Genomic DNA, 55,430 nt, shown 5'->3' with positions numbered 1-55,430 from the left:
ACGCCCGGGTGGGACTCCTGGTCGATGCACGCCGCCGGGCCGTAGGCGATGCCCATGCCGCGCTGCACCATGCCCAGCACCGTCACCCACTCGTTGATCTCCAGCCGCACCCGGCGCCGCGGGCAGCTCTCGCGCACCCAGGTGTCGAACAGGGCCCGGGCGCACCACCGGGGGGCCAGGTCGATGACCGACTCCGCCAGGACGTCGGCGGGGTCCAGGTCCCGCGCCCCGGCCAGCCGGTGACCGGCGGGGCACACGAGGGTCAGCGGATCGCTGAGCAGCGGCGTGAACGAGAGCCCGGCACCGAGCCGCGGGGTCCGTGGTCCGAGGGCGAAGTCCACCTGGCCGTCGGCGACGAGGTCGACCATCCCCTGCGTGCCCGCGGGCAGGACGTGCACGTCCACCCCCGGGTGCGCCGACTGGAAGTCGCGGATGGTGTCGGCCACGTCGACGACCCGGGGGACGGCCATCGCGGTGATGCGGACCGAGCCGCGGAGCAGGCCGGTGACCTCGGCGACGGCGTCGCGGGCGCGCTCGGTCTCGGCCAGTGCGGCGCGGGCGGGGTCGAGCAGGGCCCGTCCGGCGTCGGTGAGCTCGGTCCCGCGGCGGCCGCGGATGAACAGCTCGGTGCCCAGTTCGCGTTCCAGCGACAGCAAGGACGCCGACAGGCTGGACTGGACCATGTAGAGACGGGTCGCGGCGGCGGTGAACGACCCCTCCTCGACGACGGTCAGGAAGTACTCCAGCTGCCTCAGCTCCACGGCCGCCCACTCGGTCGGTGGGGCGTGAGGGGCGTCGGGCTCATCGGTTCCTCGTCGGGGTCGGGCGCCTCGGACGGAGGCGTCCAGCGGCGGTCGTGTGCCGCGGACGGTAAGGAGCCGAAACGGAACTCATCGGTGCCGTGTCGGGGTTCGGCCGGAGACGTGGTCGCCGTCGTCCCGGCGGTCCCCGATCTACAGTCGGGCCATGGCAGCGGGGGACACCGAGCCGTCGCGGGCGCGCGGGCCGGCCCGCGGGACCGGCCGCCCCCTGGACCGGACGAGGGACGAGGCGATCACCGCGGCGGTGGTCGACGTGCTCGCCCGGCTGGGTTCCAGCGGCTTCACCATGGACGAGGTCGCCCTGGCCGCCGGCGTCGGCAAGGCCGCCATCTACCGGCGGTGGGCGGGCAAGACCGACCTGCTGGCGTGCTACACCGAGGGATCGATCGCGGGCACCCTCGACGTCTCGGACACCGGTTCGCTGCGGAGCGACCTCGTCGCGCTGCTCACCTCCGCGGTCGTCCACTTCAACGGGCCGGCCGGACGAGCCAACCGCGCCCTGCTCAGCGCGGTGCACGACGACCCGGTGCTGGCAGCCGCCTACCGGGCCGGGCCGTTGGCCCAGTGGACGGCGGCGTTCGACGAGGTCCTCGGCCGTGCTGCCGGCCGTGGGGAGATCGGGCCCACCGTCGGCTCGTCGCTCGCGGTGGAGGCCGGCGCGGCTGTCCTGGTCCAGCGCTGGCTGCTGCTGGGTGAGCTCATCGACGAGGAGCTGGTGGCCGCCGTCGTGGACGAGGTGGTGCTGCCCCTCCTGCGGGACCGTGGCCGGGAGCGCCTACCGGACGTGCCGCCTCGCGGGGCGCCGTCGTCCGAACGCTGACCAGACCTGGTCCGCCGGCAGCCGGCAGCCGCGGGGACAGTCGAACTCGACCGGGTCGCCGTCGAGCCACCCCAGGGCGGCGGGGCGCCCGCAGCTCGGGCAGGTCTCCCACGTGACGTGCTCGCTCACCGACGACCCTCCCGACTGCGGTGACGGAGGTCGGCGGCCGGGAGCTCCCGGCGGCTGTCCTCCGTGACCCAGGTTCCGTCCGGGACGGCGTCCGGTAAAGCACGCCTCGTCGCTGGCGGGCATCGGCCGCGCCGATGGCACACCGGCCGGCGGGGTCGGCAGCGGAAGCGCTCCAGCCACCCCGTACCGGGCACGAGCCGGGCGAACTCGTCGGGTCCGGAGGGCTGCGCCTCCGGCGCCGGCGGGATGAGGTCGCCGTGCAGCTCCCCGGGCAGCTGGACGCGCAGGTCGTCGGCCCTCCCGGCGGTGAGCCGCCGGGCCAAGACGCGCAGCGTCGCGTGGACGAGGTCCTCGGTCTCGGCACGGGGGCGCCCGCCGCGGGCCTGCACGGACGAGACGACGTCGTCGTACTGCACTGCTCCTCCTCCCGGTGACCGGACGCGTCGGGCGCCGGCCGGTGCCCCCGACCTGGGGCATGCCGCCGCGGGAGGCCATCGGCAGACCTGCCGATGTGCGCGCGCCGGCCGGGTACCGCCGCGGGCGCCGGGTAGGCCTCCCGCGGCACCGACCGCGGTGCCGAGCTGCCGTCCCGGGGAGGGCCACCATGCGAGTCGAAGAGCTGTCGGGGGACGACGCCGCGGTGTACCGGGCCGTGGCCGAGGCGGAGGTCGGTGCCGGCGCGCCGCACCTGCAGGACGTCGCCCGTGCCGCCGGTCTGGACCTCGAGCAGACGCGGGCCGCCGTCCACCGGCTGCTGCACAGCGAGCCGAAGATCCTGCACGAGGTGCCCGACACCAGCCGGACCGACCTGGGCCCGGTGTACGAGCTGGCGCCCCGCACCTGACCCCGCCCCCGTGGCGTCCCGCCGGGTATCGGTGTGTCTGCCGATACCCGGCGTCCCGCTCCGCCCGGTGCAATCGAGGTCCCGAGCCGGGACCGGAGCGGGGACCCAGCCGGGACGAGGAGGCAGCGTGGAGGCAGAGGTGCACGAGGTGCCAGAGCGGGCCAGCGCCGGGGGAGGTGCGGCATGACCTCCTCCCTGGGCAGCGCGGCGTCGCTGGCCGCCCGCGCGGGCGGGATCGTCGTCCGCCAGGTGCGGTCGGCCATCGACCCGTCCGCCCGGCCGGCGGGTGGTGGCCGGACGGCGTCCGGGTGGCTCGCGGTGACCGTCAACCGGGAGCCGGCCGACGTGGACACCGCGCAGCTGCCCGCGCCCCTGGCCGAGTTCGGCGACCGGATCGAGGTGCAGGTCCGCCCGGCCCCCGGCGGCAAGGGGGCCGAGCTGGCCGCCCGGCTGCGCGACCGGCCGTCGAAGGGCACGGTGCTCAGCCGGCTGAACGGCAGTGACCCGCAGGCGGACCTGCGGTCGGCCCTGCGCCGGGCCAAGCAGCTCATCGAGGTCGGGGAGGTGCTGGCGGTGGACCCCGCCCCGCACGGCAAGCGGACGGCGACCCCCGGCGGCGCGCTCCTTGAGGCGTGGACCAAGAAGGCTCCGAAGGCAGGTGTGCGGTGAAGGCGATCACCTGGCGCGGCGTCAACGAGGTCGGCGTGGAGGACGTCGCGGAGCCCAAGATCCTCAACGACCACGACATCATCCTCCAGGTCGGCCTGTCGGTGACCTGCGGCTCGGACCTGCACCTGCTGGGCGGCTACATCCCCGCGATGCGCGCCGGGGACGTGCTCGGGCACGAGTTCATGGGCACGGTCGCCGAGGTCGGCCGCGGCGTGACCAAGCACCGGGTGGGTGACCGCGTGGTGGTGGTCTCGTTCATCGGCTGCGGGCAGTGCTGGTACTGCCAGCAGGGGCTGTGGTCGCTGTGCGACAACGGCAACCCCAACCCGGGGATGACGGAGGCGCTGTGGGGCCAGTCCATCGGGGGCTGCTTCGGGTACTCCCACGCCCTCGGCGGCTACGCCGGCAGCCACGCGCCCTACATCCGGGTGCCCCACGCCGACAACGGGGCGTTCACCATCCCGGACGGCGTCTCCGACGAGCGGGCGCTGTTCGCCTCCGACGCCGCACCCACCGGCTGGACGGGGGCGGACCAGGCCGGCGTCCAGGCGGGCGACGTCGTCGCGGTGTGGGGCGCCGGGGGAGTGGGCCAGATGGCCGCACGCAAGGCGATGCTCATGGGCGCCGAGCGGGTCGTCGTCATCGACCGGTTCGACAACCGGCTCGCCCAGGTGCGCACGCACATCGGGGCGGAGACCCTCGACTACGAGGAGGTCGACGTCCCCGCGGAGCTGCGCGAGATGACCGGGGGCCGGGGACCGGACGTCTGCATCGAGGCCGTGGGCATGGAGGCGCACCACCCGGGCCCGCAGTACCTCTACGACCAGGTCAAGCAGCAGATGCGGCTGCAGACCGACCGGCCCACGGCGGTGCGCGAGGCGATCTACGCGTGCCGCAAGGGCGGCACCGTGTTCACCCTCGGCGTCTTCGCGGGTGTCGTGGACAAGTTCCCGCTCGGCGCGGTGATGAACAAGGCGCTGACCCTGCGCGGCGCCCAGCAGCACGGGCACCGCTACGTCCCGGAGATCCTCGACCTCATGAGCCGGGACGAGGTGCGCACCGAGCACCTGGCCACCCACGTGATGTCGCTCGACGACGGGCCGAAGGGGTACCGGATGTTCAAGGAGAAGGAGGACGGCTGCGTCCGCGCCGTGTTCCGCCCGGGTGCGTGACACGGGCTCGCCCCCCGCGCCGGGCCGGGTGCAGCAGGTGACTGCACCCGGCCCGGTGTAGGGCACCATCTCCGGCGTGCCGACCCTCCGCCTCTCCCAGGACGCCGCCGCCGACGAGCTGCTCAGCCGCGACCCGCTCGCGCTGCTGCTCGGCATGCTGTTCGACCAGCAGTTCCCGATGGAGCGGGCGTTCGCCGGCCCGCGCCTGCTCGCCGACCGGCTCGGGGTCGACACGCTGGACGCCGCCGCGATCGCCGCCGCCGATCCGGAGGAGCTGGCCCGGGTGTTCCAGGGCCCGCCCGCCGTCCACCGCTACCCGGGCTCGATGGCCGGCCGCGCGCAGGCGCTGTGCGCGCTGCTGGTCGAGCGGTACGACGGCCGCGCCGAGGCGGTCTGGGCCGACGCCCCCGACGGCCGCACGCTGCTGCGCCGGCTCGGCGAGCTCCCCGGGTTCGGCGCGCAGAAGGCGAAGATCTTCCTGGCCCTGCTCGGCAAGCAGTGCGGCGTGACCCCGCCGGGCTGGCGGGCGGCTGCGGGGGAGTACGGCGAGGAGGGCTCGCGCCGGTCGGTCGCCGACATCACCGACCCGGCGTCGCTGGCCGAGGTCCGCAGCACCAAGCAGGCGGCGAAGGCGGCCGCCAAGGCGGCGACGGCGGCGAAGGCGGACAAGGCGGCGGAAGCGGCGGGCACCGCTCCCTGAGATCGGCCTGCCCGGTGCCTGCGCCCGGGCTGGGGCGGTGGCACGATGGGTCGTACGCAACCGGGGCACTCCGGGGGCCGGTCGCAGGTGGGCCGACCCGCGCCGCCCATGGCCCCGGCCCTGCACGGAGGAAGGGGTCCCGTGGCCTCCAGCCAGCAGCCGAGCAACCGGCCGTCCACCAGCGAACCCGTGCTCATCACCGAGGCGCGGATCAGCCTGGCGGAGGAGCAGGCGGCCCGGAAGAAGCGCTACGTCCTGACCATGGCCTGCCGCATGGTCGCCGTGGTCCTCGCCGTCGTCATGGCACCGGTCGGGATCTGGTTCTCGGCGGTGTTCATCGTGCTCGGCACGTTCCTGCCGTGGATCGCGGTGATGATGGCCAACGACGCCCCGCCGAAGAAGAAGCTCGACGCGAACCGCTACCGGCCGCCGGCGCCGGACCGGATCCTGGAGAGCGGCAGCAGCAGCAAGGCCCGCGTCATCGACATGTGAGCCCGGCTCAGCGCGCACCCGGCCGGGCGACCACCCCGGTCGCCTGCCGGATCCCCGCCTCGAGCGCCTCGACCGGGTCGGGGTGCCCGTCGGCGGCCACCCACGCGGCGATCAGCCCGGCGGCGAACGCGTCACCGGCGCCGGTCGTGTCGACCACCTCGGCCGGGTGCGCCGGCCGGTGGACGAGCGCGTCGCCGGCGGCCCACAGCGCCCCGTCGGGCCCCAGGGTGACCACGGCCACCGGGTGCCGGGCGGCCAGCGCGCGGGCGGCGTCCGCAGGGTCGGCGCAGCCGGTCAGCAGCCGTGCCTCGTCGGCGTTGGGCAGCACCAGGGTCGCGGCCGCGGTGTCGGCGAGCCAGCGGTCCACGCCGTAGCCCCGCAGCGGCCCGGTCGACGCCGGGTCGACCGACACCGTGCAGCCGGCGGCGGCCGCCGCGCCGAGCGCGGCCAGCCCGGCGGTCCGCGGCGCGGGGTCCAGCAGGGTGTAGCCGGACAGGTGCAGGTGCCCGCCGGGCGCGGGCAGCGGGACGTCGTCCGCCGTCAGGTGCAGGTTGGCGCCCCGGTCGGCGAGGAAGCTGCGTTCCCCGTCGGGCTCGACCAGGCTGACGATCGTGCCGCTGGGCACGCCGGGGACGCTGCGCAGCGCGAGCGTGACGCCGGCGTCGGCCAGCTCCCGGGCGAGCGCCATGCCCGGCAGGTCGTCGCCGGTGCACCCGGCCAGCACGACCGGGGTGCCCAGCGCCGCCAGGTGCGCGGCCACGTTGGCGCCGGCGCCGCCGCCGCGCTGGTTGATCGCGGCCGGCCGGTCCGACCCCGGGGCAGGTTCCCCGGACAGCAGCACGACGACGTCGGTGCAGACGTCGCCGACGACGACGACCCGCGGCGCGGTCACCGGCGGGTCAGCCCGCGAGGGCGGCGAGCTCCGCCGCGATCCGGCCGGCCAGCTCGGCGTTGCGCAGCACCAGCCGCACGTTGACCGCCAGCGTCGCGCCGCCGCTCGCCTCGTGCAGGTGGCCCAGGACGAAGGGCGTGACGGCCTTGCCCCGCACGCCGGCGGCGTCCGCGGCGGCCAGCGCGTCAACGATCACGCGGTCGTGCAGCTGCCGGTCCAATTGCTCGTCCTCGGGCAGCGGGTTCGCCACGACCACCGCGCCGAGGGCGAGCTCCCGCCGGCCGGCGAACACCTGGGCGGCCTCGGTGGGCGAGCCGACCGTCCAGTCGACCGGGGAGCCGGAGTCGGCGACGTAGAAGCCGGGGAAGCGGGTCGTGCGGTAGCCGACGACGGTCACCGACAGCGACTCCAGCCGTTCCAGGGTCGCCGGGACGTCGAGGATCGACTTGACCCCGGCGCAGACCACCAGCAGCGACGTCCGGGACAGCGCGGTCAGGTCGGCGGACTCGTCGAAGGTCTCGGCGGCGTGCCGGTGCACCCCGCCCAGGCCCCCGGTGGCGAACACGCCGATGCCCGACCGGGCGGCCAGCAGCGCGGTGCTCGACACCGTCGTCGCGCCGCTCAGCCCGAGCGCCGCCGCCACCGGCAGGTCGCGGACGCCCAGCTTGGCCAGGTCCGGGTCGGCGCACACCCGGTCGACCTGCTCCGGGGTGAGGCCCACGTGCGGCACGCCGTCCAGCACGGCGATCGTGGCCGGCACCGCGCCACCGCGCCGCACCGCCGCCTCCACCTCGTCGGCCGCCGCCCGGTTCTCCGGCCGGGGCAGCCCGTGCGCGAGCAGGGTGCTCTCCAGCGCGACGACCGGTCGGCCGGCGGCGAGCGCGTCGGCGACGTCGGGGGAGAGGACCGGCTGGGTGCGGGAGAAGGGCGGGGTCACGCTGTCATCATGGGGGGCGGATCATTACGGACCGGCCTCCGGCCCGAACCCCGACGACCCTGGGAGCAGCCCGTGAGCGGCACCGACATCCTCGAGCGGCCGGACGTCCGCGACGCCGACACCGGCAACGCCAACGAGGTCTTCCACTACGTCAAGAAGAACAAGATCGCCGAGAGCGCCGTCATGGGCACCATGGTCGAGGCGCTGTGCGGCGAGGTCTTCCCGGTGACGAAGAGCCCCAAGCCCGGCAGCCCGGTGTGCCCGGCCTGCAAGGAGATCTACCAGCAGCTCCGCAAGGAGTGAGCCGCTAGTCCTCGCGCCGGGGGTCAAGCTTTTCGGCCTCCTGCGCGAGCTTGGCCGCCCGGCGCCGCTGGCGCCGGCGCACGTGCCGGCGCGCGGCGGCCGGCCAGTGGGCCTGGATGGTCGCGTTGAGCTCGGCGCCCAGCAGCAGCGACATGCCGAGGAAGAAGCAGAACAGCAGCGCCGCGATCGGCGCCGCGAGCGCTCCGTAGGGGAGCGCGGTGGTCAGGATGTCGGCCACGTACGTGCGCACCACCGTGGCCGCGACCACGAAGAAGCCGACGGCGAAGAGCGCGCCGGGCAGGTGCCGGTGCCACGGGAGCCGGCGGGGCAGCGTCACGTGGTAGAAGCTCGTGAGCACCAGCAGCAGGCCGATGATGACCACCGGCCAGTAGACGGCGTTGATCAGCACGCTGGCGGTGTGCTGCCAGTCGTCGGGCACCAGCGACTCGATCACCCCGGGACCGAGCACCAGCAGCGGCAGGGTGATCACGGCCGCCACCAGGCCGACGACGAACACCCACAGCGCCATCAGCCGGGTGGTGATCGGCCCGCGGACGTCGCGCTGGTCGTAGGCGATGACCGTGGTGTTGATGAACGTCGCGGTCGCCGACGACCCCGCCCACAGCGACAGCAGGAAGCCCAGGCTCAGCACGTCCAGCCGCCCGGAGCTGAGGATGTCGGTCAGCGTCGGGCGCACCAGCGAGTCCACGACGTCCGGGGTCAGCGCCTCCGCCGCCGCGTCCACCAACCGGTCCTCGATCTGCGCCACCGAGCGGGCGCCGATCCAGTCGCCGAGGTAGCCCAGCGACCCGAGCAGCCCGATCAGCAGCGGCGGCACCGACAGCACCTGCCAGAAGGCCGCCTCCGCGGACAGCCCGAGGATCCGGTCCTGCCACGCCTTGGCCAGCGATCGGCCCAGCACCTGCAGCGGCACCCGCACGGGGGCGGGCAGCCGGGCGAGCCGCCCGCGGTGGGTGGCCGGCGGTACGACCGTGGCCCCGCTCGGCGTCACGTCCGGCACCGGCGTGCCGTCGGCGGCAGCAGGGGCCGGCGAGCGACCGGGCCGGGCGGTGGGCACCGCAACAGTGTGCACGGCGCACCCGCGGCGCGGTCCGGCCACCGGCCGGGGGTCACCCGGTCGGCTGGGTGCCGTCGGCCGGTGCGGACGGCGCCGCCGGGGCCGCCGGCGGGACGCAGTGGATGACCGCCTCGGCCGCGTACCGGGTGTTGAAGTCCTCGCGGCGGAGCTCGGCGCCGGAGGACAGGTCCTTGAACACCCGGGTGACGGTGATGTCGAACCCGGTCGACCCGGACTGCGGCGTGCAGTTGCCGTCGTCGACCTTCTCCTGGACGGCGGGCTCGCGGAGGTTGCGCCGCTCGCTGCTCACCGACTCGACGTCGTAGTGCTTGGTGCCCCAGAACGTCACGGTCAGCGCGCCCGGCACCCACTCGGTCTGCACGTAGATGCCGGTGTCGGTGTCGTTGCGCCACTGCAGGTCGATGACGCCCTCGTACACCGTGGCCTCCCGGCCGGCCGGGTAGCGGCTGATGTAGAAGCTGTGCGGCTTGTGGTAGACGTCGTCGAGGCCGGCGAAGAAGACCGCGTTGAACATCGTCGTCGCGAACTGGCTGATGCCACCGCCGACGGCCTGGGACAGCTCGCCGCCGCTGATCACCGCGGCCGGCACGTACCCCTGGGCGGTGCCGCGCGGCCCGGTGAAGGTGTTGAGGCTGAACGTCTCACCGGGCTTCACCAGCGCGCCGTCCACCTTCTCCGCGACGACCCGGATGTTGGTGCCGCTCGCGGCGTTGGTGAAGTTCGTGGTGAAGCTGCTGACCTCCTCCTTGATCCCCAGCGCCTGCGCCTGCTCGGTGGTGAAGGCCGCCGGCACCGGGCCGAGCTGCGCGGTCACCTCACGGGGCGCCGGCCGGCTGAGCACCGGCAGCAGGTCGGCGGCGAGCTTCGCCGGGTCGACCCCGGTGCCGTCGACGGAGGGGACGACGCTGATCGACCCGCCCGACACCTGGAACGTCGCGTCCTTCGCGGGGGTGCCGAAGCCCTCGAAGCCCTCGCCGAGGGCCTCCCGCAGGCGGGGCGGGTCCAGGGCGACGGCGAGCGTGCCGTCGTCGGCCGGGCTGAAGGTGAGCGCGCCGGCGATCGACGCGGCCGACAGCTCCGCGGCGGCGCCACCGTCGCTGCGGGCCACCGTCACCGGGGCGGCCAGCGCGGGGGTGACGGTCTGCTCGAGCGCCCGCTGCGCCGCGGCGGCGTCCACCCGGACCCGGGCGACCTCCACCGGCAGCTCGATGGGCGCCGACGGCGCCGCTCCCGAGGCGATCGCCTCGGTGATGGCCGCACGCGCACCGGCCCGGTCGAGGGTGCGGCCGTCCGCCGGGTCGACCACCCGGGGGGTGGTGCCGTCCAGCGCGATGGTGGCGTCGACCGGGGCGCGGTCGACGGTCGCCGCGACCTGCTCGACCTGGGCGTCCAGGGCCGTGCGGTCGATGGCGAGGACGGCGCGGCGGTCGGTGTCGCCGAAGAAGGAGCGCAGCCGCGTCCAGGGGTTCAGCGGCTGGTCGTCGACCGCGTCGACGGTGCGGGCGGCGTCCAGCGCGATCCCGGCCGACGGCGGGTGCAGCACCGCCTGCACGTCGGCGGCGGTCAGCGGGTGGTCGGCGCCGATCCGGTCGGCCAGCCGGTCGTTGAGCCGGGTCTGCGCCGCGGCGGGGGAGAGCCCGCCGACGTCCACGCCGGACACGACGGTGCCGCGGGGCACCTCGCCGGAGGAGACCGCCAGGTCGGCGCCGTAGGCGGCGGCGAGCACCAGCACGGCTGCGGCCGGGCCGTAGACGACCGGGCGCCGCCACCACGCCCGTCCGCCGCCGCCCGTGGAGCCGGGACCGTCGGGGCCCGCGGGCGGGACCGCCGGCCGGCCCGCCGCCGGCGGGACGGCCGCGGTGGTCCCGACCGGCGGGATCGCCGCCGTCGTCTCCACCGGCGGGATCGCGGCGGTGGTCTCGACGGCCGGCTGCGGCTCGGCCGGGCCGTCCCCGTCGTCGGGGGCCGCGGGCCGGCGGGCGCCCAGCGTCCCGTCCGGCTCCAGCCGGACGGTGTCGTGGTCGCGGTCGGTGTCCTGCGGCATCGGTGGTTCTCCGGCTCGAGCGGGACCGGGAGGCGGTCCAGGAGACGACGAAGCCGCCGACCCCCTGACCGCGCTGTGCGGGGCCAGGACGTCGGCGGCTTCGTCGGGTGAGGGCTTCATCGCTGACGGCGACGATAGCGCCTCGATCAGGCGATGCTGCTCTTCTCGCCGTCTGTCTCGATGATGTCGACCGCGATGTCGCGGAGCTTGTCCTCGTACTCGCGCGCGTGGTGCCCGCAGAAGACGAGGTCGCTGCCGCTGGCGAGCACGACGCGCACCTTGGCCAGAGCCCCACAGCGGTCGCAGTGGAACGGAACGACGAGGTCGTCGGTGGGCGGGGTCGTCGTCAGCGTCTGGGTCATCTGGCTCATCACTCGCTCTCTACCGCACGGACCCGCGGCTGCGGATCGGCCTCCTGCACAGCGCCAGGATGGCCCCTCGTGTTCCCGATCCGAGCCCTGGTGACCGGCGACTCACCGATTGAGATGAGTCCGTGACCGACAGGGCGGGGGGTGGAGCGGGTCCAGCAGGGGACGTCACTGGCCCGGAACTGGGTCCGGGTGGTGCACGTGCTCGGTGTTCTCGGTCGCCGGCGGTTGCCGGCTGTGGTGTCCGCTGCTGCTCTTACGGCGCCCACGCTACGCCGTCTACCCGCCACGCGCCGTCGTACACCGACGACGTCGCGCGGACAGGTGAACCGGGTGGGGACGGCGCCCGCGCCGACCGCCGTCCCCACCCGGCCGTCACCGCCGGGCCGCGGCGGTGACCAGCGTGCGCAGGTCGACCGCCTCGGCCATGGCGCGGTAGCCCGCGTCGCTGGGGTGGAGGTGGTCGCCGCTGTCGTACTCCGGCAGCAGGCGGGTGGGGTCGGCCGGGTCGCGCAGGGCGGCGTCGAAGTCGATGACGCCGTCGAAGACGCGCTGCGCGCGGATCCAGTCGTTGACCGCGCGGCGCTGCGCCTCGCCCTGGGCGGAGCCGTAGTCGCCGCCGTACTGCGCGGCGGAGCCACCGAAGGGCGCCAGGGTGCCGATGAAGGCGGGCAGCCCCGCGGCGTGCACCTGGGCGGCGATCTGCCGGTAGCCGTCGACCAGGTCCTCGGCCCGGGCACCGGCGGCACCGATGTCGTTGATGCCCTCCAGCAGCACGACGCCGCGCACCCCGGCCTGGGTGAGCACGTCGCGCGGGAGCCGGGCGGGCGCGGAGACGCCGAACAGCTCGGGCACCCGGTTGACCAGCACCTCGTTGCCGCCGATGCCGGCGTTGGAGACCGACAGGGTCGGGCCGGGCAGCGCTGCCAGCCGGCGGGCCAGCCAGTCGGGGTAGCGCTGGTCGGCGTCGACGGTGGACTGGTCGCCGTCGGTGATCGAGTCCCCGAGCGTGACCACGGTGCCGGTCACCCGGCGCGGGGCGAGCACGTCGACCCCGGAGGCGAACATCCAGCAGCTGACCGGGGTGGTGAACGCGGCGGCGTCCGCGTCACCGGTGCGGTCGGCGGCGCCGAGGTAGCTGGTCTCGCGCGCGTTGTTGTGCTGGGTGGCGGGCCCGGTCGGCCCCGGCAGGTGGACGCTCACCGCCAGTCGCTGCAGCGGCTGCACCGACAGCTCGACCGGGTCGCTGAGGGCCTCGCCGCCGGCGGCCACGAGGACGTCCGGCCGGCCGGAGAACTCCAGCGGGCGCAGCGTGCCGGGTGCGGTGGCCGCGCCCTCGCCGGCGACGGCCACCGAGGCGGCGCCCACCCGCAGCGGAGCGGCGCCGAAGGCGTTGGAGATGCGCACCCGGACCTGGCCGCCGGTGGTGCTCACCGGGACGATGTTGCGCACCGTCTGGTCGGTCAGCCCGGTGTCGGCCGGGCAGGTGGCGTGGTCGAAGGTGCCGCCGGCCGTCGGGCTGCCCTGCCAGCCGTTCACCCAGCGGTCGGCGCCGCCACCGCCGCCCTGGTCGGTGCCGGTCGCCTCCGCGACGGTGCCGCCGGCCAGCGGGGTGACCATGAGCAGGCCGGCGACGAGGGCGAGCGCCCGGGTGTGCCGCCGGCGGGGGGAGTGGGTCATGTCCGTCCTCGAACCCTGCGGGGTGTGCTCCAGCGCGCACCGGATGCCCGGATCGTGCCAGTTGCGGACGGCACCGGCCCGCTCGGCGGCGCGTCGCGTGCGCCCGGGAACGCCGACGGCCGGCGTCCCGAGGGGGCGCCGGCCGTCGTGAGGTGCTGGAACCGGCCCGGTCGTAGGGGCCCGCCCTGAGCGTGCGAAGGGTGGGGGACGACCGGGTCCTTCCTCAGTCCAGGTAGTCGCGCAGGACCTGCGAGCGGCTGGGGTGCCGCAGCTTCGACATCGTCTTGGACTCGATCTGGCGGATCCGCTCGCGGGTCACGCCGTAGACCTGGCCGATCTCGTCGAGCGTGCGGGGCTGGCCGTCGGTGAGCCCGAACCGCAGCCGGACGACGCCCGCCTCGCGCTCGGACAGCGTCTGCAGGACGCTCGTCAGCTGGTCCTGCATGAGCGTGAAGCTCACCGCGTCGACCGCGACGACCGCCTCGGAGTCCTCGATGAAGTCACCGAGCTGGCTGTCGCCCTCGTCGCCGATGGTCTGGTCGAGGCTGATGGGCTCCCGGGCGTACTGCTGGATCTCCAGCACCTTGTCCGGGGTGATGTCCATCTCCTTGGCCAGCTCCTCCGGGGTGGGCTCGCGGCCCAGGTCCTGGAGCAGCTCGCGCTGGATGCGGCCGAGCTTGTTGATGACCTCGACCATGTGCACCGGGATGCGGATGGTGCGGGCCTGGTCGGCCATGGCGCGGGTGATCGCCTGGCGGATCCACCAGGTGGCGTAGGTGGAGAACTTGTAGCCCTTGGTGTAGTCGAACTTCTCGACCGCACGGATGAGGCCCAGGTTGCCCTCCTGGATCAGGTCCAGGAACGCCATGCCGCGGCCGGTGTAGCGCTTGGCCAGGGAGACCACCAGGCGGAGGTTGGCCTCCAGCAGGTGGTTCTTGGCGCGCTCGCCGTCGCGGACGATCCAGTTGAGGTCACGCCGCATCTGCGGCGAGATCTTCTGGCCCTCCTCCTCGACCTGGCGCAGCCGCTCGGAGCCGTAGAGGCCGGCCTCGATCCGCTTGGCGAGGTCGACCTCCTCCTCGGCGGTGAGCAGCGCGACCTTGCCGATCTGCTTGAGGTAGGCGCGGACGGAGTCGGCCGACGCGGTGAGCTCGGCGTCCTTGCGGGCCTGCCGCAGCGCCTCGGACTCCTCCTCGTCGTCCCACTCGAAGCCCTCGCCGGCCTCGCCGTCCTTCTCGTCGGTCTCGGTGACGGCGACGCCGTCCTGACCGGTGACGACGGTCTCGTCGAGCTTCAGGCCCTCGGCGCCGGCGTCGACGACGGCCGTGGCCGACCCGTCGGTGGCCACGGCCGTGAGGACCGCGCCCTCGCCGCTGCCCGGGGAGGGGGTGATCGTGGGCTTGCGGGCCGCGGTCTTCTTGGCGGCTGCGGTCTTGGCCGGCGCCTTCTTGGCCGCCGCCTTCTTGGCGGGGGCCTTGGCGGTGGCGCTGCCGGTGGCGCTGGTCACCGGTGCCGTGGACGAGGCGGCGGCCCGTGCAGCCACCGTCCTCGGGCGGCTCGGGCTGCTCACGACGGCTGCTTCCGGACCCTGCTGATCGGCGGGCACTCAGGTTCCTTCCCGTACTGCGGTGCGTTCCTCGAGGACCGTGTGGCCCGCGGGCAGCGGCCCCGGCGCCCTCTCGGCAGCCGTCGTCCGGCTCCCGGGACGGGACCCCGGGCGGAGTTGCACCGATGGGGTTTCGCCGCCTGGGGAGCGGGGGATGACCTGCTGGCTGGGGGGAGTGGCGCGATGGGGCTCCACCATTGTAACGACGCGCAGGCGACGGTCCACCGGTTCTGCGGCAGACGTCCCCCTCGGCTCACACCCCCGGCGTGGTGGTACGCGCCGGGGAGGCGAGCCGGTGGGGGTGCCCGGCGTCACTGGCCGATGTGCTGCTCCGCGGCCAGCGCGGCGCCGACGATGCCGGCGTCGTTGAGCAGCTCGGCGGGCACCACGCGGGTGCGCGTCGACAGCAGCGGCACCCACTTGTCGGCCTTCTTGCTGACCCCGCCGCCGACGATGATGAGGTCCGGCCACAGGCTGCGCTCGAGCGTGTCGAGGTAGCGGTCGACCCGCTTGGCCCAGTGCGGGTAGCTGAGGTCCTCCCGCTCGCGGGCGGCGGCGGAGGCGCGCTTCTCGCCGTCCTCGCCGTCGACCTCGATGTGCCCGAACTCGGTGTTGGGCACCAGCTTGCCGTCGATGAACAGCGCGCTGCCGATGCCGGTGCCGAAGGTGAGCATGAGGGTCAGCCCGCGCTGGTCGCGGCCGGCGCCGTACGCCATCTCCGCGATGCCCGCGGCGTCCGCGTCGTTGAGCGTCTGGACGGTGCCGGGGATCTCCGCCTCGAGCTCCTGCGCGAGGTTGGTGCCGATCCAGCTCTTGTCCATGTTCGCGGCGGTGAACGCCTCACCGTGCTTCATGACGCCCGGGTAGGTGACGCCGATGCGCCCCTCCCAGCCGAACCGGCCGACGATCTCGCCGACGACCGTGCAGACCGAGCCCGGCAGGGACGGCTGCGGCGTCGGGATGCGCACCCGTTCGCCGATCAGCTCGCCCTTGTCCAGGTCGACCACGCAGCCCTTGATGCCGCTGCCACCGATGTCCACTCCGAAGCCCTGCACGGGCACAGGCTAGTGACCCGCCGCACGGACCGTGCGCTGCTCCGGCAGGATCGCTCGACGTGGTGACCTCACCGGACCCGGACGACGACCTCCGCGCCTCCCTCCTCGGCCTCGCAAGGGCCGTCGCGGAGGAGGCCGCCGCCCTGGTCGGGGCGGGCCGCAGCTCGGCCGCCGACCAGGTGGACACCAAGTCCAGCCCGGTCGACGTGGTGACCGCGGTCGACCGGGCCAGCGAGGAGCTGATCGTCGGCCGGCTGCTCGAGACCCGGCCCGGGGACGGCGTGCTGGGGGAGGAGGGCGCCGCCCGCGAGGGCACCAGCGGCGTGCGCTGGGTGGTCGACCCGATCGACGGCACCGTCAACTTCCTCTACGGCGTGCCGGCGTTCGCCGTGTCGATCGCCGCCGAGGTCGACGGGCGCGCCGAGGTGGGCGTCGTGCTGAACGTGGCCAACGGGGAGCTGTTCACCGCGGTGCGCGGGCAGGGCGCCTGGCTCACCGCCCCGGGGGCCGCCGCGCAGCAGCTGACCGGCAGCTCCCCGGCGGAGCTGTCGCGGGCGCTGGTGGCCACCGGGTTCGGCTACGGCACCGAGCAGCGCCGCCGGCAGGGCGCCGTCGTCGCCGGGCTGCTGCCCGAGGTGCGCGACATCCGCCGCTTCGGCTGCGCGTCGCTGGACCTGTGCGCCGCCGCGGCGGGCCGGGTCGACGCCTACTACGAGCTGGACCTCAAGCCCTGGGACCACGCGGCGGGCGCGCTGGTGGCCGCGGAGGCCGGGCTGGTGCTCAGCGGCACCGGGGGGCGCCCGTTCGCCGAGCCGATGGCCGTCGCCGCCGCCCCGCGATCACCGCGGACCTCGTGCAGCTGCTGGAGCGGCTCGAGGCCTAGCGCTCCTGGCCCTCAGCAGGCGGCGGAGGCGCTCGCGGCCTGGGCCAGCTTGGCGGTCACGTCGTCCTGGGTGGCCAGGCCCTTGAAGTCCGGTCCGATGACCAGGTCGACCGTGGCGTCGGCCCGGGTGTCCTGCTTCAGCTCGGCGCCGGGCAGGTAGAGCGCCATGAACCGGGCGGCGGCGGTGCCGCGGGCGCCGTGCACGAACTGGCCCACGCCCTTCTCCAGCTGCTCCGCGTTGCCGACCTCGGAGACGATGAACCCGCGCGACTGCAGGGTGGTCGCGACCTCGGTCGCCTTGCCGTTGAGCGGGGAGGCGTTGAGGACCCGCAGCGTCACCTTCGCGGGGTCGAGCGCCTCGGGCGCCGCCGCCGCGGTGCTGCAGGTCGCCGCCTGGGCGTCCGCCTGCTGCGCGTCCTGCCGCAGCACCTGCCACCAGACGCCGAGCGCGGCGATCGCCAGGACGAGCAGGAAGATCACCGCGGGCAGCGGCCGGCGGGTCCGGCGGGCGCGGCCGGACGGCGTGTCGGTCGGCAGGCTCACGTCCGCCGACCCTAGTGGCGCCGGCCGGTGCTACAGGGCACCGTCCTCCAGCGCGGCGCGTCCCAGCGCCACGCACGGGTCGATCATGTCGGCGTAGCCGGCGGCGGACTTGCCGGCCATCGCGCCGGCGGCGGCCCGGGCCACGATCCCGGCCAGGATCGCGGCGAACTTGAAGTAGGCGAACCCGACGTACCAGGGCAGCGCGCCGAGGTCGGCGCCGGTGCGCGCGGCGTACCGCTCGGCCAGCTCGGCGCGGGTGGGGAAGCCGGGCAGGGTGGTGACCGGCGACAGCCGCACGGCGCGGTCCTCGCCGGCCTGCGGCCAGTAGACGAACAGCAGCCCCAGGTCGGTGAGCGGGTCGCCGAGCGTGGACATCTCCCAGTCCAGCACCGCGCGCACCCGGCCGGGGGTGGCCGGGTCGAGCAGGCAGTTGTCCAGCCGGAAGTCGCCGTGCACGACGCCCGACCGCTGCGTCGCGGGGACGCCGGCGGCCAGCCGGGCGGCGAGGGCGTCCATCTCGGGGCGGTCGGTGTCGCGGGTGGCGTCCCACTGCGTCGTCCAGCGGCGCACCTGCCGCTCGAGGAAGCCCTCGGGCCGGCCGAAGTCGGCGAGCCCCACGGCGGCCGGGTCGACGGCGTGCAGGTCGGCCAGCACGTCGAGCAGCCCGTCGGCGACGGCGCGGCGCTGCGCCGGCTCGTCGGCGTAGCCGGCCGGCAGCCGGTCGGCGACGTGCACCCCGACGACCCGCTCCATCACGTAGAACGGCGCGCCCAGCACCGCGGGGTCGGTGCACAGGTGCAGCGTCCGCGGCACCGGCACGGGCGTGCCGGCCAGCGCGGAGACCACCCGGTGCTCGCGCACCATGTCGTGCGCCGTCGCCAGCACCGCCCCCGTCGGCGGCCGGCGCAGCACGACCGCGTCGTCGGCGGACCCGCCCTGCGGGGTCACCACGTACGTGAGGTTCGACATGCCCGCGGCGATCAGCTCCACCCGCACGGCCCGCCACCGCTGGTCGCCCAGCGCCGCCGCGAGATAGGGGCCCACGACGTCCGGATCAGCACCGACTGAGGTCGCCACGGCCGCAGGGTAGCCTCTGGCGCCCGTCCGCCCCGGTGCGTCCGGAGGGCGCCTCCGGAGGTCCGCCGGAGCGCCCGATGTGTCGGCCGCCGAGGAGCGGGCACAAAGCGGGCTCCCGCTGCGTTGGGGGGCTCGCCGACGTGCAGACGGCACGCCGGAGCGGCCGCGGGGGCGGTCGGTCCGGCGCCCGGAGAGCCGGGACCCGGGAGCCCGGGACCCGGAGGGCCTCGACCCCGAGGACCCCGGAACGGCACTGCGGCGCCGACGACAGACGTGCGGGCAAGCGAGCCCGCGACGAGCGAGAGAAAGAGAAGGCGCACACACCATGGCCACCGACTACGACGCCCCACGACGGAACGAGGCCGACGAGCTCGGCGAGGACTCGCTCGAGGAGCTGAAGGCACGCCGGGCCGAGGCGCAGTCGTCCTCGGTCGACGTGGACGAGACGGACTTCAACGAGAACCTCGAGCTGCCGGGCGCGGACCTGTCGAACGAGGAGCTGACCGTCCGCGTGCTGCCCAAGCAGGAGGACGAGTTCACCTGCTCGCGCTGCTTCCTGGTCCAGCACCGCAGCCGGCTGGCCGCCACCAAGGGCGACCAGCTGTTCTGCCGCGACTGCGCGGCCTGAACGACGGCGCACGGCGCCGCGACGAGCGAGGGGGACCGATGACCGAGCCAGGACAGCGGAGCGGGGCGCCGCGGGACGTGCCGCCGCCGCGGCCGGTCGAGGGTGAGGTCCTCGGCGGGCCCGCGGCCGACAGCGGCCTCGGGTCCGCCGCCCGCGCGCTCGCCGACGCCGTGGCCGGCCTGCTGGGCGGCGGCGCCGGTGGCGCGGCCAAGGACGGCAGCGACCGGTCCGGCGGCGCCGGGAAGGTGCTGACCGACGTCATCGCCGCCGTCGCCGGAGCGGCCCGCGGTCCGGGCCGGGACGCCGGCACGAAGGGCGGCGCGTCGGGGACCGGGCGCCGCACCGCGCCCGGCGGGCTGCTCACCGACCTGCTGGACGCCGCCGCGCCCCGGCTCCCGGTCCGCGACCGGGCCCGGCTGCGGCAGGCCTACCCCGGCGTCGGCGACGAGCAGATCGCCGACGCGCTGGTGGCCCGGGCCGCCCGGCTGACCGGCGGGATCGGCGCCGCCAGCGGCGGGCTGGCCGCCGCCCAGTGGTTCACCCCGCCGACGCTGCTGGCGATGCCGCTGGAGCTTGGCGCGCAGACGGTGCTCGTCGCCGCCGTCGAGGTCGTCCTCATCGGCGAGCTGCACGAGCTCTACGGCCGCCCGGCGCCGGGGGACGCCCGGCAGCGCGCCGCGGCGTACCTGGCCAGCTGGACCACCCAGCGGGCCGTGGGCAGCACCGGCCGGGCCGGCGTGATCGGCGCGCTCGGGGCCGCCGGCGTCCGCTCGCTGCGCCGCCAGGTGACCAAGCGGCTGGCCCGCAGCACCACCTCCGCCGCGCCGCTGCTGGTGGGGGCCGCGCTGGCCGCCCGCGGCAACCGCAAGGGCACCGCGACCCTCGCCGACCGGGTCCGCGCCGACCTGCGCACCGCCCTGCCCCGGGGACGGCGGTGACCGCCGCCGCGGCCCCGGCCGGGCGCGGCCACCCTCGCGCCGTGCCCGACTCGCTCCCGCCGTCCGCCGATGTCGACGTGCCGGTGCTGCTCACCTCCCCGGACGGCGTGGCGCCCGCCTACGCGCTGCCCGGTGACGCCGGCGCCGACCTGGCCGTCGCCGAGGACGTCGAGCTGGCGCCGCACGAGCGGGCGCTGGTCGGCACCGGGGTGGCCGTGGCCATCCCGGAGGGGTACGCCGGGTTCGTGCACCCCCGCTCCGGGCTGGCGCACCGGCTGGGGCTGAGCCTGGTCAACGCCCCCGGCACCATCGACGCGGGCTACCGGGGCGAGATCAAGGTGAACCTGGTCAACCTCGACCCGCGCGAGACCATCCGGCTGCAGCGCGGCGACCGGGTCGCCCAGCTGGTGGTCCAGCCGGTCGTGCGGGCCCGCTTCGTGCCGGTCGCCGAGCTGCCCGCCAGCGAGCGCGGCGCCGGCGGCCACGGCTCCACCGGGGGGTTCCGGCGTCCGGCCGGCGCTCCCGACAGCTCAGCGGAAGGAACGGCCTGACATGCCCCTCGGACGACGGCGCAACCGCATCGACCGCACCCTGCGGGAGCGCGGCGTGCCCCCGGAGCCGCAGCACCGGGAGCGGGAGGTCGACGAGACGTCCGGCCCCTACGACGCCACCGACGCCCCCGACGACGGGGTGCCCCGCATCGACCTCGGGTCGATGCGCGTGCCCGCGCTGGGCGGCATGGAGCTGCGCATCGACGTCAACCAGCAGCAGCAGGTCGTGGGCGCCACGCTGGTGCACGGCGAGTCGCTGCTGCAGCTGTCGGCGTTCGCCGCGCCGCGGGCCGACGGCATCTGGGACGCGGTGCGCGGTGAGCTGGCCCGCAGCGCCAGCGGGCAGGGCGCATCGCTGCAGGAGGTCGAGGGCCCGTTCGGCACCGAGCTCGCCGGTGTGGTGCTCGCCCCGCCGCCGGCCGCGCCGGGGCAGCAGCCGACCGGCCGCCCGGTGCGGCGCCCGGCCCGCTTCCTCGGCGTGGACGGGCCCCGCTGGTTCCTGCGGGGGATGCTGAGCGGCCCGGCGGCCGCCGACCCCGACGCGGCGGCGGAGCTGGAGGACGCGTTCCGGCACGTCGTCGTCGTCCGCGGGACCCAGCCCATGCCGGTGCGCGAGCAGCTGCCGCTGACGCTGCCGACCCAGGCGATGGAGGAGCTCGCCCGCCAGCAGGAGGCGGCCCGCCAGGCCGCCGAGGGGACCGCCGGGTGAGCACCACCGCCCACCCCTACGGCCCGCACCCCGACCAGTTCCTCGAGCTCACCCTGCCCGCCGGCGAGGGGCCGGCGCCGGTCGTCGTCGTGCTGCACGGCGGCTTCTGGCGCGCCCGCTACGGCATCGAGCTGGCCCGGCCGCTCGCCGCGGACCTGGCCGGCCGCGGCTGGGCGGCGGTGGCCGTGGAGTACCGGCGGGTCGGCGCGGGCGGCGGCTGGCCGCAGACCCTGGAGGACGTCGCGGCGGCGATCGACGCGCTGCCCGGTCTGGCGGAGGCCGGCCGGCTGGACCTGCGCACCGTCGCCGTGGTCGGGCACTCCGCCGGCGGGCACCTGGCCGGCTGGGCCGCCGGGCGCGGGCGGCTGCCCGACGAGGCCCCGGGCGCGGCCCCGCGGGTGCCGGTGACCGCCGCGGTGCTGCAGGCCGGTGTCCTGGACCTGGAGGCCGCGGTCGAGGAGCACCTCGGCGACGGCGCGACCGTCGACCTCCTCGGCGGGCGCCCCGACGAGCTGGCCGGGCGCTACCTGACCGCCGACCCGGTGCGGCTGCTGCCCACCGGGGTGCCGGTGCTGTGCGTGCACGGCGCCGCGGACACCACCGTCCCGCTGGAGCAGAGCGAGCGGTTCGTCGAGGCCGCCACCGCCGCCGGGGACGCCGCGGAGCTGCTGGTCGTGCCCGGTGACCACATGGTCGTGCTGGACGTCACCACCCCGGGCTGGCAGGACACCGTGGAGTGGCTGGCGGCCCACCGGCAGCGCACTACGCTGGAGTCGTGACCGAGACCAGGGCCGTGCCGGGCACCCCCACCGGGGCACCGGCAGGGGCGCGCAGCTGGTTGTCGCGGAAGCTGCAGAAGCTGACCGCCGACGACCGCACCATCGATGCGCAGTCGTTGCAGTCCGACGTCGCGACGTCGGGTTGCTCGGCGGTGAGCGCGTGCCGCAAGGGTGAGGTCGTGACCGTGACCGGACGGCTCAAGTCGGTCGTCTACACCCCGCGGGAGACCGTGCCGACGCTGGAGGCCGAGCTGTTCGACGGCTCGGGCTCGGTGACGCTGGTGTGGCTGGGCCGCCGCCGGATCCCCGGCATCGAGCCCGGCCGCCGGCTCACCGCGCGCGGCCGGTTCGCCGCGTTCGACGGCCGGCAGGTCATCTACAACCCCTGGTACGAGCTGAGCGCTGGGTGACCCCGCCGCAGGGCGGGCGGCCGGAGGACCAGCCGCGGGGTGTCACGTTCGACCGGCACCTGGTGCTGGACCAGCTCGGTGGCTGGCGCGGCATGGTCGACGCCTCGCTGCCCACGATCGCCTTCGTCGTCGCCAACGGCATCGCCGGGCTGCGCGTCGGCATCTGGGCCGCGGCGGTCGCCGCCGTCCTGGTGTTCCTGCTGCGGCTGGTCCGCCGGGAGGGCGTGCAGCAGGCCGTCAGCGGCCTGTTCGCCGTCGTCGTCGCGGTCCTCATCGCCCGGGCCTCCGGCGAGGCGCGGGACTTCTTCGTGCTGGGCATCGTCCGCAACGCCGGCATCGGCCTGGTGGTGCTCGGGTCGCTGCTGTTCCGCCGGCCGCTGGTCGGGTACGTGGCCGAATGGCTGGCGCCCAGCCACCTGGGCGGCATGGCCGGGCACAGCCTGCCGTCGCTGCGCGGCCGCCGCGCCCGGACGGCGACGACGGACCCCGCGGACGACGACCGGGACCGGGAGCCGGATGCCGCGCCGGAGACGCACTGGCGCGACGACCCGCGGGTGCTGCGCGCCTACTCCTGGCTGACCGTGCTGTGGGGCGGGGTGTTCCTGCTGCGCGCGGGCGTGCAGGCGCTCTTCTACTGGCAGGACGAGGTCGGCTGGCTGGGCGCGTCGTCGGTGGCGCTGGGCCTGCCGGTCACCGCCGTCCAGCTGGTGGTCACGCTGTGGGTGGTCGCCCGGCTGCACCGGCACCGCACCGACGCCGGGACGCCGGCCGCCGACGACGAGCCGCGGCCGGCCGCCTGAGGGCTCAGCAGCTGCCGTCGGGGCACATCGTGCGCTGCAGCTGCTCCTCGACCTCGCCGTGGGTGACGAACAGCAGCTCGTCGCCGGCCTCGAGGGGCTCGTCGGGGTCCGGGTTGATCACCCGGTCGCCGCGCAGGATCGTGGTCAGCACCGTCTCCCGGGGCAGCGGCACCTCGCGCACCGGCCGGCCCACCCACGGGGTGTCCTCGGCCAGGGTGATCTCCACCAGGTTCGCGGCGCCCTTGCGGAAGCTCATCAGCCGGACGACGTCGCCGACGGTGACCGCCTCCTCGACGAGCGCGGCGAGCACCCGCGGCGTCGAGACGGCGACGTCCACGCCCCACGCCTCGGTGTAGAGCCACTCGTTGCGCGGGTCCTTGACCCGGGCGACGACGCGGTTGACCGCGAACTCGGTCTTGGCCAGCAGCGAGACGACCAGGTTGGCCTTGTCGTCGCCCGTGGCGGCGATGACGACGTCGCAGGTCTGCAGCTGCGCCTCCTCCAGGGAGGTCACCTCGCAGGCGTCGGCCTGCACCCACTCGGCGCCGGGCACGGCCTTGGCCCGCACCTTGGCGCCGTTCTTCTCGATGAGCATGACGCTGTGCCCGGCCCCGAGGAGCTCGGTGGCGATGGACCGGCCGACGGCGCCGGCCCCCACGATGGCGACGCGCATCAGTGCTGCCCTCCCCGGGCGGGGTTCTCGACGGTCTGGTGCACCCGGTCGGTGAGCTCGTCGGTGACGGCGATGACGAGCTGGTCGCCGGTCTGCAGGACGGTGGACGGCGTGGGCAGCTGCGCCTCGCCGAAGCGGACCATCCACGCCGCGCGGGCGCCGGAGGCGAGCTCCAGCTCGGTCAGCGGCCGGCCGACCCAGCCGTCGGTGACGGTGACCCGCATCAGCAGCACCTTGCCGGTGGGCTCGCGCCACAGCTCGGACACCTTCACCGACAGCAGCTCGCGCATCAGCCGGTTCACCGTCCACGGCACGGTGGCGACGCTGGGGATGCCCATCCGCTCGTAGACCTCGGCCCGCTTGGAGTCGTAGATCCGGGCGACGACGTGCTCCACGCCGAAGGTCTCGCGGGCCACCCGGGCCGCGATGATGTTCGAGTTGTCACCGCTGCTGACCGCGGCGAAGGCGCCGGCGGAGTCGATGCCGGCGGCCAGCAGCGTCTGCCGGTCGAAGCCGAGCCCGGTCACCTGGCGGCCGGCGAACTCCGGGCCCAGCCGGCGGAACGCCTCGGGGTCCTGGTCGATCACCGCGACGCTGTGCCCGATCTCCTCGAGGCGCCGCGCGATCGCCGAGCCGACGCGGCCGCACCCCATCACGACCACGTGCACGTTGTCTCCACCCTGTCGGTCCGGCGCTGTACGTCCAGCGCTGCCCGGGCGCCCCCTCGGTGGCCGGGTCTACAGCGGGCGAACGTACACCCGCGCGCGGGCCCGCCGGGGGCCGCCGGGGACGGTCCACCCCCAGGAGGGTGTCGGCCGTCACGACCTGCTCCGGCGGGGGTGCGAGCCGGTACCGGGGTGCGGCGCGGCGGCGGTCGACGTCCGTACCATCGCCGCGTGCCATCCCTGTCCGGCCTCGGACAACTCCCGAAGCGCCTCGTGCTCGGCCGCCCGGTCCGCAGCGACCTGGCGGGGGAGTCGTTGCTGCCCAAGCGCCTCGCGCTGCCGATCTTCGCCAGCGACCCGCTCTCCTCCGTCGCCTACGCGACGCAGGAGATCCTGATCGTGCTCACGCTGGCCGGGACGGCGTTCCTGTTCCTCGCCCCGTGGCTGGCGCTGGCCGTCGTGCTGCTGCTGACCGTGGTGGTGCTCAGCTACCGCCAGGTGGTGCACGCCTACCCGTCCGGCGGCGGCGACTACGAGGTCGCGATGAAGAACCACGGCCAGTTCGCCGGCCTGGTCGTCGCGAGCGCGCTGCTCACCGACTACGTGCTCACCGTGGCCGTGTCGGTCAGCTCCGGCACCGACAACATCATCTCCGCGTTCCCCGCGCTGCACGAGCACCGGGTGGCGATCGCGGTCACACTGGTCGTGCTGCTGGTGGCTGCCAACCTGCGCGGCGTGCGGGAGTCGGGGAAGACCTTCGCCGTCCCGACCTACCTGTTCATCACCGGCATCATGGTGATGATCGTGACCGGGCTGGTGCGCGACTTCCTCACCGACTCCCCGGTGCGGGCGGAGAGCGCGAGCTACACGATCGACCCGGCCGACGGCTACGCGCACGTGACCGGCCTGGCGCTGATCTTCTTCGCGCTGCGCGCCTTCGCGTCCGGCTGCACGGCGCTCACCGGCGTCGAGGCCATCGCCAACGGCGTGCCGGCCTTCAAGCCGCCGAAGAGCCGCAACGCGGCGACCACGCTCGCGCTGATGGGCGGCATCGCGGCGGTCATGTTCGCCGGTGTGACGGCCCTCGCGCTGCTGTCCGACGTCCGGTACGCCGACCAGCCCTGCGACCTGGAGGGCTTCGTCGACTGCGCGACCGCGCCGCAGCGGACGGTCATCGCCCAGGTGGCGGCCGCGGTGTTCGGCGGGCCGCACTCGGTGGGCTTCTTCTACGTCCAGGCGACCACGGCGCTCGTGCTGATCCTGGCGGCCAACACCGCGTTCAACGGGTTCCCGCTGCTGGGCTCGGTGCTGGCGCAGGACCGGTTCATGCCCCGCCAGCTGCACACCCGCGGCGACAAGCTCGTCTACAGCAACGGCATCCTGCTGCTGGCCGGCTTCGCGGTGCTGCTGCTGGTGGTGTTCAAGGCCGACTCGACCCACCTGATCCAGATGTACATCATCGGGGTGTTCACCAGCTTCACGATCGGCCAGTGGGGCATGGTCCGGCACTGGAACCGCGAGCTGCGGGTCACCGCCGACCAGGCCGCGCGCCGGCGGATGCAGCGGTCCCGGGTGATCAACACGATCGGCGGGTCGCTCACCACCGTGGTGCTGGTCATCGTGGTCATCACCAAGTTCGCCGGCGGGGCGTGGATCGTCATCGCCGCGATGCCGCTGATCCTCGGCCTGATGAAGTCCATCCACCGGCACTACCGGCACGTCGCCGAGCAGCTGGCGCCCGACACCGACGCGCGGACGCTGCCGAGCAAGGTGCACGCCGTCGTCCTGGTGTCCAAGGTGCACAAGCCGACGCTGCGGGCGCTGGCCTTCGCCCGGGCCACCCGGCCCGACGTGCTGACCGCGCTGACGGTGAACGTCGACGACGCCGAGACGCGCGCGCTGCAGGCCGACTGGGAGCGCTACGACATCCCGGTGCCGCTCACCGTGCTGGAGTCGCCGTTCCGCGAGATCACCCGGCCGGTCGTCGACTTCGTCAAGGACATCCGGCGGTCCAGCCCCCGGGAGCTGGTCGTGGTGTTCGTGCCGCAGTACGTGGTCGGGCACTGGTGGGAGAACGTGCTGCACAACCAGAGCGCGCTGCGGCTGCGCACCCGGCTGCAGTTCCAGCCCGGCGTGATGATCACGACGGTGCCGTGGCAGCTGGAGAGCTCGCTGGACCGCGGCGAGGACAACGGCCGCCCCGCCCCCGGCGACCTCCGCCGCGGGCTGACCTCAGAGGCAGAGCAGACCCCCTATGGCTGACGACGGCCAGACCGGCCCCAGCGACCCGGGGCCCGGCGAGGGCCCCCGCCCGGACCGCGGCGGCGGGTGGACCGGGCGCCGGTTCGAGGTGGACGTCGAGTCGGTGGCGCACGGCGGCCACTGCGTGGCCCGGCACGAGGGCCGGGTGGTCTTCGTCCGGCACACGATCCCCGGCGAGCGGGTGGTCGTGGAGGTGACCGAGGACCGGCACCCGAAGTACTGCCGCGCGGACGCCGTCGAGGTGGTCACCGCGCACCCGGCGCGGGTCGAGCGGCCCTGCCCGTTCTCCGGGCCGGGGCGGTGCGGCGGCTGCGACTGGCAGCACGTCGACCCGGCCCACCAGCGGGAGCTCAAGACCGCTGTCATCGCCGAGCAGTTCGGCCGGCTGGCCGGGCTGGACGTCGACGTGCCGGTCGAGGAGCTGCCGGGCGGGCCGCTGCGCTGGCGCTCCCGCGCGCGCTTCGCCGTCGACCGGTCGGGCCGGCCCGGGCTGCACCCGCACCGCTCCCGCGAGGTGCTGCCGCTGGCCGACTGCCCGATCACCGTCGAGCCGGCCGCGCAGGCGGTGCTGTCGCGGCGCTGGCCGGGGGCCGGGGCGGTCGACGTCGCGGTCGACTCCGAGGGCGCGATCACCACGACCAAGCGCGACCGGCGCGGCCACCCGCAGACCACCCGGGTGGTGCCGGCGGGGGAGCAGCGGGCCGTGGAGCCGGCCGGGCGGGCCGCGCGCCGCGCGTGGGACCGCGACTGGCAGGTCGAGGGCACCGGCTTCTGGCAGGTGCATCCCGGCGCCGCGGACGCGCTGGTCGGCGCCGTCGCCGGGTTCGCCCGCGCGGTCAGCGGCGAGGTCGTGCTCGACCTCTACGCCGGGGCCGGGCTGTTCGGCGGCTCGCTGGCGTCGGCGGTCGGGCCGCAGGGCCGGGTGGTCTGCGTCGAGTCCGACCCGGCCGCGTGCGCCGCCGCGGACGCGAACCTCGCCGACCTGGCGCAGGCGGAGGTCTGGCAGGGCGACATCGACGCCGAGGGGCTCACCGGGCTGCTCGCCGACCTGGGCCGCCCGGACGTCGTCGTGCTCGACCCGCCGCGGGCGGGCGCGGGCCCGGCGGTGAGCCGGGTGCTGGCCGAGGCGGGCCCGCGGGCGGTCGTCTACGTGGCCTGCGACCCCGCGTCGCTGGCCCGGGACGTCGCGGCCTTCGCCGAGGCCGGGTACCGGATGGCGGGGCTGCGCGCCTACGACGCCTTCCCGATGACCCACCACGTGGAGTGCGTCGCGCTGCTCGTGCCGGCCGCCTGACGCGCGTGCGGCGCTAGCGTCGTCCTCCCGGCGGGGAGGTGGCGCATGCGCGGCGCGGGCGTGCTGGTCGTGCTCGGCCTCGGCGCGGTCGTCGTCGGCCTCTGGCCGGGCGTCGTCTCCGCCCGGCTCACCGGCGGCGGGCAGCTGGCGCTGTTCACCGCCGGGCTCGCGCTGCTGGTCTGGGGCGGCACCTGGCTGGTGCTCGCCGCCGGCCGGGAGGCCGAGGGCGACGGCAACGATTCGAACACGGGTTCGAACCCCGGCGCGAGGACGGCGGGGCCGCCGCCGACACTGGGCAGGTGACCGACGCGCTGCCCCCCGGCTGGCCGGACGACGTGCTGCCCGCCGGCGCCCCCGACTGGGAGCAGTCGGCGGTCGCCTGGCTGTTCGACCTCGTCCCGCCGGACTACCGCGCCCACGAGGTGCTGCGCCGGTACCCGGTGCTGCTGGCCCGGTTCGCCGCCGACCACGTCGCCGCCGGGCTGGAGGCCGCCCGGGCGGGCTGGCGCACCGTGCGGGTGGAACTGGCCGACCAGCTGCCGCCGGACGCCATGGAGGCGGCGATCAGCGCCTACGAGCGGGAGGGGGAGCGGCTGCGCCGGGCGGCCCGCGGCGTCGAGGTGGTCGCCGGGGCGCTGCGCGGCGAGCGGTGGGTGCCCCGCCTGTGAGGTGGCGGTCACCGGGGGTGGCCGCTCTCACCGGGCAGCCCGCCGGGACGCCGTTAGAGTGGGTGTCCCACCCGGTTGCCGCCGAGCAGCACACCGCCGTCCGACCCGGCGCAGCCGACGTCGAGAGGACGCTGTCCCGTCGTGTCGTTGCTCAGCTCGCTCACCGGGCCCGCGGACCTCCGGGCCCTGCGTGCCGACCAGCTCCCGGCCCTCGCCGCAGAGATCCGGGACGCGCTGGTGACGAGCGTCGCCAAGACCGGTGGCCACCTCGGCCCGAACCTGGGCGCCGTCGAGCTCACCATCGCGCTGCACCGGGTCTTCGAGTCCCCGCGCGAGCCGATCGTGTTCGACACCGGCCACCAGGCGTACGTGCACAAGCTGCTCACCGGCCGGCTGGAGGGCTTCGAGCGGCTCCGCCAGCGCGGCGGCCTGTCCGGCTACCCCAGCCGCGCCGAGAGCGAGCACGACTGGGTGGAGAACAGCCACGCCTCCACCTCGCTGTCCTACGCCGACGGGCTGGCCAAGTCCTTCGCGGTGCGCGGTGAGCGCCGCCCGGTCGCCGCGGTCATCGGTGACGGCGCGCTCACCGGCGGGATGGCCTGGGAGGCGCTGAACAACATCGCCGCCGCCCAGGACCGGCCGGTGGTGATCGTCGTCAACGACAACGGCCGCTCCTACTCGCCGACCATCGGCGGGGTCGCCGACGCGCTGGCCACCCTGCGGCTGCGCCCCGGCTACGAGGACGCGCTGGCCGCCGTCCGCCAGGCGCTGCACCGCGCGCCGGTCGTGGGCACCGCGCTGTACGACGCGCTGCACGCGATCAAGAAGGGTCTCAAGGACGTCCTGAGCCCGCAGGGCATGTTCGAGGACCTCGGCATGAAGTACGTCGGCCCGGTCGACGGGCACGACGTCGAGGTGCTGGAGTCGGCGCTGCGGCGGGCGCGGTCGTTCGGCGGGCCGGTGATCGTGCACGCGGTCACCACCAAGGGCTTCGGCTACCCGCCGGCCGAGACCGACACCATCGACGCCTGGCACTCCACCGGCGTCTTCGAGCCCGACAGCGGGCTGTCCTCGGCCGCCAAGGGCCCGGAGTGGACCGACGTCTTCGCCGACGAGCTGGTGCGCATCGGCGCCGAGCGCTCCGACGTCGTGGCGATCACCGCGGCGATGCTGCACCCGACCGGGCTGGCCTCGTTCGCGGAGCGGTTCCCCGAGCGCACCTACGACGTCGGCATCGCCGAGCAGCACGCGCTCACCTCGGCCGCAGGCCTGGCGATGGGCGGCATGCACCCGGTGGTCGCCGTCTACTCGACGTTCCTCAACCGGGCCTTCGACCAGGTGCTGATGGACGTCGCCCTGCACCGGCAGCCGGTCACCGTGGTGCTCGACCGGGCCGGGGTCACCGGCACCGACGGCGCCTCGCACAACGGCATGTGGGACATGTCGATCATGTCGGTGGTCCCCGGGCTGCAGCTCGCGGCTCCCCGCGACGAGCCGACCCTGCGGGAGGCGCTGCGGGAGGCCGTGGACGTCACCGACGGGCCGACCGTGATCCGCTTCCCGAAGGGCGCGCTGGCCCCCGACATCCCCGCGCTGGAGCGCCGCGGCCGCCTCGACGTGCTGCGCCGGGCCGCGACGCCGGAGGTGCTGCTGGTCGCGGTCGGCGCGATGGTGCCGCTGGCCCTCGCCGCCGCCGAGCGCGCTGCCGACCACGGCATCGACGTCACCGTCGTCGACCCGCGCTGGGCGCTGCCGGTCGCGCCGGAGCTGGTGGAGCTCGCGACCGCGCACCGGCTGGTCGTCACGGTCGAGGACGGCGGCCGGGCCGGCGGCATCGGGTCGATGGTCACCCGCGCGCTGCAGGACGCCGAGTCCGACGTCCCGGTGCGCACCCTCGGCCTGCCGCAGGAGTTCTTCGACCACGGCAGCCGCGGCCAGGTGCTCGCCGACGCCGGGCTCACCGAGCAGGACGTCGCCCGCCGGATCGTCGAGTGGGCCGCCCGCGTCGGGGAGAAGGCCGCCGCCGAGGCCCCGGCGCACGTGGAGGGCCAGCAGTGAGCGACCCGACCGGCGAGTGGGTGATCGCGGAGATCCAGGTCGCGCCCTCGCCGCCCGGCACCCCGGAGGACCCGCACGCCCACGTGGAGGCCGCGATCGAGGTGATCGCCGGCTCGGGGCTGCGCTACGAGGTCGGGGCGCTGGGCACGACCCTGGAGGGCTCCGCGGACGCCGTCTGGGACACCCTGCGGGCCGCCCACGAGGCGATGATGCTGGCCGGCGCGAACGGCGGGCTCTCGCACGTGAAGATCGCCAGCGTCCAGCGCGACATGGACAGCCTCACGCACAAGTTCCGCTGACGGCCACGCCGGCCTGCTGCCGCGCCGTCCCCCTGACACCGCGTCACCTGATCGGAGCTGGGTGGGCCGGTCAGGGCAGTGAGGCGACGCCCCTCGGCAGGAACCGCTGCCCGGTGACGGCCTCGGAAACCCCGGCGCGGTCCAGGTACGCGGAGATGCCGCCGAGCCAGAACGGCCAGCCGGCGCCCAGCAGCATGCACAGGTCGATGTCCTGCACGGCCTGGACGACGCCCTCGTCGAGCATCAGCCGGACCTCCTGGGCCAGCGCCCGCTCGGCCCGGTCGCGCAGTTCCTCCGCGGTGAGCGGCGCGTTGCCGGCGGCGGCCCCGGCGGGGTCGGCCGCGCCGGTCTCGACCATCCGGCGCAGCCCCGCGGCGACGCCGAACCGGTCGGGGAACGCCTCGTGCATCCGCTCCGCGACGTGCAGCGCCACCGGCGGCCCGACCAGCTGCAGCAGCTCGAACGGCGTCATCGGCAGGCCCAGCGGGTCCAGCGCCCGCTCCGCGACGGCCACCGGGGTGCCCGCGTCGACGGCCGCGGTGACCTCGCCGAGGAACCGGGTGAGCAGCCGGTTGACCACGAACGCCGGGGCGTCGGCGACCAGCACGCAGGACTTCCCCAGCTGCTCGCCGACGGCGAAGGCGGTGGCCAGCGTGGCGTCGTCCGTGCGCTCGGCCCGCACCACCTCCAGCAGCGGCAGCACCGCGACCGGGTTGAAGAAGTGCAGGCCGACGACCCGCTCCGGGTGCTGCAGCTGCGACGCCATCGCGGTCACCGACAGCGCCGAGGTGTTGGTGGCCAGCACGCACTCGGCGGAGACCACGGCCTCCACCTCCGCGAACACCTGCTGCTTCACCGGCAGGTCCTCGAACACCGCCTCGATCACCAGGTCGGCGTCGGCGAAGGCCGCCGTGTCCAGCGAGCCGGTGACCAGGCCGGTGAGCCGGTTCAGCGCGTCGGGCGAGAGCCGCCCGCGGCCGGCCAGCTTCCCGAGCTCCTCGTGCACGTACCCGACGCCCCTGTCGACCCGCGCCTGGTCGACGTCGGTGAGCACGACGGGCACCTGGAGCCGGCGGACGAGCAGCAGTGCGAGCTGGGAGGCCATCAGCCCGGCGCCGACGACGCCGACCTTGGTGACCGTCCGCGCGAGTGACCGGTCCGGGGCGCCGGCCGGGCGCCTGGCGCGCTTGTTCACCAGGTCGAACGAGTAGAGCCCGGCGCGCAGCTCGTCGCTCATCAGCAGCTCGGCGAGCGCGTCGTCCTCGGCGGCCGTACCGGCGGTGGAGCCGGCGTCCCCGGCCCGGGCGAGGTCCAGCAGCTCGACCGCGCGCAGCGCGCCGGGGGAGGCGTTGCGGGTGCGGGCGGCGACGACCTGCCGGGCCCGGGCGATCGCGTCGTCCCAGGCCGACCGGTCGACCTCGGGGCGGCGCACGGCGACCTCGCCGCGCAGCACGCCGGCCGCCCACTCCAGCGACCGCTCGAGGAAGTCGGCGGGCTCGAGGAGCACGTCGGCGATGCCGGCCTGCGCGGCCCGCGGGCCCGGGGTCGTCCGGTTCTGCGCGAGCGCGTTCTCCACGATCACGGTGACCGCCGCGTCGATGCCGACCAGCTGCGGCAGCAGCTGGGTGCCGCCCCAGCCGGGCACCAGGCCGAGGAACACCTCGGGGAAGGCGACCGCGGCGGTGGTGGCGATGGTGCGGTAGGAGCAGTGCAGCGCGAGCTCCAGGCCACCGCCCAGGGCCACGCCGTTGACGAAGGCGAAGGTCGGGACGGGCCAGTCCTTGAGCCGGCGGAACACCCGGTGCCCGGTCTCGGCGATCTCCCGGGCCTGGTCGGCGGAGGTGATCGCCGGGACGCCGGACAGGTCGGCCCCGACGGCGAACACGAACGGCGTGCCGGTGACCGCGATGGCGGCCGGGGCGGGGGAGTGGGCGGCCACCTCGTCGAGCGCGGCGTCCAGCGAGGCGAGCCCGCCGGGGCCGAAGGTCGACGGCCGGGTGTGGTCGTGCCCGTTGTCCAGGGTGATCAGCGCGATCTCCCCGGCCAGCCCGGGCACCCGCACGTACCGCACCAGCGACCGCGTCACGACCTCGTCGCTCATGCCCGTGCTCCGTTCCAGTTCGGGTTCTCCCAGATCACGGTGCCGCCCATGCCCATGCCGACGCACATGGCGGTCAGCCCGTAGCGGACGTCGGGCCGCTCGGCGAACTGCCGGGACAGCTGGGTCATCAGCCGGACGCCGGAGGACGCCAGCGGGTGGCCCACGGCGATCGCGCCGCCCCACGGGTTGACCCGCTCGTCGTCGTCGGCGATGCCGAAGTGGTCCAGGAAGGCGAGCACCTGGACGGCGAACGCCTCGTTGAGCTCGAACAGACCGATGTCGTCGATGGTGAGCCCGGTGCGGGCCAGCGCCTTCTCGGTCGACGGCACCGGGCCGACGCCCATGACCTCCGGCTCGACGCCGGCGAAGCCGAAGCCGACCAGGCGCATGCCGACGTGCAGGCCGAGCTCCGCGGCGACGTCCTCGGCCGCGAGCAGGCAGCCGGTGGCGCCGTCGTTGAGGCCCGCGGCGTTGCCGGCGGTGACGTGCCCGTGCGGGCGGAAGGGTGTCCTCAGCGACGCCAGGCCCTCGAGGGTCGTGCCCGGCCGGGGCGGCTCGTCGGCGGTGGCCAGCCCCCAGCCGTGCTCGGCCGACCGGGTGGCCACGGGCACCAGCTCCGGGCCGATCCGGCCCTCGGCGACGGCCGCCGCGTACCGCTGCTGGCTGGCGACGGCGAACGCGTCGGCGCGCTCCCTGGTCAGGTGCGGGAACCGGTCGTGCAGGTTCTCCGCGGTCGAGCCCATGACCAGCGCCGAGGAGTCGACGATCCGCTCGCTGACGAACCGCGGGTTCGGGTCGACGCCCTCGCCCATCGGGTGGTGGCCCATGTGCTCGACGCCGCCGGCGATCGCGACGTCGTAGGCACCGAAGGCGATGCCCGACGCGGTGGTGGTCACCGCGGTCATCGCGCCGGCGCACATCCGGTCGACCGCGTAGCCGGGGACGCTCGCGGGCAGCCCGGCCAGCAGCGCGGCGGTGCGGCCGAGGGTGAGCCCCTGGTCGCCGATCTGCGTGGTGGCGGCGATGGCCACCTCGTCGACCCGGTCGGCGGGCAGCGCGGGGTTGCGGCGCAGCAGCTCGCGGATGCAGCGGACGACGAGGTCGTCGGCGCGGGTCTCGGCGTAGATGCCCGTCGGGCCGGCCTTGCCGAACGGCGTGCGGACGCCGTCGACGAAGACGACCGGACGTCCGCCGTGGCGCGTCGAGCGGGACATGCGACCTCCGCGGTGGGTGGGGCCCGGCCCGCAGTGGCGACCGGCAGCACGAAGTTACCCGCTGGTAGCCCCAGAGGTGGGTGGCCCCCCGCGCAGGGGTGGTGCGCCGGTGCGAGTTCCGGCTTCGGAACGGCACTGATCTGCGCGGAGTGAGCACGTCGTGACGGAGACGGTCGAGAAGTCGTCTCCTGACGAAAGACGTCTGAGACGTCCCCACCCCTTTCGGGTCACGACGTGATAACGAGCCCATGGTGTGCTTGCGACCACAGAATTACGGGGCGCAAGATCCCCCGGCAATCTCTTCATCCTTCACGAAACGGCAGGAAACTCATGGCGCGACGGCGCATCATGACCACCGCTCTGCTCGCCGGCTCCTTGCTGCTGTCGGTCGCCGCCTGTGGCAGCGACGACGACAGCAGCGGTGGCGGCAGCGGCAGCAGCTCCGGCGGCGGCGACGCCCAGGGCAAGATCGGCGTCATCCTCCCCGACACCGTCTCCTCGCCGCGCTGGGAGGCCCAGGACCGCCCGGCCCTCGAGGCCGCCTTCAAGAAGGCCGGCGTCGACTTCGACATCCAGAACGCCGGCGGCGACGCGCAGCAGATGCAGACGATCGCCCAGCAGATGATGACCGGCGGCGTGACCGTCCTGGCCATCGTCAACCTGGACAACGCCTCCGGTGCTGCCATCGAGCAGCAGGCCAAGAAGCAGGGCGTGTCGACCATCGACTACGACCGCCTGACCCTCGGCGGCTCGGCCGACTACTACGTCTCCTACGACAACAACCAGGTCGGCACCCTCCAGGGTGAGGGCCTGCAGAAGTGCCTGGGCAACGTGCAGGCGAACATCGCCTACCTCAACGGCTCGCCCGACGACAACAACGCCACCCTGTTCTCCAACGGCGCGCACGCCGTCCTGGACAAGGTGAGCACCTACAAGAAGGTCGCCGAGCAGGCCGTGCCGAAGTGGGACCCGCAGCAGGCGGCCACCATCTTCGAGCAGATGTACACCCAGGCCGGTGGCAACATCCAGGGCGTCTACGCGGCCAACGACACGCTGGCCAACGCGGCGATCCAGACCCTCAAGCGCAACGGCCAGAAGATCCCGGTCACGGGTCAGGACGCCGCCACCTCGGGCCTGCAGAACATCCTCTCCGGCGACCAGTGCATGACCGTCTGGAAGCCGGCGAACGGTGAGGCCCAGGCCCTGGCCGACGTCGCCGTGGCCGTCGCCAAGGGCGACAAGCCGAAGACCAACGGCACCTCCGAGGACACCGAGGGCAACCGCAAGGTGCCGTCGGTCCTGCTCGACCCGATCTCGGTCACCAAGGACAACCTGGCCGACTCGATCAGCAAGGGCGCCGGCACGGCGGCCGAGGTCTGCACCGGCGACTTCGCCGCCCTCTGCGCCACCGCGGGCATCAAGTAACACCAGGCACCGTCCCGTCCGGGGCGTCCCATCGAGATGGGGCGCCCCGGCGGGCTGTCCGCAGGCCGCGCGAGGCGCACAGTGTCTGCACACGTTCCACCGGGCCCTGCGCGGGCCCCTTCACAGCGCCACTTCACCACCGACGGAAGGAGGGACGTGTCCGCTCCGACGGTCCGTCCCGATGACGGCACCCCCACCCTCGAACTGCGCGGCGTCAACAAGAGCTTCGGCGCCATCCAGGTCCTGCACGACGTGCACCTGAAGGCCTACCCCGGGCAGGTCACCGCCCTGGTCGGCGACAACGGCGCCGGCAAGAGCACGCTGATCAAGTCCATCGCGGGCATCCACGCCATCGACAGCGGCGAGGTCCTCTTCGAGGGCAAGCCGGTCTCGATCAGCGGCCCGCGCGACGCAGCCGAGCTCGGCATCGAGATCGTCTACCAGGACCTCGCGCTGTGCGACAACCTCGACGTCGTCCAGAACATGTTCCTGGGCCGCGAGCGCCACACCGGCGTCCTGCTCGACGAGAACTCGATGGAGATCGCCGCCCGCGACACCCTCGCCCGGCTCTCGGTCCGCACCCTCAAGTCGGTGCGCCAGCCGGTCTCCAGCCTCTCCGGTGGCCAGCGGCAGACCGTGGCCATCGCCAAGGCCGTCCTCTGGGAGTCCAAGCTCGTGGTCCTCGACGAGCCGACCGCGGCGCTGGGCGTCGCCCAGACCCGTCAGGTCCTCGACCTCGTGCGCCGGCTGGCCGACACCGGCCACTCGGTCGTCTTCATCTCCCACAACATGATCGACGTCTTCGAGGTCGCCGATCGGGTGGCCGCGCTGTACCTCGGCCGGATGGCCGCGGACGTCCCGATCGCCGAGGTCGACCGCACCCGCGTCGTCGAGCTCATCACCGCCGGCCGCTCGGGTGACCTGGGCATCGCGCCGGCCGCCGTCGCCGAAGTGGGGGTCTGACCATGTCCAGTGCCGTGCAGCCTGCTGCCAAGGACGTCCCGGAGACCCCGGCACCGCAGAGCGGCTTCGAGGGCGACACGGCGGCGACCACCTTCGGTGGCGTCGTCCGCGGGTACGTCGACAAGGTGCGCGGCGGTGACCTGGGCGCCCTGCCCGCCGTCGCCGGCATCGTGGTCCTGAGCATCCTGTTCACCGCCCTGCGGCCGAACACGTTCCCGACCGCGCTCAACATCACCAACCTGTTCGTGCAGGCGGCGCCGATCAGCCTGCTGGCGATGGGTCTGGTCTTCGTCCTGCTGCTGGGTGAGATCGACCTGTCCGCCGGTGTGGTCAGCGGTGTCTGCGCCGCGGTCATGGCCGTCGCGATGGCCCGGCACGACGTCCCGTGGTACCTCGCGGTGCTGCTGGCGATCGTCATCGGCGCGGTCATCGGCCTGGTCACCGGCCTGCTGGTGAGCATCGTCCGGATCCCGTCCTTCGTCGTGACCCTGGCGCTGTTCCTCGGCTACCAGGGCGTCACGCTGAAGCTGATCGGCCAGGGCGGCACCGTCCCGGTCCGTGACGAGCGGGTCGTCGGCATCGCCAACAACAGCATGTCGGTCACGTGGGGCTGGATCCTCGCGATCGCGGTCGTCGTGCTGTTCGCCGCGCTGCAGCTCAACCGCTGGCGGTCGCAGCGGGCCAAGGGCCTGGTGTCCCAGCCGCTGCTGGTCGTCGTCGCCCGGATCGTGCTCATCGCGGTCATCACGATCGCGGTGGCCTCGGTGCTCAACGTCAACCGTGCGCTGAACCCGAACTTCACGATCGCCGGCATCCCGTACGCCATCCCGCTGGTGATCGCGCTGCTGCTGATCCTGACGTTCGTGCTCGGCAAGACGTCGTTCGGCCGGCACGTCTACGCGGTCGGCGGCAACGCCGAGGCCGCCCGCCGGGCCGGCATCAACGTCGTCCGCATCCGGGTGCTGGTCTTCCTGCTGTCGACCGCGCTGGCCGCCATCAGCGGCATCGTGGCCGCTTCCCGCCTCAGCTCGGTCGACCCGTCCTCCGGTGGCGGCAACACCCTGCTGTACGCCGTGGGTGCAGCGGTCATCGGTGGCACCAGCCTCTTCGGTGGCCGGGGCCGCGTCCGGGACGCCGTCCTCGGTGGCCTGGTCATCGCGATCATCGCCAACGGCCTCGGCCTGCTCGGTGTCGCGGCGTACCTGAACTTCATCATCACCGGCATCGTGCTGCTGCTCGCGGCCAGCGTCGACGCCCTCGCCCGGCGGCGCGCGGCGGCCACCGGACGCTGATGGAGTAGCACCACCGGTCGACCACGACCGGCAGACGGACGAGGGGTGGCCCGGGCGGGAGCCCGGACCACCCCTCGCTCGTTCCTCGCTGCGATGCTCCCGCGGCTGTCAGCCGGCGGTGATCGCCTCGGTCAGCAGGTCGGTCGTCAGCTCCACCTGCCACGGCCGGGCGCCGCCGGCGCGCAGCACCTCGGCGACCTCCGCCGGGCCGGCCGGCGACGGCGGGCTCCACATCAGCCGGCGCACCAGGTCGGGGGAGAGCAGGTTCTCCACCGGGACGGCGTGCCGCTCCGACACCGCGGCGAGCGACGCGCGCGCCGCCTTCAGCCGGGCCGCGGCGGCCGGGTCGCGGTCGGCCCACCGGTTCACCGGCGGCGGACCCTCACCGGGCCGGCTGTGGAGCGGCAGCTCCGCCTCCGGCAGCGACCGGCCGCGGTCCAGCGCGCCGAACCAGGTGTGCACCAGCTTGCGGTTGGCGCGCCCGCGGAACACCGGCAGCTCCAGCAGCGCCGCCTCCGTCGCCGGGTCGGCCTGCACCGCCGACACCATCGCGGCGTCGGGCAGCACCCGGCCGGGGGCGACGTCCCGCCGTCGGGCCAGGTCGTCGCGGGCCTCCCAGATCGCGCGGAGCATGCCCAGCTGCCGGCGGCTGCGCAGCCCGTGCATCCCGGAGGTGCGCCGCCACGGGTCGACCCGGGGCGCCGGCGGGCCGGCCGCGAGGACGGCCTCGAACTCCTGCCGGGCCCACTCGGTCTTGCCCTGCTCCTCGAGGATGGCAGCCAGCGCGTCTCGCAGGTCGACCAGCACCTCGACGTCGAGCGCCGCGTAGACCAGCCAGTCCTCCGGCAGCGGGCGGGTGCTCCAGTCGGCCGCGGAGTGGCCCTTCTGCAGGGTGAACCCGAGCAGCGACTCGACGACCGCGCCGAGCCCGACGCGGGGGAGCCCCGCCAGCCGGGCGGCGAGCTCGGTGTCGAACAGCTTCGCCGGCGCCAGGCCGATCTCGGCCAGGCAGGGGAGGTCCTGGTTGGCGGCGTGCAGCACCCACTCGGTGTCGGCGATCGCGGCCTGCACCACCGACAGGTCCGGCAGCGGCACCGGGTCGATCAGCCCGGTGCCGGCGCCGGCGCGGCGCAGCTGCACCAGGTACGCGCGCTGCCCGTAGCGGTAGCCCGACGCCCGCTCGGCGTCGACGGCCACCGGGCCGGTGCCGGCGGCCAGCGCCGCGGCGTAGTCGACCAGCGCGGTCGAGGTGTCGGTGACCGGCGGCAGGCCGTCGCGGGGTGCGAGCAGCGGCACGGGCGGGGGCCCGGTGGGCTCCTCCGCCGGCAGGTCGGGGGTGGCGGTCTCGGCGGTCAGTGGATGACCCCCGAACGGATGCCGAGCGCCACCATGTGCGCCCGGTCGCCGGTGCCGAGCTTGCGCGCGATGCGCGCCAGATGGCTCTTCACCGTGAGTGCGGACAGGTCCACCTTCTCGCCGATCTCCTTGTTCGTGTGCCCGTCGGCGACCAGCCGCAGGATGTCGCGTTCGCGCGCCGACAGCTCGCCGACGGCTTCCTCGACCCCGGACCGGGTCAGCCCCTGGGCGAGGCTGGTGGCGATGCCCGGGTCGGCGAAGACCTCGCCGGACAGCGCCGCCCGCAGGCCACCGGTGAGGGTGGTCAGCGGGCTGGACTTGAGCAGGTACCCCTGCACCCCGGCGAGGAACGCGGCGCGGACCACCGCCGGGTCGGTGACCGCGGTGAGCACGACCGTGACCGGCCAGCCCTCCTCCCTCAGCGTCGGCAGCAGCTCCAGGCCGCGCCCCGGGTCACCGCCGTGGGCGGCGCCCTCCGGGCCGACCTCGGGGAGGTCGACGTCGAGCACGCACAGCGCGCGGGGGCCGGACACGTGGGCGCGGACCCGGGCCTCCTCCAGGGAGGCGGCCTCCTCGACCTCGCGGGCGCCGAGCCCGCGCAGCCGGTGGGCCAGCGCCTCGCGCAGCAGCGGCGCGGGGTCGACCACGAGCGCACCGGCGTTCGGGCCGAAGAGCGCGCCGTCGGCCCAACCCCCCGCCGACCCGGGAGACGACGCGTTCAGCGCCACACCTGCCTCCCGTCTCCGGCCGGCCTGCGGGGCGGGCCGACCGACGTGCCCGAGCACTCGGCCCAGCGTGCGTTGGGCCGGGTGGAGTACGGGAGGAGTCTAGGCGCCCGCGTCGGCGCCGGGCGCCGGCGAGCCGAGCAGGTGCACGCCGGGCGGGGGCAGCCCGGCCGCGTTGCCCAGCACCTCGAGCCACGCGCCCAGGTGCCGGTCGAGGTCGGTGCCCTCCGCCGTCCAGGAGGCCCGGATCTCGACGTCCACGGTGTGCTCGGGCGCGGCGATCGAGCCGAACCGGGTCGAGGCCGTGCGGGTGACCGTGCCGCCCACCGAGTGGTGCCCGGCGCCGCTGTCCTCCAGGGCGTCGGTCAGCCAGCTCCAGGCGACCTCGCTGAACATCGCGTCGTCGACCATGTGCTCGTCGGTGACGGCGGAGACGTAGCCGACGCAGCGCGTGGTGCCGGCCCAGGCCTCGTGCCCCGCGGGGTCGAACAGCACGATGAACCGGCCGCTGGCGACCTCGACCTCCTCGCCGTCGACCAGCTCGCCCACCCGGGCGCCGACCGCGTGCGACCAGGGCGCCAGCCGCTGGGGGGCGGGGATGTGCTCGAGCACGATCTCGGGCCGGGGGTGCACCGTGGCCAGCGCGTCGAGGGCGGCCTGGAACTCGGCCGGCTTCGCCCCCTCGGGGAGCGGGCCGGCGTCGGGGGCACCGTCGCGGACGGCGTCCGGGCGCGTGCGCTGCGGGGCCACGGCTGCAGGGTAGGTCGTGGACCGCCGGATCGCCCGCCCCGACGCGCCGTCGCGGGGCGCCCCGGGTCGTCTGGGAGACTGGGCAGCCGTGGCACCTGCATCCGGCCCCGCCGACTCCGACCTGGTCCGCGCGGCGCGCGGGCTGCCCGTGACCCGCACGCCCGTGTGGTTCATGCGCCAGGCCGGGCGGTCGCTCCCGGAGTACCGGGCGCTGCGGGCAGGCACCGCGATGCTGGCCGCCTGCCAGGACCCCGGCCTGGTCACCGAGATCACCCTGCAGCCGGTCCGCCGGCACGGGGTCGACGCGGCGATCCTGTTCTCCGACATCGTGCTGCCGCTGGTGGTGGCCGGGGTCGACATCGAGATCAAGCCGGGCATCGGGCCCGTCGTCGCCTCGCCGGTGCGCACGGTGGCCGACGTCGACGCGCTGCCGCCCCTGGAGCCCGAGCGGCTGGAGTTCCTGGCCACCGCCGTCCGCGCCCTGGTCGGCGAGCTCGGCGCCACGCCGCTGATCGGCTTCGCCGGCGCGCCGTTCACGCTGGCCACCTACCTGATCGAGGGCGGCCCGTCGAAGGAGCACGCCCGCACCAAGGCCTTCATGTACGCCGAGCCGGCGGCCTGGCAGCGGCTGCTGGAGCGGCTGGCGGTCTCGGCGGCCACGTTCCTGCGCGCCCAGGTCGACGCGGGGGTGAGCGCGGTCCAGCTGTTCGACTCGTGGGCCGGCGTCCTCTCGCCGGTCGACTACGCCACCCGGGTCCTCCCGCACTCCCGGGCGGTGTTCGACGGGCTGAGGGCGGGTCGGGTGGGTGACGAGGCGGAGGTCCCGAAGATCCACTTCGGGGTCGGCACGGGGGAGCTGCTGCCGCTGATCGGCGAGGCCGGCGTCGACGTCGTCGGCGTCGACTGGCGGGTGCCGCTGGACGAGGCCGCCCGCCGGGTCGGCCCGGGCTACAGCCTGCAGGGCAACCTCGACCCCGCCGTCCTGCTGGCCGACCGGGCCACCGTCGACCGCGAGGTGCGCCGGGTGGTCGAGCAGGGCCGCGCCGCCCGTGGGCACGTGTTCAACCTCGGTCACGGTGTGCTCCCCGACACCGACCCCGGCGTGCTCACCCACGTCGTCGAGCTCGTCCACGAGCTGACCGCCCGGTCATGACCAGGCGCCTCGTCGTCGTCGGCGGCGGCCTCGCCGGCCTGACCGCCGCGTGGGAGTGGCGGCAGTCCCGCCCGGACGACGAGGTCGTCGTGCTGGAGGCCGACGAGCGGCTCGGCGGCAAGCTGGACCGGGTCGAGCTGGCCGGGCAGTGGTACGACACCGGCCCCGAGGCGATGCTCGCCCGGGTGCCCGACGCGGTCGAGCTGGTGCGGGCGCTGGGGCTGGGCGACCAGCTGGTGCAGCCGCAGACCACCCAGGCCTCGATCGTGCTGCCCGAGGGCCGCTTCCCGCTGCCCGCGGGCACCGTGCTGGGCGTGCCCACCTCGGCCGAGGGGCTGGACGGCGTGCTCACCCCCGCCGGCGTCGCCCGGGTCGCCGCGGAGGCCGAGCTGCCGCCGCTGCGGCTCGACGGTGACGTCGCGGTGGGCCGGCTGCTGCGCGAGCGGGTGGGCGACGAGGTGGTCGACCGGCTGGTCGAGCCGCTGCTCGGCGGGGTCTACGCCGGCCGCGCCGACGAGCTGTCGCTGGAGGCGACGATGCCCGGGCTGGCCGCGCAGCTGCGCCGGTCGCCCTCGGTGCTCGCCGCGGCCACCGCCGCCCGCGAGGCCGGCGCGCGCAGCCGCGGCGACGCCGACGGCCCGGTGTTCATGACGGTCGCGCCGGGCATCGGGTCGCTGCCCGCGGAGCTGGCGCGGGCCGGCCGTGCGGAGGTCCGGCTGGGCACCCGCGCCGAGCGGCTGGCGCGCACCGGCGGCGGCTTCACCGTCACCCTCACCTCCGGGGAGCAGCTCGCCGCCGACGCGGTCGTGCTGGCCACCCCGGCCGGCCCCACCGCCCGGCTGCTGGCCGACGTCGCCCCCGACGCCGTCGCGCCGCTGGCCGGCATCCCGTACGCCTCGATGACCGTGGTCGCGATGGCCTTCCCCGCGCAGCCGGTGCCCGCCGGGTCCGGCCTGCTCGTCCCGCCGGTCACCGGCCGGCTGGTCAAGGGCGTCACCGTCTCCTCGGCGAAGTGGCCGCACCTGTCCGACGACGGGGTGCTGCGGGTCCGCTCGTCGGTGGGCCGCCACGGGGACGCCCCCGACCCGCGCGGCGACGCCGAGCTGACCGCCGCCGTCGTGGCCGACGTCGCCGACCTGCTGCAGCTGGAGAGGCCCGAGCCGCTGGACACCTCCCTGGTGCGCTGGGCCGACGGCCTGCCTCAGTACCTGGTCGGGCACCCCGGCCGGGTGGCGGCGGTCCGCGCGGCGGTGGCCGCCGTCCCCGGGCTCGCGGTGGCCGGCGCGACGTACGAGGGCGTCGGCGTCCCGGCCTGCATCCGGGACGCGCGCCGGGCGGTCCGGGCACTGCTCGGCTGAGCCCGCCCCGGCGGGGAGGGCCGCGCCGGCGGCGGTCCACAATGGGGGTCATGAGCACGGACGAGCAGACGGCGGGCACCCGCAGCGCGGAGGAGATCGCCGAGGCGGTCAACGCGGCCACCCGGTACACGATGTGGTCGGTCTTCCGGCTGACCGCACCGCTGGCCGACGAGCGGCGCACGGCGCTGGCCGACGAGGTCAGCGGGCTGTTCGAGGAGCTCGCGGGCAAGGACGTCGTCGTCCGCGGCACCTACGACGTCGCGGGCCTGCGCGCGGACGCCGACCTGATGATCTGGTGGCACTCGGGCGACCCCGAGGCGCTGCAGGAGGCCTACACCCGCTTCCGGCGCACCGCGCTGGGCCGGCAGATGGAGCCGGTCTGGTCGCAGATGGCCATCCACCGCCCGGCCGAGTTCAACCGCAGCCACGTGCCGGCGTTCCTGGCCGAGGAGGAGCCGCGCCGCTTCATCTGCGTCTACCCGTTCGTGCGGTCCTACGAGTGGTACCTGCTGCCCGAGGACGAGCGGCGGGAGATGCTGCGCGAGCACGGCATGCAGGCCCGGCCGTTCCCCGACGTCCGGGCCAACACGGTCGCCGCGTTCGCCCTCGGCGACTACGAGTGGCTGCTGGCCTTCGAGGCCGACGAGCTGCACCGCATCGTCGACCTGATGCGCGCGCTGCGGGCCAGCGCCGCCCGGCGGCACGTGCGCGAGGAGGTGCCGTTCTACACCGGCACCCGCCGTCCCGTCGCGGAGCTCGTCGCCAACCTCGCCTGACCCGGCACGACGGAGCCCCGGTGACCTGCTGGTGACCGGGGCTCCGTCGTGCGGTGGGCTCAGCCCTCGCTGAGGGTGATGCTCACCGAGTTGATGCAGTAGCGGTCGCCGGTGGGCGTCTGCGGGGCGTCGGCGAACACGTGCCCGAGGTGGCTGTGGCAGCTGCCGCACAGCACCTCGGTGCGGAGCATGCCGTAGCTGCGGTCCTCGCGGAGGACGACGTTGTCGGCGGTGCTGGGCTCGTAGAACGACGGCCAGCCGCAGTGCGAGTCGAACTTGGTCTCCGAGCGGAACAGCTCCGCGCCGCAGGCGCGGCAGGAGTAGACGCCGACGGCCTTGGTGTCGACGTACTCACCGGTCCAGGCCCGCTCGGTGCCCGCCTCGCGGAGGACGGCGTACTCCTCCGGGGACAGCTGGGCGCGCCACTCCTCGTCGCTCTTGACGACCTTCGGCTGCTGGGCGGATGTGGTCATGACCCCACGGTACGGCGGCGCCGCCACCGCCCGGTCGCGGTGGTCAACGGCCGGAGAGCAGGCCCACCAGCCGGGTCACGAGCTCCGCGAGCACCGTCCGCAGCCGGAAGCCGGTGGGCGCGGTCTCACCGGACGAGCCGGTCAGCTCGACGTCGTGGGCGCCGGCGGGCAGCCCCACCGGCACCCGGAAGGTCACGTGCACGGTGCCGGACCCGTCGGCCACCGCGGACCCCAGCCGGCCGTTGCGCGCCGGCAGCGAGACGGTGACCTTCTCGCCGGCCGCGAAGCCGGTGCCGGTGACGCCCACCTGGTCCCCGCGCAGCGGCGTCGCGGTGCTGATCGTCGCGGTGGCCGGCACGTCCGTGCGCAGGCCGAGCACGATCGGGTCGTGGTCGCTGGCCCGGTAGGGGTCCGGCGTGTACAGCTCCTCCCGCCCGTCGTACTGGTACGCGGCGGACTCGACGGCGTCGACGTCCCACACGTCCAGGCCGGTGACCTTGCCGGCCAGCGACGCCGACGCCAGCGCGTGGTCGAGCGAGCCGGAGCCGCCGTCGAAGACGTAGCTGTACCGGCCCGGCGCCAGGACCGGGCCGAGGTCGGTGAAGCCGGCCGCGGTGACCACGTCGATCGGGTCCTCCTCGGCGTAGCTGTTGAAGTCGCCGGTCAGCAGCACGTCGGGGTCGCCGGTGTCCCGGGCCACCGCGGCGGCGAAGTCGACCAGCGCCCGCGCCTGGCGCACCCGGTCGCCGTTGTAGGCGCCCGCGCCGGAGCCGGTGTCCGCGTTGTCGCCGGTGGCGCCGCTGCCGCCCTTGCTCTTGAGGTGGTTGGCGATCACGGTGAACGTCTCGTCGCCGGCCCGGAAGGTCTGCGCGACGGGGGAGCGCGCGTTGCCGAACGCGGTGAGGTCGGCCGGCACCCGCGGCTCGCCGACGGCGGTCACCCGGTCGGTCCGGTAGACGATCGCGTTGGTGATGACGTCGGTGTCCTCGTGCGCCTCGACGTACGCCCAGGCGTGGCCGTCGGCGGCCTCCAGCGCGGCGACCAGCGTCCCGACCGCCCGGTAGGGCGTCGCGGGCGTGGTCACCGCGGAGTTCTCGATCTCGTGCAGCGTGACCAGGTCGGCGTGCAGCGCGGTCAGCGCGCTGACCGTCTTGGCCTGCTGCTGGGCCAGCTCCGCGGCGGTCTGCGCTCCCCGGGACTGCCCGCCGGTGGTGACGAAGTAGTTGAGCACGTTGAAGTCGGCGACGCGCAGGTCGCCGCCGACCTCGGGGGCCGCCGCCGGCCGGGGGTTGGTCGCCGCGAAGGTGGTGCCCGCCGCGCTCCCGTCCGCGGGTTCGAGCACGTACCCGCCGAAGGCGTAGGAGAGCACCTGCGGCTGCAGCCGCGCGGTGTCGCCGACCCGGACCGGGTCGGTGCGGGTCAGGTACGGCAGCGCGTCTGCGGACCGGGACAGGTCCGCCGTCCGGCCGTCGTCGAGCAGCACCGACCGCCGGGCGTTCTCCTCCGCCAGGGCGGCGGCCGCCGGGCCCGGGTCGGCGACCTCGGTCGGGGTGACCAGCCGGCCGCCCGCGGACAGCAGCAGCTGGCCGTACCGGTCCAGGTCGTGCACGTCGCTGACGGTCAGGTCGGCGGGCGGGGCGACGAGCATGCCCTCCAGTGCCTCGCGCTGGGCGGGTGTCGAGGGCAGCGGGAGGAGCGCCGGGGCCGGGGGCTCCGCGCTGCCGCAGCCGCTGAGCGCAACGTCGGTCAGCTCGGTGAGGCCGTTGAACTCGGCCACGGTGCCGCGCACGACCACCCGGTCGCCGGGCGCCAGCTCGCCGGGTGCCCGGTGCACGAACACGCCGTCGGAGGTCGCCGGGTCGCCGTCCCCGGCGTCCTGCACGAACACCCCGTCGAAGCCGCCGTCCTGCAGGTCGCCGACCACGGTGCCGGCGACGGTCACCACCTGGCCGGCGAGCGGGCCGGCGTCGCCGCTGCCCTGCACGGCGCCGATCGCCACCGTGGCGGCGTCGCACGCGGGGCCGTCGGCGGCGGCCGCCGGGCTGGCGGTGACCGCGCCGGCGACCAGCAGGGCGCCGGCGGTCAGGCCGAGCAGGGCGGAGCGGGTGGACCGGCGGTGGTGCACGGGACTCCTCGGGCGCGCGGTGCAGGTGGGGCCTCTGCGTCTGTGTCCACTGCATCCTGGCAGCACTCTGTGCAGCGGGCGGGGACTCTGCGTGATCACCGTGGTCGGTGCGGCGCGTCCCGCCGGACACGCCGCCGCCGGGGTGCTCGTACCGTTGCCCCTGCCCCCGCAGGACCCCGAGAGGACCCATGAGCGCCCCGCAGCCCCTGCCCGACACCTGGTTCTCCCGCGACCTCCCGGTGCTCCGGGCGATCGCCCGCCTCGTCGACGAGCCACCGCACGGGAGCGCGCCCTACCTGGGCGCTGTCGTCCCGGCCAGCGGCCTGCCCAAGCCGCAGGTGGTCGCGGCCGCGCGGGCGCTGGTCGACGGCGGCTACGTCGAGGCCCTCACCAACTACGCCGGGGAGATCGTCCGGTTCACCGGGCTCTCCCCGGAGGCCCGCCGGCTGACCGGGCTCTGGCCGACCCCGCAGGGGGAGTGGGAGCGGCTGCTCGAGCAGCTCGAGCAGCGCGCGGCCGGCGCGCTGACCGACGTGGAGCGGGCCCGGTGGCGGGCGCTGGCCGACGCCGCGACCGCGCTCGGGCCGGACGACGGCGCGCTGCTGATGTCGGCGCTGATCGGCGGGTACGTGCCGCGCGGTCGCTGACGCGCGACGAGCCCGGAACACGGCAACGCCCCCTGCCCGGCGGACCGGGCAGGGGGCGTTGTCGTGTTCGAGTGGCGTGCCACCCGATCCGGGATCAGATCGGGTTGACGTTCGCAGCCTGCGGGCCCTTCTGGCCCTGCTCGATGTCGAAGCTGATGCGCTGGCCCTCGTCGAGCGAGCGGTACCCGCTGGTCTGGATGGCCGAGTAGTGGACGAACACGTCGGGGCCGCCCCCGTCAGGGGTGGCGAAGCCGAACCCCTTCTCGGCGTTGAACCACTTGACAGTTCCTTCGGGCATTGCTCGCTCCTAGCTGAGGTCGTACATCGGGGTCCTGCCAGTGCGCAGGGCCTTCCCGACGTGGTGAACCCTAGCGGCACGAGAGCCCGTTGTGCTCCCCGGCACCACATCGATTTCGGATCAGTTCCGGCGGTAGAGCTCGGTGGCCAGCTCGACGGCGGCCGCCGCCGCCGGGTGCGGGTCGTCGCGCCACCAGGCCAGCCGGACGGCGATCGGCTCGGCGTCCCGGATCGGCCGGAAGACGACGCCCGGCCGCGGGTACTGCGCCGCCGTCCCCTCCGCGGTCACGCCCACGCAGCGGCCGGTCGCGATGACGGTCAGCCAGTCGTCGACGTCGGTGGTGTGCTCGACGGCGGGGCGGGCGCCCTCGGGCCACAGCTCGGGCGTGGTGGTGCCGGTGCGCCGGTCGACGAGCAGGGTGCGCTCGCCGACCTCGGCCAGCCGCAGCGACCGGCGCCGCGCCCAGGGGTCGTCGGCGGCCACCGCGCACAGCCGCCGCTCCAGCCCGACCAGCGCGCTGCCGAACCGGCGGGGGTCGGGCGCGAGCCGGACGACGGCCACGTCGCAGGCCCCCTCCGCCAGCCCCGCGGTGGCGGAGTTGGTGCGCACCAGCTGCAGCTCCACGTCCGGGTGCGCGGCGGCCCAGCGGCGCTGGAACGCGGTGGTGTGCCGGCCCAGCGCGGACCAGGCGTGACCCACCCGCAGCCGGGTGCGGCCGCCCGCGGCGTCGGCCACCAGGTCGTCGGCGTCGGCGAGCAGCCGGCGGGCGCGGGCCAGCGCCCGCTGCCCGGCGGCGGTGGGCACGACCTGCCGCGGGGTGCGCCGCAGCAGCAGCACGCCGAGCTCGGCCTCCAGCGCGGCCAGCGTGCGGGAGACCGCGGCCTGCGAGATGCCCAGCTCCACCGCGGCGTCGGTGAGCGTGCCGGCGTCCGCGATCGCGACCAGGCAGCGCAGCTGCCGCAGCTCCACTGCCATGCGTTCAGCGTATGGCACGAGCGGGGATTGCATTTTGCGCATCGCGCGCCGAGCCGCAGGCTGGGCGCGTGGGCACCCCGGAGACGCTGGCCGAGGCCCCGCCGCGCACGGGGGCGGCGGGGCCCACGGTCGGGGACCTGCCCGCGACCGCGGACGCCGCGTGGGTCGGCGTGGCGATGATGGTCGGCAGCGCGCTGTCCAACCAGGTCGGCGCCGCGGTCGGTGCGCTGGCGTTCCCCGCGATCGGGGCGGTCGGGGTGGTCGCCGTCCGCCAGTGGGTGGCCGGGGTGGCGCTGACCGCGCTCGCCCGGCCGCGGCCGTGGACGTTCACGGCCGCGCAGTGGCGCCCGGTGCTGCTGCTGGCCGCCGTCTTCGCGACGATGAACCTCTCCCTCTACACCGCGGTCGACCGGATCGGGCTGGGGCTGGCCGTGACGCTGGAGTTCCTCGGCCCGCTGGCCGTGGCGCTGACCGCGTCCCGCCGCCGGGCGGACCTGGCCTGCGCGCTGGTGGCCGCGGCCGGCGTCGTCGTCCTCACCCGGCCGCAGCCGACCACCGACTACACGGGGATCGCGGCCGGCCTGCTGGCCGCCGCCTGCTGGGCCACCTACATCCTGGTCAACCGCGAGCTGGGGCGGCGGGTGCCCGGCGGGGCGGGGCCGGCCACGGGCGCGGCGCTGTCGGCGCTGGTCTTCGTGCCGGTCGGCGCGGTCGTGCTCGCCGCGCACCCGCCGTCGGCCGCGACGGTGGCCTGCGCGGTGACCGCGGGCCTGCTGGCTTCGGCGGTGCCGCTGCTGGTCGACCTGATGGCGCTGCGCCGGGTGCCGACCGGCGCCTACGGCATCTTCATGAGCATCAACCCGGTGCTCGCCGCGGTCGTCGGTCTCGTGGTGCTGCGCGAGGCGCTGCCCTGGGACGCCTGGGCGGGCATCGCGGCGATCGTCGCGGCCAACGCCGCCAGCCAGCTGCCGGCCGCGCGGCGGCGGGTCAGGTCCGGAGGAACCCGGTGAGCGAGGTGTCCGGCCGCCACGACTCGACGACCAGCGGCTCGGGCTCCGCCCACCCGGCGAGCTCGGCGACGGCCCGGTCCCGCTGACGGCGCCGCCAGCGGTGCGCGGCGATGTCCCCGCCGACGAGCAGGGCGATCACCACGGCCACGACGAGCGCGGCCTGGGCGCACGCGGTCGCGACGTCCAGCGCGGTGAGGCGCGGCCAGCCGACCGCCTCGAGCTGGTGGCCGACGACCTCGGTCGCGACGTACAGCAGCCCGTAGACCACGAATGCGGTGCGCATCTCCCTCTCCTCCGGTCGTCGGTGACGCTGCTTCCCCGGTGACACCGGTTCCTCGGTGACACCAGGGTCTTCGACCGGGGTACCGCCGGCTGGAGCCCGCGCACCAGCCGGGACCGCCCCGCTCACCCGCACGGGTGAGGAGCTCACATGAAGTTGCGGGTGTGCAGCGAGGAGAGCTCCGCCGCCTCGTCGTCGGGGAAGCCGAGCCGGTGCAGCCGCTGCCGGCGGCCGTCGTCCATCGTGGCGTGCAGCTGCTGCACCGCGCGGTGCCCGCGGGCGATCGCCTCCGGCGTCCACTCCCCGGCGGCGAGCACGACCAGGGAGTCGAAGACGTCGGCGTTGAGCCCGGCGGTGTCGACCAGCGCGTCGTGCCGCCGCTCGATCGCCGCGCGCAACCGGCCGCGCAGCGTCGGGTCCAGCGCGCCCTGGTGCTCCAGGTGGGCGACGCCGAACGCCACGTGCCGCGCCTCGTCGACCCGGGCCAGCCGGGTGACCTGCCGGGTCACCGGGTCGGGGGCGTGCTGGTCGAGGAAGCCCAGCAGCGACAGGAAGCTGCCCTCGCCGAGCACCGACAGCAGGAAGGAGGCCAGCGAGAAGTCGGCCTCGTTGAGCAGCGAGTGCAGCGACTCGCGCCCGCCGGCCGACGAGGTGCCCATCTGCCCGCCGACCATCAGCGCCCGCCGGGTGAACACCTCCATGTGCCGCGCCTCGTCGGCGGCCTGGACGGCGAGCAGCTGCAGCACCTCGCGGAAGTGCGGGTGCACCCGGGCCAGCAGCCGGGCCGGGATGACCAGCGCGGCCTGCTCGTTCTCGACCAGGTAGGTCATCACCTGGACGACGGCCGCCTCGATCTCGGCCGGCAGCGCGTCGGTCAGGGTCCAGTCGACGGCCGTCGCCGGGTCCCACTGCGCCGCCGCGGCGTGCGCGTACAGCCGCGGCGCGAGGTCGGCCCAGACCACGTCCCGGTCGGCGACGTCGAAGCCCGGGGCGGGGCCGCCGGCCTCGACCAGGGCGCCGCGGGCGGCCAGCCCCCAGTGCGCGGGCGGGCGCCGCACGATGCCGCCCGGGGTGGGGTCCCCGGCCCGCTCGGCACCGGCCCAGCGCAGCTCCTCCGCGTCGCCGCGGACCACGTCGTAGCCGCCGTCCGGGTCGACGGCGAAACCGTGCCCCTCGGCCCGGCACCAGGCGCGCAGGTGCACGCCCAGCGCCGGGTCGCTGCCGCGCACCCGCAGCCGGCCGCCGATCGGCACGCCGCGCAGCGCGCGGCGCACCAGCAGGTGCGCGCCGGCGTCGAAGCCGAGCCGCGCGAGGTCGACGAGCGCAGCGGGGGACGGGGCCGCGGGGGACGGGGCGGCGGAGGTCACGGCCGGTAGCCCTCGGCGAGCACCGTCCCGTCGGCCGCGTAGAAGCCGCTCTCGTCGACCGCGGTGGTGAGCGGGCCGAAGCCGCTGGTGCGGCCCGCCCGCCACTGCCGCAGGCCCTCGAGGTCCAGCAGCGGCCGCACCGCCGGGTCGCCGTAGGACATCGACAGCAGCAGCTCGACGAACCGGTCGGCCAGCGCGGCCGGCGCGGTGTCGACCAGCGTCATCGTGCAGTGGTCGAACTCCGGGGTCTGCGCGAGCACCCGGGTGGCCCCGGCCGGCAGCACGCCCTCCTGGGTGAACAGCAGGTGGTTGCCGTCGATCATGCAGGCGGCGTCGACCTCGCCGGCCACCAGTGCCCGGGCGGCGTCCCGCTCGCCGCCGATGTGGTCGCCGTGCAGGCCCACCCCGACGTCGAACCGGCGCACCGTGAGGTCGCCGTCGGCCAGCCCGCCGGCGCGCAGGAACGACAGCGGCAGCAGCGTGGCCTGCGGGGAGTCGACCGCGCCGGTGGCCACCGTGCGGCCCTTGAGGTCAGCGACCGTCTCGATGCCGGCGTCGGCCCGGACGACGACGACCGAGGTGAGGTCCTGGTCGGTGTCCCGCATGACCGCCGAGCGCACGGTGCGGCCGGCCGCGGCCGCCAGCCGGACCGAGCGCACCCAGGCCAGCGGCGAGTTCCAGGCGGCGTCGAGGCGGCCGGCGACCAGGTCCTCGACCTGCCGCTCGTAGTGGGAGTAGAGGACGAAGTCGAAGGGCAGCCCGGCCTCGCGCAGCCAGACCCGGAAGCCCTCCCAGATGGTCACGACCTTGGGGTCGTAGGCCACCGCGCCCATGACCAGCACGTCGCCGGGCATCACGCCTGCTCGGCGTCGAACAGGGGCAGGCCCAGGGAGATGCGGCCGACGAAGTCCTGCAGCGCGGCGGTGGTCGGCGCCATGACCCGGGCGGCGAGCGAGTCGCGGAACCGGCGCTCGACGCCGAGCTCCTTGCGGAACGCGGACCCGCCGCACAGCGCCATCACCCCGCCGGCGACCTCCGCCGCGGCCTCGGCGGCCACCGCCTTGACCTCCAGCACCCGCAGCGTGGCGTCCGCGCGCCCGGTGCCCAGCGCCGTGAGGGTGTCGGCGAGGAAGGCGCGCACGCCGTCGACCCGCAGCTTCAGCCGGGCGAACTCGGCCCGGGGGAGCGCCTGCTCGGCCAGGCTCACCCCGAGGTGCTCCAGCCGGGTGCGGGTGAGGTGGGTGGTGGCGTCGGCGAGCAGCGCCTCCATCAGGCCCAGCGAGAAGGCGGCGTTGCCGACGAGGAAGGTCGGCAGCGCGGTGCCGAGCGCGATGTCCAGACCGGCGCCGTCCGCGCCGAGCTGCGCCGCCGCCGGGACGACGGCGCCCTCGGCGCGCACCGGCCGCGAGTTGTTGCCGCGCAGGCCCACGCCGTCGAACTCACCGGCCACCGCCACGCCGGCGGTGGCCGAGGGCACCAGCCACAGCGTCATCGGCCCCTCGGCGGCCAGCGGGCGGCTGGACCACACGTAGCTGTCGGCCTCCCCGGCGGAGGTGACCCAGCTCTTGGCGGCGTCCAACCGGACGTGGTCACCCTCGGCGGCGGCGGTGCTCAGCGGCGCCCAGAAGTGGCTGCGCGAACCGGCCTCGGAGAACGCCAGCGTGCTCAGGTGCTCGCCGCGGGCGATCGCCTGCCGGACGTCGTCCGGGCCGTGCGCCTCGAGCACCGCGGTGGCCGCGTAGTGCATGAGCAGCACCATCGCGGTCGAGCCGTCGGCGGTCGCCACCTGCTCGACGACCTGCGCGACGTCGGCCAGCGAGCCGCCCGCCCCACCCACCTCGCGGGCGCTGAGCAGGCCCAGCGCGCCCGCGCCGGCCAGCGCGGTGATGCCCTCCCGGGGAAAGGCGCCGGTGGCGTCGACCGAGGGCGCGGCAGGGGCGACCGTGTCGGCGACGACCGCGGCCACCCGGGTCGCGAGGTCGGTGGGCTCGGCTGTGACGGTGCTCATGATCAGCATCCAAGCCGACCGCCCTCGGGGCACCAAGCGCCCCTTTCACGTGGTGAGAAGGCGGTGCCCCCGGTCAGCCGAGCTCGGCGGCCACCATCGGCGTGAGGGTCAGGTGCGGCTTGTTGCGCTCCAGCAGCTGCACCGACCACTTGTCGGTGAACAGCGCCAGCAGCTCGCCGTCCGCCCGGCGCATGACCTCGACGTCGCGGGCCTGGGCCACCTCCGCGGCCGACTCCTCGTCGGTGATCCGGGCGATCCGGTACGGCAGGTTGTCCAGCGTGATCCGGGCGCCGAACTCGTGCTCCATCCGGTGGCTGGCCACCTCGAACTGCATGGGCCCGACGACGGCGAAGATCGGCGCGCCGTCGCCGCGCCGCTCGGAGACCAGCACCTGCACGACGCCCTCGCCGCCGAGGGTCTCGATGCCCTTGCGGAACTGCTTGTACTTGGCGGTGTCGGCGACCCGGGCCACGGCGAAGTGCTCCGGCGCGAAGGTGGTCACCGGCGGGAAGGTGACCGCGTCGTCGGCGTAGAGGGTGTCGCCGACCCCGAGCGAGGCGGCGTTGACCAGGCCGACGACGTCGCCGGGGTAGGCGGTCTCGATGGTCTCCCGCTCGCGGCCGAGCACCTGCTGGGCGTACTTGGTGGCGAACGGGCGGCGGGTGCGGGCGTTGGTGACGACCATGCCGCGCTCGAAGACCCCGGAGCAGACCCGCACGTAGGCCAGCCGGTCGCGGTGCCCGGTGTCCATGCCGGCCTGCACCTTGAACACGAAGCCGCTGAACGAGGAGTCCAGCGGGTGCGGCTTGCCCTCGGCGTCCGGCCGGTCGACCGGCGCGGGCGCCATCGACACCAGGACGTCGAGCAGCTGGCCGACGCCGAAGTTCGACACCGCGGAGGCGAACAGCACCGGCGTGGTGTCGTGGGCGAGGAACAGCTCCTGGTCGTGCACCTGGCCGGTCTCGGTGAGCAGCTCGGACTCCTCGACCGCCTGCGTCCACGCGTCGCCCTCCTGGGCGAGCGCCTCGTCGGCGGTGAGCACCTGCTCGGGGGCGATCGTGGCGCCGCCGGCGGTGCGGGTGAAGTGCCGGTAGGTGCCGTCCCGGCGGTCGAGCACCCCGCGGAAGTCACCGGCGATGCCGACCGGCCAGGTGAGCGGGGTGGGGGTGAGGCCGGTGCGGTCGGCGATCTCGTCCATCAGGGCGAGCGCGTCCATGCCGGGGCGGTCCCACTTGTTGACCACGGTGATGATCGGGATGCCGCGGTGCTTGCAGACCGCGAACAGCTTCATGGTCTGCGTCTCGAGGCCCTTGGCGGCGTCGATGAGCATCACGGCGGCGTCGACGGCGGTGAGCACCCGGTAGGTGTCCTCGGAGAAGTCGGCGTGCCCGGGGGTGTCGAGCAGGTTGACCACCGCGTCGCGGTACTCGAACTGCAGCGCGGCCGAGGTGATGGAGATGCCGCGCTGCTTCTCCAGGTCCATCCAGTCCGACACGGTGCCGCGGCGGCCGGCCTTGCCGTGCACGGCGCCGGCCTGGCCGATCACCCGGGCGTGCAGGGCGAGCGCCTCGGTGAGCGTCGACTTGCCGGCGTCCGGGTGGCTGATGACGGCGAACGTGCGCCGTCGGCCCGCCTCGTCCAGGACCTCGGCCGGGCTGTGCTCACTCACTGGTCTTCCTCCTCGAACCGGGCATGCGTCAACCCGAGAGGACGAGCGCCGGTGACACCGATGGTAGGCGGTGCCCGCGGCTGGGCAGGACCCGACGACCACCGACCGAGAGGCGCCCGCATGCCCACCCCGCGCTCCACGACCTGGCTCATCACCGGCTGCTCGACCGGCCTCGGCCGCGCCCTCGCCGAGCAGGTGGTCGCGGCCGGGCACTCGGTGGTGGCCACCGCCCGCGACCGGGCCGCCGTGGCCGACCTCGCCGACCCGGCGCCGGACCGGGTGCTGCCACTGCCGCTGGACGTCACCGACGCCGGTCAGGTGGCCGCCGCGGTGCAGCAGGCGGAGGAGCGGTTCGGCGGCGTCGACGTCCTGGTCAACAACGCCGGCTACGGCTACCGGGCGGCCGTGGAGGAGGGCGGGGACGACGACGTCCGGCGGCTGTTCGAGACCAACTTCTTCGGTGCCGTCGCGATGATCAAGGCGGTGCTGCCGGGGATGCGGGCCCGCCGCTCCGGCGCGATCGTCAACATCAGCTCGATCGGCGCGCAGATCACCCCGGTCGGGTCCGGCTACTACGCGGCGTCCAAGGCGGCGCTG

General features: G+C 75.3%; 57 protein-coding genes and 1 pseudogene (2 of these 58 only partly in view). 30 read left to right on the top strand and 28 right to left on the bottom strand.

The genetic code is table 11. From position 1 onward, the window contains the following. Window positions 1-761, bottom strand: partial view of a LysR family transcriptional regulator gene (locus tag AB0J00_RS02025; protein ID WP_357739386.1) — the 5' portion only. 166 nt of this gene lie to the left of the window's left edge; only the first 761 of its 927 coding nucleotides appear in the window; the start codon lies at window positions 759-761; the stop codon falls past the left edge of the window. Between the two features lie 205 nt (window positions 762-966). Between AB0J00_RS02025 and AB0J00_RS02020 the strand changes: the two genes are divergently transcribed. Then, window positions 967-1,641: a TetR/AcrR family transcriptional regulator gene (locus AB0J00_RS02020; RefSeq protein ID WP_357739383.1), complete on the top strand. Its 675-nt coding sequence runs from the start codon at window positions 967-969 to the stop codon at window positions 1,639-1,641. Window positions 1,642-1,766: 125 nt separating this feature from the next. Here the strand turns inward: AB0J00_RS02020 and AB0J00_RS02015 are convergent, their stop codons facing one another. Beyond that, a complete protein-coding gene (locus AB0J00_RS02015; RefSeq protein ID WP_357739380.1) occupies window positions 1,767-2,186 on the bottom strand; it encodes a DUF2267 domain-containing protein in 420 nt (139 codons plus the stop codon). 188 nt (window positions 2,187-2,374) lie between these two features. On the opposite strand from AB0J00_RS02015, the gene AB0J00_RS02010 reads away from it, so the two are divergent. From AB0J00_RS02010 to AB0J00_RS01990, 5 genes are all read left to right on the top strand, one after another. Beyond that, the gene (locus tag AB0J00_RS02010) at window positions 2,375-2,614 is read left to right on the top strand and encodes a hypothetical protein (protein ID WP_357739378.1); all 240 of its coding nucleotides are present in this window, start codon (window positions 2,375-2,377) and stop codon (window positions 2,612-2,614) included. A gap of 183 nt (window positions 2,615-2,797) precedes the next feature. After that, window positions 2,798-3,283, top strand: a complete 486-nt coding sequence (locus AB0J00_RS02005) for a hypothetical protein (RefSeq protein ID WP_357739376.1) — start codon at window positions 2,798-2,800, stop codon at window positions 3,281-3,283. Further along, window positions 3,280-4,455: a zinc-dependent alcohol dehydrogenase gene (locus tag AB0J00_RS02000; protein WP_357739373.1), complete on the top strand. Its 1,176-nt coding sequence runs from the start codon at window positions 3,280-3,282 to the stop codon at window positions 4,453-4,455. Before AB0J00_RS02005 ends, AB0J00_RS02000 begins: the two co-directional genes overlap by 4 nt. A 76-nt stretch (window positions 4,456-4,531) precedes the next feature. Further along, window positions 4,532-5,155, top strand: coding sequence for an HhH-GPD-type base excision DNA repair protein (locus AB0J00_RS01995; RefSeq protein ID WP_357739370.1), 624 nt, complete (start codon window positions 4,532-4,534; stop codon window positions 5,153-5,155). Window positions 5,156-5,296: 141 nt separating this feature from the next. Beyond that, window positions 5,297-5,647, top strand: coding sequence for a DUF3099 domain-containing protein (locus AB0J00_RS01990; RefSeq protein ID WP_357739368.1), 351 nt, complete (start codon window positions 5,297-5,299; stop codon window positions 5,645-5,647). A gap of 7 nt (window positions 5,648-5,654) precedes the next feature. Here the strand turns inward: AB0J00_RS01990 and AB0J00_RS01985 are convergent, their stop codons facing one another. Further along, window positions 5,655-6,539, bottom strand: coding sequence for a carbohydrate kinase family protein (locus AB0J00_RS01985; protein ID WP_357739365.1), 885 nt, complete (start codon window positions 6,537-6,539; stop codon window positions 5,655-5,657). Window positions 6,540-6,546: 7 nt separating this feature from the next. Next, window positions 6,547-7,476, bottom strand: a complete 930-nt coding sequence (locus AB0J00_RS01980; protein ID WP_357739362.1) for a pseudouridine-5'-phosphate glycosidase — start codon at window positions 7,474-7,476, stop codon at window positions 6,547-6,549. A gap of 72 nt (window positions 7,477-7,548) precedes the next feature. Here AB0J00_RS01980 and AB0J00_RS01975 point away from each other — a divergent pair, with 72 nt between their 5' ends. Further along, window positions 7,549-7,779, top strand: coding sequence for a DUF3039 domain-containing protein (locus AB0J00_RS01975; protein ID WP_357739359.1), 231 nt, complete (start codon window positions 7,549-7,551; stop codon window positions 7,777-7,779). 4 nt (window positions 7,780-7,783) lie between these two features. Here the strand turns inward: AB0J00_RS01975 and AB0J00_RS01970 are convergent, their stop codons facing one another. The 6 genes from AB0J00_RS01970 to ppgK form a co-directional block, all read right to left on the bottom strand. After that, window positions 7,784-8,857 carry a YihY/virulence factor BrkB family protein gene (locus AB0J00_RS01970; protein WP_357739356.1) on the bottom strand — a complete coding sequence of 358 codons (1,074 nt, stop codon included), beginning with the start codon at window positions 8,855-8,857 and terminating at the stop codon, window positions 7,784-7,786. A 52-nt stretch (window positions 8,858-8,909) separates the two neighbouring features. Continuing rightward, window positions 8,910-10,922, bottom strand: a complete 2,013-nt coding sequence (locus tag AB0J00_RS01965) for a VanW family protein (RefSeq protein ID WP_357739353.1) — start codon at window positions 10,920-10,922, stop codon at window positions 8,910-8,912. A 146-nt stretch (window positions 10,923-11,068) separates the two neighbouring features. Further along, on the bottom strand, window positions 11,069-11,293 hold the full coding sequence (locus AB0J00_RS01960; RefSeq protein ID WP_357739350.1) for a hypothetical protein: 225 nt from the start codon (window positions 11,291-11,293) through the stop codon (window positions 11,069-11,071). Between the two features lie 372 nt (window positions 11,294-11,665). Then, the gene (locus AB0J00_RS01955; protein ID WP_357739347.1) at window positions 11,666-12,970 is read right to left on the bottom strand and encodes an SGNH/GDSL hydrolase family protein; all 1,305 of its coding nucleotides are present in this window, start codon (window positions 12,968-12,970) and stop codon (window positions 11,666-11,668) included. Window positions 12,971-13,193: 223 nt separating this feature from the next. Continuing rightward, complete coding sequence (locus AB0J00_RS01950; RefSeq protein WP_357739344.1) at window positions 13,194-14,540, bottom strand: RNA polymerase sigma factor; 1,347 nt, start codon at window positions 14,538-14,540, stop codon at window positions 13,194-13,196. A 347-nt stretch (window positions 14,541-14,887) separates the two neighbouring features. Further along, complete coding sequence (ppgK, locus tag AB0J00_RS01945) at window positions 14,888-15,631, bottom strand: polyphosphate--glucose phosphotransferase (RefSeq protein ID WP_357739341.1); 744 nt, start codon at window positions 15,629-15,631, stop codon at window positions 14,888-14,890. 59 nt (window positions 15,632-15,690) lie between these two features. Here ppgK and AB0J00_RS01940 point away from each other — a divergent pair. Further along, window positions 15,691-16,386 (top strand): annotated as a pseudogene (locus AB0J00_RS01940) (inositol monophosphatase family protein); the annotation flags it as partial. 140 nt (window positions 16,387-16,526) lie between these two features. On the opposite strand, the gene AB0J00_RS01935 reads toward AB0J00_RS01940, so the two are convergent. Both AB0J00_RS01935 and AB0J00_RS01930 read right to left on the bottom strand, forming a co-directional pair. Further along, window positions 16,527-17,057 carry a LytR C-terminal domain-containing protein gene (locus AB0J00_RS01935; protein WP_357739338.1) on the bottom strand — a complete coding sequence of 177 codons (531 nt, stop codon included), beginning with the start codon at window positions 17,055-17,057 and terminating at the stop codon, window positions 16,527-16,529. Between the two features lie 30 nt (window positions 17,058-17,087). Beyond that, window positions 17,088-18,134 (bottom strand): phosphotransferase family protein, encoded by a 1,047-nt coding sequence (locus AB0J00_RS01930; RefSeq protein ID WP_357739335.1) that lies wholly within the window; start codon window positions 18,132-18,134, stop codon window positions 17,088-17,090. 325 nt (window positions 18,135-18,459) lie between these two features. On the opposite strand from AB0J00_RS01930, the gene AB0J00_RS01925 reads away from it, so the two are divergent. The 7 genes from AB0J00_RS01925 to AB0J00_RS01895 all read left to right on the top strand — a co-directional run bounded on the left by AB0J00_RS01925 (window position 18,460) and on the right by AB0J00_RS01895 (window position 22,949). Beyond that, the gene (locus AB0J00_RS01925) at window positions 18,460-18,762 is read left to right on the top strand and encodes a DUF4193 domain-containing protein (protein WP_012948011.1); all 303 of its coding nucleotides are present in this window, start codon (window positions 18,460-18,462) and stop codon (window positions 18,760-18,762) included. Between the two features lie 38 nt (window positions 18,763-18,800). Continuing rightward, window positions 18,801-19,700, top strand: a complete 900-nt coding sequence (locus AB0J00_RS01920; protein ID WP_357739331.1) for a hypothetical protein — start codon at window positions 18,801-18,803, stop codon at window positions 19,698-19,700. A 41-nt stretch (window positions 19,701-19,741) separates the two neighbouring features. Then, a complete protein-coding gene (dut, locus tag AB0J00_RS01915) occupies window positions 19,742-20,251 on the top strand; it encodes a dUTP diphosphatase (protein WP_357739328.1) in 510 nt (169 codons plus the stop codon). Between the two features lies 1 nt (window position 20,252). Beyond that, complete coding sequence (locus AB0J00_RS01910; protein WP_357739325.1) at window positions 20,253-20,960, top strand: DUF3710 domain-containing protein; 708 nt, start codon at window positions 20,253-20,255, stop codon at window positions 20,958-20,960. Continuing rightward, a complete protein-coding gene (locus tag AB0J00_RS01905; RefSeq protein ID WP_357739322.1) occupies window positions 20,957-21,739 on the top strand; it encodes a prolyl oligopeptidase family serine peptidase in 783 nt (260 codons plus the stop codon). The genes AB0J00_RS01910 and AB0J00_RS01905 overlap by 4 nt, the downstream gene beginning before the upstream one ends. A 71-nt stretch (window positions 21,740-21,810) precedes the next feature. Beyond that, window positions 21,811-22,149 (top strand): OB-fold nucleic acid binding domain-containing protein, encoded by a 339-nt coding sequence (locus tag AB0J00_RS01900; protein ID WP_357740124.1) that lies wholly within the window; start codon window positions 21,811-21,813, stop codon window positions 22,147-22,149. Further along, on the top strand, window positions 22,146-22,949 hold the full coding sequence (locus AB0J00_RS01895; RefSeq protein ID WP_357739319.1) for a DUF3159 domain-containing protein: 804 nt from the start codon (window positions 22,146-22,148) through the stop codon (window positions 22,947-22,949). Before AB0J00_RS01900 ends, AB0J00_RS01895 begins: the two co-directional genes overlap by 4 nt. A gap of 4 nt (window positions 22,950-22,953) precedes the next feature. On the opposite strand, the gene AB0J00_RS01890 is transcribed toward AB0J00_RS01895, so the two are convergent. Next, window positions 22,954-23,622: a TrkA family potassium uptake protein gene (locus AB0J00_RS01890; RefSeq protein ID WP_357739317.1), complete on the bottom strand. Its 669-nt coding sequence runs from the start codon at window positions 23,620-23,622 to the stop codon at window positions 22,954-22,956. Continuing rightward, the gene (locus AB0J00_RS01885) at window positions 23,622-24,290 is read right to left on the bottom strand and encodes a TrkA family potassium uptake protein (RefSeq protein WP_357739314.1); all 669 of its coding nucleotides are present in this window, start codon (window positions 24,288-24,290) and stop codon (window positions 23,622-23,624) included. Before AB0J00_RS01885 ends, AB0J00_RS01890 begins: the two co-directional genes overlap by 1 nt. Window positions 24,291-24,518: 228 nt before the next feature. On the opposite strand from AB0J00_RS01885, the gene AB0J00_RS01880 reads away from it, so the two are divergent. From AB0J00_RS01880 to AB0J00_RS01855, 6 genes are all read left to right on the top strand, one after another. Continuing rightward, window positions 24,519-26,549, top strand: a complete 2,031-nt coding sequence (locus AB0J00_RS01880) for an APC family permease (RefSeq protein WP_357739311.1) — start codon at window positions 24,519-24,521, stop codon at window positions 26,547-26,549. Beyond that, complete coding sequence (locus AB0J00_RS01875) at window positions 26,542-27,843, top strand: TRAM domain-containing protein (protein ID WP_357739307.1); 1,302 nt, start codon at window positions 26,542-26,544, stop codon at window positions 27,841-27,843. Before AB0J00_RS01880 ends, AB0J00_RS01875 begins: the two co-directional genes overlap by 8 nt. A gap of 45 nt (window positions 27,844-27,888) precedes the next feature. Continuing rightward, window positions 27,889-28,146: a hypothetical protein gene (locus tag AB0J00_RS01870; protein ID WP_357739304.1), complete on the top strand. Its 258-nt coding sequence runs from the start codon at window positions 27,889-27,891 to the stop codon at window positions 28,144-28,146. Beyond that, entirely contained in the window at window positions 28,143-28,511 is a 369-nt protein-coding gene (locus tag AB0J00_RS01865) for a hypothetical protein (protein ID WP_357739301.1), read from the top strand. Before AB0J00_RS01870 ends, AB0J00_RS01865 begins: the two co-directional genes overlap by 4 nt. A 141-nt stretch (window positions 28,512-28,652) precedes the next feature. Next, window positions 28,653-30,569 carry a 1-deoxy-D-xylulose-5-phosphate synthase gene (dxs, locus tag AB0J00_RS01860; RefSeq protein WP_357739298.1) on the top strand — a complete coding sequence of 639 codons (1,917 nt, stop codon included), beginning with the start codon at window positions 28,653-28,655 and terminating at the stop codon, window positions 30,567-30,569. Further along, window positions 30,566-30,868, top strand: a complete 303-nt coding sequence (locus AB0J00_RS01855; RefSeq protein ID WP_357739296.1) for a thiamine-binding protein — start codon at window positions 30,566-30,568, stop codon at window positions 30,866-30,868. Before dxs ends, AB0J00_RS01855 begins: the two co-directional genes overlap by 4 nt. 70 nt (window positions 30,869-30,938) lie before the next feature. Here AB0J00_RS01855 and AB0J00_RS01850 read toward each other — a convergent pair whose 3' ends face one another. Both AB0J00_RS01850 and AB0J00_RS01845 read right to left on the bottom strand, forming a co-directional pair. Continuing rightward, window positions 30,939-32,969, bottom strand: a complete 2,031-nt coding sequence (locus AB0J00_RS01850) for a 3-hydroxyacyl-CoA dehydrogenase NAD-binding domain-containing protein (protein ID WP_357739293.1) — start codon at window positions 32,967-32,969, stop codon at window positions 30,939-30,941. Then, window positions 32,966-34,183: a thiolase family protein gene (locus tag AB0J00_RS01845; protein ID WP_357739290.1), complete on the bottom strand. Its 1,218-nt coding sequence runs from the start codon at window positions 34,181-34,183 to the stop codon at window positions 32,966-32,968. The genes AB0J00_RS01850 and AB0J00_RS01845 overlap by 4 nt, the downstream gene beginning before the upstream one ends. A gap of 348 nt (window positions 34,184-34,531) precedes the next feature. Between AB0J00_RS01845 and AB0J00_RS01840 the strand changes: the two genes are divergently transcribed. The 3 genes from AB0J00_RS01840 to AB0J00_RS01830 all read left to right on the top strand — a co-directional run bounded on the left by AB0J00_RS01840 (window position 34,532) and on the right by AB0J00_RS01830 (window position 37,863). Further along, window positions 34,532-35,608: a substrate-binding domain-containing protein gene (locus AB0J00_RS01840; RefSeq protein ID WP_357739287.1), complete on the top strand. Its 1,077-nt coding sequence runs from the start codon at window positions 34,532-34,534 to the stop codon at window positions 35,606-35,608. 156 nt (window positions 35,609-35,764) lie between these two features. Continuing rightward, window positions 35,765-36,571 (top strand): ATP-binding cassette domain-containing protein, encoded by an 807-nt coding sequence (locus tag AB0J00_RS01835; protein ID WP_357739284.1) that lies wholly within the window; start codon window positions 35,765-35,767, stop codon window positions 36,569-36,571. A 2-nt stretch (window positions 36,572-36,573) separates the two neighbouring features. Beyond that, a complete protein-coding gene (locus AB0J00_RS01830) occupies window positions 36,574-37,863 on the top strand; it encodes an ABC transporter permease (RefSeq protein WP_357739282.1) in 1,290 nt (429 codons plus the stop codon). 108 nt (window positions 37,864-37,971) lie between these two features. Here the strand turns inward: AB0J00_RS01830 and AB0J00_RS01825 are convergent, their stop codons facing one another. The 3 genes from AB0J00_RS01825 to AB0J00_RS01815 form a co-directional block, all read right to left on the bottom strand. Then, window positions 37,972-39,159, bottom strand: coding sequence for an HRDC domain-containing protein (locus tag AB0J00_RS01825; protein WP_357739279.1), 1,188 nt, complete (start codon window positions 39,157-39,159; stop codon window positions 37,972-37,974). 56 nt (window positions 39,160-39,215) lie between these two features. Next, the gene (locus AB0J00_RS01820) at window positions 39,216-39,947 is read right to left on the bottom strand and encodes a response regulator transcription factor (protein WP_357739276.1); all 732 of its coding nucleotides are present in this window, start codon (window positions 39,945-39,947) and stop codon (window positions 39,216-39,218) included. 99 nt (window positions 39,948-40,046) lie between these two features. Continuing rightward, window positions 40,047-40,694 (bottom strand): DUF3000 domain-containing protein, encoded by a 648-nt coding sequence (locus AB0J00_RS01815; protein WP_357739273.1) that lies wholly within the window; start codon window positions 40,692-40,694, stop codon window positions 40,047-40,049. A gap of 88 nt (window positions 40,695-40,782) precedes the next feature. Here AB0J00_RS01815 and hemE point away from each other — a divergent pair, with 88 nt between their 5' ends. The 3 genes from hemE to hemQ are packed head-to-tail and all read left to right on the top strand — an operon-like array spanning window position 40,783 to window position 43,981. Then, window positions 40,783-41,847, top strand: coding sequence for a uroporphyrinogen decarboxylase (gene hemE, locus AB0J00_RS01810; protein ID WP_357739270.1), 1,065 nt, complete (start codon window positions 40,783-40,785; stop codon window positions 41,845-41,847). Beyond that, the gene (gene hemG, locus AB0J00_RS01805; RefSeq protein ID WP_357739267.1) at window positions 41,844-43,205 is read left to right on the top strand and encodes a protoporphyrinogen oxidase; all 1,362 of its coding nucleotides are present in this window, start codon (window positions 41,844-41,846) and stop codon (window positions 43,203-43,205) included. The genes hemE and hemG overlap by 4 nt, the downstream gene beginning before the upstream one ends. Before the next feature lie 50 nt (window positions 43,206-43,255). Beyond that, on the top strand, window positions 43,256-43,981 hold the full coding sequence (hemQ, locus tag AB0J00_RS01800; protein ID WP_357739264.1) for a hydrogen peroxide-dependent heme synthase: 726 nt from the start codon (window positions 43,256-43,258) through the stop codon (window positions 43,979-43,981). A gap of 59 nt (window positions 43,982-44,040) precedes the next feature. Here the strand turns inward: hemQ and msrB are convergent, their stop codons facing one another. Further along, the gene (gene msrB, locus AB0J00_RS01795) at window positions 44,041-44,454 is read right to left on the bottom strand and encodes a peptide-methionine (R)-S-oxide reductase MsrB (protein ID WP_357739261.1); all 414 of its coding nucleotides are present in this window, start codon (window positions 44,452-44,454) and stop codon (window positions 44,041-44,043) included. A 43-nt stretch (window positions 44,455-44,497) separates the two neighbouring features. Further along, complete coding sequence (locus AB0J00_RS01790) at window positions 44,498-46,579, bottom strand: ExeM/NucH family extracellular endonuclease (protein WP_357739258.1); 2,082 nt, start codon at window positions 46,577-46,579, stop codon at window positions 44,498-44,500. A gap of 188 nt (window positions 46,580-46,767) precedes the next feature. On the opposite strand from AB0J00_RS01790, the gene AB0J00_RS01785 reads away from it, so the two are divergent. Then, window positions 46,768-47,226 (top strand): hypothetical protein, encoded by a 459-nt coding sequence (locus AB0J00_RS01785; protein ID WP_357739256.1) that lies wholly within the window; start codon window positions 46,768-46,770, stop codon window positions 47,224-47,226. Window positions 47,227-47,320: 94 nt separating this feature from the next. Here AB0J00_RS01785 and AB0J00_RS01780 read toward each other — a convergent pair whose 3' ends face one another. Next, complete coding sequence (locus tag AB0J00_RS01780) at window positions 47,321-47,524, bottom strand: cold-shock protein (RefSeq protein WP_357739253.1); 204 nt, start codon at window positions 47,522-47,524, stop codon at window positions 47,321-47,323. A 120-nt stretch (window positions 47,525-47,644) separates the two neighbouring features. After that, window positions 47,645-48,499 (bottom strand): LysR family transcriptional regulator, encoded by an 855-nt coding sequence (locus AB0J00_RS01775; protein ID WP_357739251.1) that lies wholly within the window; start codon window positions 48,497-48,499, stop codon window positions 47,645-47,647. A gap of 68 nt (window positions 48,500-48,567) precedes the next feature. On the opposite strand from AB0J00_RS01775, the gene AB0J00_RS01770 reads away from it, so the two are divergent. After that, on the top strand, window positions 48,568-49,509 hold the full coding sequence (locus tag AB0J00_RS01770) for an EamA family transporter (protein WP_357739249.1): 942 nt from the start codon (window positions 48,568-48,570) through the stop codon (window positions 49,507-49,509). Here AB0J00_RS01770 and AB0J00_RS01765 read toward each other — a convergent pair. From AB0J00_RS01765 to AB0J00_RS01745, 5 genes are all read right to left on the bottom strand, one after another. Continuing rightward, a complete protein-coding gene (locus AB0J00_RS01765; RefSeq protein WP_357739246.1) occupies window positions 49,487-49,792 on the bottom strand; it encodes a hypothetical protein in 306 nt (101 codons plus the stop codon). The two genes, AB0J00_RS01770 and AB0J00_RS01765, sit on opposite strands and share 23 nt — an antisense overlap. A gap of 143 nt (window positions 49,793-49,935) precedes the next feature. Further along, window positions 49,936-51,156, bottom strand: coding sequence for a hypothetical protein (locus tag AB0J00_RS01760; RefSeq protein ID WP_357739243.1), 1,221 nt, complete (start codon window positions 51,154-51,156; stop codon window positions 49,936-49,938). Further along, window positions 51,153-52,010, bottom strand: coding sequence for a PhnD/SsuA/transferrin family substrate-binding protein (locus AB0J00_RS01755; RefSeq protein WP_357739240.1), 858 nt, complete (start codon window positions 52,008-52,010; stop codon window positions 51,153-51,155). Before AB0J00_RS01755 ends, AB0J00_RS01760 begins: the two co-directional genes overlap by 4 nt. Beyond that, window positions 52,010-53,164, bottom strand: coding sequence for an acyl-CoA dehydrogenase family protein (locus AB0J00_RS01750; RefSeq protein ID WP_357739237.1), 1,155 nt, complete (start codon window positions 53,162-53,164; stop codon window positions 52,010-52,012). Before AB0J00_RS01750 ends, AB0J00_RS01755 begins: the two co-directional genes overlap by 1 nt. A 73-nt stretch (window positions 53,165-53,237) precedes the next feature. Continuing rightward, entirely contained in the window at window positions 53,238-54,833 is a 1,596-nt protein-coding gene (locus AB0J00_RS01745; RefSeq protein WP_357739234.1) for a peptide chain release factor 3, read from the bottom strand. Between the two features lie 120 nt (window positions 54,834-54,953). Between AB0J00_RS01745 and AB0J00_RS01740 the strand changes: the two genes are divergently transcribed. Continuing rightward, window positions 54,954-55,430: the 5' portion of an oxidoreductase gene (locus tag AB0J00_RS01740; RefSeq protein ID WP_357739231.1), read on the top strand. 366 nt of this gene lie beyond the right edge of the window; 477 of the gene's 843 nt are visible here — the first part of the coding sequence; its start codon is at window positions 54,954-54,956; the stop codon falls past the right edge of the window.

Origin of the sequence: Modestobacter sp. NPDC049651 (assembly GCF_040659695.1) — a bacterium.
Taxonomy (GTDB): Bacteria; Actinomycetota; Actinomycetes; order Mycobacteriales; family Geodermatophilaceae; genus Modestobacter.
This window is presented reverse-complemented; position numbering and strand designations above follow the sequence as displayed.

Excerpts from the sequence above, each read along its gene's own strand:
- AB0J00_RS02020 (WP_357739383.1), top strand. The coding sequence starts at position 967 with ATGGCAGCGGGGGACACCGAGCCGTCGCGGGCGCGCGGGCCGGCCCGC.
- AB0J00_RS02010 (WP_357739378.1), top strand. The coding sequence starts at position 2,375 with ATGCGAGTCGAAGAGCTGTCGGGGGACGACGCCGCGGTGTACCGGGCC.
- AB0J00_RS02005 (WP_357739376.1), top strand. The coding sequence starts at position 2,798 with ATGACCTCCTCCCTGGGCAGCGCGGCGTCGCTGGCCGCCCGCGCGGGC.
- AB0J00_RS01965 (WP_357739353.1), bottom strand. The coding sequence starts at position 10,922 with ATGCCGCAGGACACCGACCGCGACCACGACACCGTCCGGCTGGAGCCG.
- AB0J00_RS01960 (WP_357739350.1), bottom strand. The coding sequence starts at position 11,293 with ATGAGCCAGATGACCCAGACGCTGACGACGACCCCGCCCACCGACGAC.
- AB0J00_RS01955 (WP_357739347.1), bottom strand. The coding sequence starts at position 12,970 with ATGACCCACTCCCCCCGCCGGCGGCACACCCGGGCGCTCGCCCTCGTC.
- AB0J00_RS01925 (WP_012948011.1), top strand. The coding sequence starts at position 18,460 with ATGGCCACCGACTACGACGCCCCACGACGGAACGAGGCCGACGAGCTC.
- AB0J00_RS01920 (WP_357739331.1), top strand. The coding sequence starts at position 18,801 with ATGACCGAGCCAGGACAGCGGAGCGGGGCGCCGCGGGACGTGCCGCCG.
- AB0J00_RS01910 (WP_357739325.1), top strand. The coding sequence starts at position 20,253 with ATGCCCCTCGGACGACGGCGCAACCGCATCGACCGCACCCTGCGGGAG.
- AB0J00_RS01890 (WP_357739317.1), bottom strand. The coding sequence starts at position 23,622 with ATGCGCGTCGCCATCGTGGGGGCCGGCGCCGTCGGCCGGTCCATCGCC.
- AB0J00_RS01875 (WP_357739307.1), top strand. The coding sequence starts at position 26,542 with ATGGCTGACGACGGCCAGACCGGCCCCAGCGACCCGGGGCCCGGCGAG.
- AB0J00_RS01870 (WP_357739304.1), top strand. The coding sequence starts at position 27,889 with ATGCGCGGCGCGGGCGTGCTGGTCGTGCTCGGCCTCGGCGCGGTCGTC.
- AB0J00_RS01850 (WP_357739293.1), bottom strand. The coding sequence starts at position 32,969 with ATGAGCGACGAGGTCGTGACGCGGTCGCTGGTGCGGTACGTGCGGGTG.
- AB0J00_RS01845 (WP_357739290.1), bottom strand. The coding sequence starts at position 34,183 with ATGTCCCGCTCGACGCGCCACGGCGGACGTCCGGTCGTCTTCGTCGAC.
- AB0J00_RS01840 (WP_357739287.1), top strand. The coding sequence starts at position 34,532 with ATGACCACCGCTCTGCTCGCCGGCTCCTTGCTGCTGTCGGTCGCCGCC.
- AB0J00_RS01830 (WP_357739282.1), top strand. The coding sequence starts at position 36,574 with ATGTCCAGTGCCGTGCAGCCTGCTGCCAAGGACGTCCCGGAGACCCCG.
- hemG (WP_357739267.1), top strand. The coding sequence starts at position 41,844 with ATGACCAGGCGCCTCGTCGTCGTCGGCGGCGGCCTCGCCGGCCTGACC.
- hemQ (WP_357739264.1), top strand. The coding sequence starts at position 43,256 with ATGAGCACGGACGAGCAGACGGCGGGCACCCGCAGCGCGGAGGAGATC.
- msrB (WP_357739261.1), bottom strand. The coding sequence starts at position 44,454 with ATGACCACATCCGCCCAGCAGCCGAAGGTCGTCAAGAGCGACGAGGAG.
- AB0J00_RS01785 (WP_357739256.1), top strand. The coding sequence starts at position 46,768 with ATGAGCGCCCCGCAGCCCCTGCCCGACACCTGGTTCTCCCGCGACCTC.
- AB0J00_RS01780 (WP_357739253.1), bottom strand. The coding sequence starts at position 47,524 with ATGCCCGAAGGAACTGTCAAGTGGTTCAACGCCGAGAAGGGGTTCGGC.
- AB0J00_RS01775 (WP_357739251.1), bottom strand. The coding sequence starts at position 48,499 with ATGGCAGTGGAGCTGCGGCAGCTGCGCTGCCTGGTCGCGATCGCGGAC.
- AB0J00_RS01765 (WP_357739246.1), bottom strand. The coding sequence starts at position 49,792 with ATGCGCACCGCATTCGTGGTCTACGGGCTGCTGTACGTCGCGACCGAG.
- AB0J00_RS01755 (WP_357739240.1), bottom strand. The coding sequence starts at position 52,010 with ATGCCCGGCGACGTGCTGGTCATGGGCGCGGTGGCCTACGACCCCAAG.
- AB0J00_RS01750 (WP_357739237.1), bottom strand. The coding sequence starts at position 53,164 with ATGAGCACCGTCACAGCCGAGCCCACCGACCTCGCGACCCGGGTGGCC.